At 60.8% G+C, this 43470-nt stretch carries 36 protein-coding genes; 9 read left to right on the forward strand and 27 right to left on the reverse strand.

Annotated elements, in window-relative coordinates:
* Positions 1-231 precede the first annotated feature (231 nt).
* The 3 genes from groL to DW925_RS00845 form a co-directional block, all read right to left on the reverse strand.
* Entirely contained in the window at positions 232-1869 is a 1638-nt protein-coding gene (gene groL / locus DW925_RS00835) for a chaperonin GroEL (protein WP_022094352.1), read from the reverse strand.
* 99 nt (positions 1870-1968) lie between these two features.
* Positions 1969-2262, reverse strand: coding sequence for a co-chaperone GroES (gene groES / locus DW925_RS00840; RefSeq protein WP_022094351.1), 294 nt, complete (start codon positions 2260-2262; stop codon positions 1969-1971).
* A 909-nt stretch (positions 2263-3171) separates the two neighbouring features.
* A complete protein-coding gene (locus DW925_RS00845; protein WP_233540200.1) occupies positions 3172-4809 on the reverse strand; it encodes an amidohydrolase in 1638 nt (545 codons plus the stop codon).
* A 168-nt stretch (positions 4810-4977) separates the two neighbouring features.
* Here DW925_RS00845 and DW925_RS00850 point away from each other — a divergent pair, with 168 nt between their 5' ends.
* Entirely contained in the window at positions 4978-6441 is a 1464-nt protein-coding gene (locus DW925_RS00850) for a M20 family metallopeptidase (protein WP_117790152.1), read from the forward strand.
* A 106-nt stretch (positions 6442-6547) separates the two neighbouring features.
* Here DW925_RS00850 and DW925_RS00855 read toward each other — a convergent pair whose 3' ends face one another.
* The 13 genes from DW925_RS00855 to DW925_RS00915 form a co-directional block, all read right to left on the reverse strand.
* A complete protein-coding gene (locus DW925_RS00855; RefSeq protein WP_199577013.1) occupies positions 6548-7045 on the reverse strand; it encodes a DUF2752 domain-containing protein in 498 nt (165 codons plus the stop codon).
* Positions 7038-7703, reverse strand: coding sequence for a DUF4234 domain-containing protein (locus tag DW925_RS00860; protein WP_117778594.1), 666 nt, complete (start codon positions 7701-7703; stop codon positions 7038-7040). The genes DW925_RS00855 and DW925_RS00860 overlap by 8 nt, the downstream gene beginning before the upstream one ends.
* 195 nt (positions 7704-7898) lie before the next feature.
* Positions 7899-9239 (reverse strand): zinc-ribbon domain-containing protein, encoded by a 1341-nt coding sequence (locus DW925_RS00865; protein WP_158565716.1) that lies wholly within the window; start codon positions 9237-9239, stop codon positions 7899-7901.
* Positions 9240-9389: 150 nt separating this feature from the next.
* Positions 9390-10412 carry a YitT family protein gene (locus tag DW925_RS00870; RefSeq protein ID WP_117584120.1) on the reverse strand — a complete coding sequence of 341 codons (1023 nt, stop codon included), beginning with the start codon at positions 10410-10412 and terminating at the stop codon, positions 9390-9392.
* A gap of 206 nt (positions 10413-10618) precedes the next feature.
* Positions 10619-11140 carry an Asp23/Gls24 family envelope stress response protein gene (locus tag DW925_RS00875; protein ID WP_117790155.1) on the reverse strand — a complete coding sequence of 174 codons (522 nt, stop codon included), beginning with the start codon at positions 11138-11140 and terminating at the stop codon, positions 10619-10621.
* Between the two features lie 44 nt (positions 11141-11184).
* Complete coding sequence (locus DW925_RS00880; protein WP_233502694.1) at positions 11185-11562, reverse strand: DUF2273 domain-containing protein; 378 nt, start codon at positions 11560-11562, stop codon at positions 11185-11187.
* A complete protein-coding gene (locus DW925_RS00885) occupies positions 11555-12100 on the reverse strand; it encodes a hypothetical protein (protein WP_147347856.1) in 546 nt (181 codons plus the stop codon). The genes DW925_RS00880 and DW925_RS00885 overlap by 8 nt, the downstream gene beginning before the upstream one ends.
* 165 nt (positions 12101-12265) lie before the next feature.
* Positions 12266-13072: a YebC/PmpR family DNA-binding transcriptional regulator gene (locus tag DW925_RS00890; protein ID WP_055251993.1), complete on the reverse strand. Its 807-nt coding sequence runs from the start codon at positions 13070-13072 to the stop codon at positions 12266-12268.
* Between the two features lie 165 nt (positions 13073-13237).
* The gene (locus tag DW925_RS00895; RefSeq protein WP_233540201.1) at positions 13238-15421 is read right to left on the reverse strand and encodes a DUF6020 family protein; all 2184 of its coding nucleotides are present in this window, start codon (positions 15419-15421) and stop codon (positions 13238-13240) included.
* A 75-nt stretch (positions 15422-15496) separates the two neighbouring features.
* Positions 15497-16318: a prolipoprotein diacylglyceryl transferase gene (gene lgt, locus DW925_RS00900; protein WP_117790157.1), complete on the reverse strand. Its 822-nt coding sequence runs from the start codon at positions 16316-16318 to the stop codon at positions 15497-15499.
* 108 nt (positions 16319-16426) lie between these two features.
* Entirely contained in the window at positions 16427-16705 is a 279-nt protein-coding gene (locus DW925_RS00905; protein WP_035137589.1) for a NifU family protein, read from the reverse strand.
* Positions 16706-16875: 170 nt separating this feature from the next.
* Positions 16876-17400, reverse strand: a complete 525-nt coding sequence (locus DW925_RS00910) for a dCMP deaminase family protein (protein ID WP_117790158.1) — start codon at positions 17398-17400, stop codon at positions 16876-16878.
* Positions 17401-17482: 82 nt separating this feature from the next.
* On the reverse strand, positions 17483-18334 hold the full coding sequence (locus DW925_RS00915; protein ID WP_117790159.1) for a type III pantothenate kinase: 852 nt from the start codon (positions 18332-18334) through the stop codon (positions 17483-17485).
* A 192-nt stretch (positions 18335-18526) separates the two neighbouring features.
* Between DW925_RS00915 and DW925_RS00920 the strand changes: the two genes are divergently transcribed.
* Both DW925_RS00920 and DW925_RS00925 read left to right on the forward strand, forming a co-directional pair.
* On the forward strand, positions 18527-20230 hold the full coding sequence (locus DW925_RS00920; protein ID WP_117790160.1) for an OPT/YSL family transporter: 1704 nt from the start codon (positions 18527-18529) through the stop codon (positions 20228-20230).
* Positions 20231-20445: 215 nt separating this feature from the next.
* A complete protein-coding gene (locus DW925_RS00925; protein ID WP_117790161.1) occupies positions 20446-21585 on the forward strand; it encodes a DUF389 domain-containing protein in 1140 nt (379 codons plus the stop codon).
* Positions 21586-21710: 125 nt separating this feature from the next.
* Here DW925_RS00925 and DW925_RS00930 read toward each other — a convergent pair whose 3' ends face one another.
* The 11 genes from DW925_RS00930 to DW925_RS00980 all read right to left on the reverse strand — a co-directional run bounded on the left by DW925_RS00930 (position 21711) and on the right by DW925_RS00980 (position 36643).
* A complete protein-coding gene (locus DW925_RS00930) occupies positions 21711-22160 on the reverse strand; it encodes a hypothetical protein (protein WP_117790162.1) in 450 nt (149 codons plus the stop codon).
* Positions 22161-22430: 270 nt separating this feature from the next.
* Positions 22431-23390, reverse strand: coding sequence for a 3-hydroxyacyl-CoA dehydrogenase (locus tag DW925_RS00935; protein WP_117790163.1), 960 nt, complete (start codon positions 23388-23390; stop codon positions 22431-22433).
* Positions 23391-23806: 416 nt separating this feature from the next.
* On the reverse strand, positions 23807-28570 hold the full coding sequence (locus DW925_RS00940) for a 2-hydroxyacyl-CoA dehydratase (RefSeq protein ID WP_117790164.1): 4764 nt from the start codon (positions 28568-28570) through the stop codon (positions 23807-23809).
* Positions 28571-28581: 11 nt separating this feature from the next.
* Positions 28582-29292: a TetR/AcrR family transcriptional regulator gene (locus DW925_RS00945; protein WP_117790165.1), complete on the reverse strand. Its 711-nt coding sequence runs from the start codon at positions 29290-29292 to the stop codon at positions 28582-28584.
* An 835-nt stretch (positions 29293-30127) separates the two neighbouring features.
* Positions 30128-30991, reverse strand: coding sequence for an HAD-IIB family hydrolase (locus tag DW925_RS00950; RefSeq protein WP_369831891.1), 864 nt, complete (start codon positions 30989-30991; stop codon positions 30128-30130).
* A gap of 109 nt (positions 30992-31100) precedes the next feature.
* Positions 31101-32363, reverse strand: a complete 1263-nt coding sequence (locus DW925_RS00955; RefSeq protein WP_158565717.1) for an MFS transporter — start codon at positions 32361-32363, stop codon at positions 31101-31103.
* Positions 32364-32462: 99 nt separating this feature from the next.
* Positions 32463-33125 (reverse strand): TetR/AcrR family transcriptional regulator, encoded by a 663-nt coding sequence (locus DW925_RS00960; RefSeq protein WP_158565718.1) that lies wholly within the window; start codon positions 33123-33125, stop codon positions 32463-32465.
* A gap of 74 nt (positions 33126-33199) precedes the next feature.
* On the reverse strand, positions 33200-33538 hold the full coding sequence (locus DW925_RS00965; RefSeq protein ID WP_117775909.1) for a P-II family nitrogen regulator: 339 nt from the start codon (positions 33536-33538) through the stop codon (positions 33200-33202).
* A 48-nt stretch (positions 33539-33586) separates the two neighbouring features.
* Entirely contained in the window at positions 33587-34864 is a 1278-nt protein-coding gene (locus tag DW925_RS00970) for an ammonium transporter (RefSeq protein WP_117640242.1), read from the reverse strand.
* 198 nt (positions 34865-35062) lie between these two features.
* Positions 35063-36082, reverse strand: coding sequence for a putative ABC transporter permease (locus DW925_RS00975; RefSeq protein ID WP_233540202.1), 1020 nt, complete (start codon positions 36080-36082; stop codon positions 35063-35065).
* Positions 36083-36085: 3 nt separating this feature from the next.
* A complete protein-coding gene (locus tag DW925_RS00980; RefSeq protein WP_117790168.1) occupies positions 36086-36643 on the reverse strand; it encodes an HD domain-containing protein in 558 nt (185 codons plus the stop codon).
* A gap of 228 nt (positions 36644-36871) precedes the next feature.
* Between DW925_RS00980 and DW925_RS00985 the strand changes: the two genes are divergently transcribed.
* From DW925_RS00985 to DW925_RS01010, 6 genes are all read left to right on the forward strand, one after another.
* Positions 36872-38653, forward strand: a complete 1782-nt coding sequence (locus DW925_RS00985) for a 1-deoxy-D-xylulose-5-phosphate synthase (RefSeq protein ID WP_117790169.1) — start codon at positions 36872-36874, stop codon at positions 38651-38653.
* Positions 38654-39110: 457 nt separating this feature from the next.
* A complete protein-coding gene (locus DW925_RS00990) occupies positions 39111-40103 on the forward strand; it encodes a glutamate ABC transporter substrate-binding protein (RefSeq protein ID WP_117790170.1) in 993 nt (330 codons plus the stop codon).
* A gap of 138 nt (positions 40104-40241) precedes the next feature.
* Positions 40242-40901: an amino acid ABC transporter permease gene (locus DW925_RS00995; RefSeq protein WP_022094657.1), complete on the forward strand. Its 660-nt coding sequence runs from the start codon at positions 40242-40244 to the stop codon at positions 40899-40901.
* Positions 40898-41731, forward strand: a complete 834-nt coding sequence (locus tag DW925_RS01000; protein WP_117640234.1) for an amino acid ABC transporter permease — start codon at positions 40898-40900, stop codon at positions 41729-41731. Before DW925_RS00995 ends, DW925_RS01000 begins: the two co-directional genes overlap by 4 nt.
* Before the next feature lie 36 nt (positions 41732-41767).
* Entirely contained in the window at positions 41768-42532 is a 765-nt protein-coding gene (locus tag DW925_RS01005; RefSeq protein WP_117736130.1) for an amino acid ABC transporter ATP-binding protein, read from the forward strand.
* A gap of 52 nt (positions 42533-42584) precedes the next feature.
* A complete protein-coding gene (locus tag DW925_RS01010; RefSeq protein ID WP_117637640.1) occupies positions 42585-43394 on the forward strand; it encodes a gamma-glutamyl-gamma-aminobutyrate hydrolase family protein in 810 nt (269 codons plus the stop codon).
* The last annotated feature ends 76 nt before the right edge of the window (positions 43395-43470 follow it).

Here is a 43470-nt window from a genome sequence, read left to right on the forward strand (position 1 = left end):
TACCGCTGGTCAGCAGGGCGGCGGTATGTACTAAGGCCGACAAGGTCTAGAACTCCCACCGGGAATCCGGGGGCGTGACGGGGGCTTCTCTCCGGAACATTCCGCAGGACGCAAAGAGGCTCCGCAGCGCGAAGCGCGATGCGGAGCCTCTTTGCATGTCCGAGGACGTTCCGGAGAGAAGCCCCCGTCACGCCCCCGGATTCCCGGTGGGAGTTCTAGACCTTGTCGGCCTTAGTACATACCGCCGCCCTGCTGACCAGCGGTAGCAGCAGCGATAGCGTCCTCAAGCTGAGTGTTCTTGGGCACATCGGAGACGGTAGCCTCGGTGATAAGAATCAGGCTGGCGACAGAAGCAGCGTTCTGCAGGGTGACGCGGCTGACCTTGACGGGGTCGAGGACGCCCATCTCGATCATGTCGCCCCACTCGCCGTTGGCAGAGTTGAGACCCTGGCCGGCGGGCAGCTCGGCAACCTTGTCGACCACGACGGCGCCCTCAAAGCCAGCGTTCTTGGCGATGGTGGCGACCGGAGCAGTCAGAGCCTTCTTGACGATGTCGACGCCGATCTTCTCCTCGGGGTCGTCAAGCTCAACGGCGTCGAGCGCAGGAGCAGCGTCCATGAAGGCGACGCCGCCGCCGGCGACAATGCCCTCCTCGACAGCAGCACGGGTAGCCTGCAGGGCGTCCTCGACGCGGTGCTTGATCTCCTTGAGCTCGGACTCGGTAGCAGCGCCGACCTTGATGACGGCAACGCCACCGGAGAGCTTGGCCAGGCGCTCCTGGAGCTTCTCGCGGTCGAAGTCAGAGGTGGTGTTCTCCATCTCGCCCTTGATCTGAGCGATGCGGGCGTCGATGGCCTCCTTGGAGCCAGCGCCGCCGACGACGACGGTGTTGTCCTTGGAGATAGTGACGGACTTAGCGGTACCGAGCATATCGGCGGTGATGTCAGCGACCTTCACGCCCAGCTCGTCCAGAGCAGCCTGGCCACCGGTGAGGACGGCGATGTCCTCCAGGATGCGCTTGCGGCGATCGCCGTAGCCCGGGGCCTTGACGGCGCAGACGTTGAGGGCGCCACGGATCTTGTTGAGGACGAGGGTCGGCAGAGCCTCGCCATCGATGTCCTCAGCGATGATGAGCAGGCCACGGCCAGCGCGCTGGACAGCCTCGAGAACAGGCATGATGTCCTGGACGCTGGAGATCTTCTGGTCGGTGATGAGGATGTACGGATCCTTCATCACGGCCTCCATGCGGTCGTTATCCGTGACGAAGTAAGCGGAGACGTAGCCCTTGTCGAACTGCATGCCCTCGACGGTGTCGATGGTGATGTCGAACGTCTGGGAATCCTCGACGGTGATGACGCCGTCCTTGCCCACGACCTCCATGGCCTCGGCGATCTTCTCGCCGACCTCGGGGTCACCGGCGGAGATGGTACCGACGGAAGCAATCTGCTCCTTGGTCTCGACCGGCTTGGCCTGCTTCTTCATCTCGGCGACGGCGGCGTTGACGGCCTTGTCGATGCCGCGACGGATGGCCAGCGGGTTGGCGCCAGCGGCGACGTTGCGCAGACCGTCGTTGACGATGGCTTGAGCGAGCAGGGTTGCGGTGGTGGTGCCGTCACCCACGGTGTCGTTGGTCTTGGTGGCGACCTCCTTCACCAGCTGGGCACCCATGTTCTCGATGTTGTCCTCGAGCTCAATCTCCTTGGCAACGGAAACGCCGTCGTTGGTGATGGTCGGGGCACCGAACGTGCGCTGCAGGGCGACGTAGCGGCCCTTGGGGCCCATGGTGACGGTAACGGCGTCGGCCAGGGTGTTGACGCCCTTGGCGAGCTTAGCGCGGGCATCGGTGTTGAACGTAATGTTCTTTGCCATGGTAGGTAATCCTCCAAAAGAAATAAGACTCGCGCCGCCGCACCGAGTCATTTGCGGCGGGCGCGTTCAAAAGACGAATCGGGTGATTCCGGCCGAGGCTTAGGCCTCGACAACAGCGTAGATGTCGTCGGCGCGCATCAGCAGATACTTCTCGCCGTCGACCTTGACCTCGTTGCCACCGAACTTACCGTAGATGACAACGTCACCGACCTTGACGTCCATGGGGATGCGCTCACCCTTGTCGTTGACCTTGCCGGCGCCAACGGCAACGATGGTGCCACGCTGCGGCTTCTCCTGAGCGTTGCTGGCGATATACAGACCAGAAGCGGTCTTCTGCTCGGCCTCGTCGGGCTTGACCAGAACACGATCTGCAAGCGGCTTCAAAGACGACATGCTTGTTTCCTCCTTTGTGGGCCGCGCGGTCATGCCGCGCGGGTTAACCCATTTTGTTTGCGTACGCGTTGAATGGTACCCACGAATGGCGGGTTATACAACACAGAGTCAAAAAATCTTATTTTTTGGCACTTAGATTTTCTGAATGCCGGGGGATAACTTAGCGGTGGCTCCCGGGGCGGACCGGAGGGCATGAAGTTTGCTGCTCTACAGTCCTGCGCAAGACGGAAAGCACATTAAGTGCTTTCCTTTGCGTGCGGAACTCGCGACAAACTTCATGCCCTCCGGTCCGCCCCGGGAGGCAGGTTAACTAATTCGGGCCCGGTATTCAGAAAAGTCAGTGCAGCAAAATGGCGATGCGGATAGCGACATGTGCATGGTTTTCGCTGCGCGCACGGGTCCCCTGGGGAGCACCGTGCATTTTTGGGAGTATTCAGCAGACCAGGACGGCTGCATACGTGCCGGACACACCATATTGATCCCAAGGACGCCTTCGGCCAGCGATTTTGGTCGGCAGGCAAACCCCGTCAAGACAGAAAGGCATGCCTCGCGCCGCACCGGAGCCCAAAATGACGTCAATCTCTGCAACGTTACTCAGCCGCAGCGGCACAGGCAGAGCTCGCGGTGCTGAATACTCCGTTTTTGCACGGCGCGGGCGGGGGTACATCAGGATCCGGAAGAACATCCCAGCCTTTTTATGCAATTCGTAATGGAAAGCATGCAAAACACCTAGAGATAGCATTGCTGCTGTCCAAATTGGGCGCGCGGGGCAGCGGCGCCTCCGCCCCGCGCGCCCAAATCAAGCAGGGTGGGGACGCTCCTAACGAACCCCCATTGGCAAACAAACGCGGCTCGAGCGCCATCCCAAAATAGGCTGCACGAGCCGCGTTTAACGGTACGACATGAATATTAGCGCTCGTAAATCAAGTTGCCTGCCAAGTGGGTAGCCTGGACTTTGGTGGCTTGGAGCTCTTGGGGGTCGATGGTGAGTGGGTTTTGGTCCAGGACTACCAGGTCGGCGTATTTGCCGGGTTCCAGGCTGCCGAGGTTTTGCTCGTCGCCTGCCGCGTAGGCGCTGCCAAGCGTGTAGTTGCGCAGGGCCGTTGCCGCGTCGATACGCTCGCTCGGCAGCCAGCCGCCCTCGGGCCAGTGGCTGCGGGGATCTTGGCGCGTGATAGCCGTGTAGAGCACGTTCATGCTGGTAACGGCCGTGATAGGGCTGTCGGTACCGAAAGCTTGACGGATACCGCGCTGCTGATAAGTTGCGAACGGCCACATGATGCGGCTGCGTTCCAGGCCCAGGTCGCGCTCCGGGCCACCCGGGTCGAGCGTGATGTGGCAAGGCTGGCTCGAGGCAATGACGTTGAGCTTGCGCAGACGATCGATGTCCTCGGGCAGCAGATTCTCCAAATGCTCAAGCGTATTATGGCCGTGCGGGGGCAAACCGTAGAGCACTGCCGCCTCCTCAAAGATATCGAGTGCGGCATGGATGGCGCCGTCGCCGATAACGTGGATGCGCACGGTGTGGCCGCGCTCGGCTGCCGCCAGGACCAGCTTGCGCATGCGCTCGACGGGAACCGTCAGACGGCCCTGGTCGCCCGGGAAGCGCGGGTTGGTATAGGGATCGGTGAGGTATGCGGTGTGCTCGCTCGACACGCCATCGAAGAACTGCTTAAAGCCCGGCGCCGAGAGCAACGCATTGTTTGCGTAGCGGGTCTGAAGTTCTTCCAAGCGCGATTGGTCATCCAACAGCGTGGGGAACAGGTGGGCGCGAATGCCCAGCTTGCCAATCGCCTGAAGCTTGTCGTAGACGTCGTCGCGGATAAAGTCACAGCCCGGCATGGGCATGAGCGACATGTCGCAAATCGAGGTAATGCCCTGCTCGGCCATGCGTTTCATTTGGTCGGCATACGCGCTCGCGATGCGATCCTCGCCCAGCCACTCAAGACAGCGCGGCAGCAGCTGCATGGCCGCAGCCTCGTGAGCGATACCCGTGAGCTCGCCATTTGCATCCTTGTCGTAGCTGCCACCCGCCGGCGGCTCGCTGTCGCGCGTCACGCCGAGTGCCTCGAGCGCGCGGCTGTTGAGCCACAGCGTGTGCCCGTCGCCCGAGTACATAACGCAGGGACGATCGGGAAATGCCGCATCGAGGGAGGCCTTGGTAGGGTGCTCGGGCGGATCCCAGCGGTAATCGCGCCAGCCCTGCGTCACGACCCAGGCGTCGTCGGGCAGGTCCTGGGAAAACTTGAGCGCGTCCTGCACCAGCGCCGCCTCGGACGTGCCCATATCCATGAGCATATACGGTGAGGAGCCAACCGAGGTATGGAAGAAATGCAGGTGCGCATCGTGGAAACCGGGGCAGACAAACTGCTCGCCGTAATCGACCACCGGCGTGGCGGCAGGTGCGGCGTCAATCACGTCATCGGGCGCACCGACTGCGACGATGCGATCGCCCGCGATGGCGATCGCCAGCTCGCGGGCGGTATCGATACCGTCTTGCGCGGTAAAAACGTTCTTGGAGCGGATAATCCGATCGATATGTTGCATGGGCATCCCCATCTCTGGCAGGAAATTCAACACCCCCGAGTGTACTCCCCCGCCCTTGCAACAAAACTCCAAGCGGCAAACGGCAACTTTACCAGCCCTAGCGGCAGGTGGCATACTGGAGAGAGCCTGTACGATTTTGCGATCAACCCAGCAAGGAGCAAATCGACCATGACGAAAACCAAGGCACAGCAGATTATGGCAGCAACCGAGGTTCGCGCGGCAAACGACGTCACCGCGGCCATCCAAGATATCGCCGCCGAGTTTGAGCCCTATATCATCAAGCAGCGCCGGCACTTCCATAAGCACCCGGAGCTGAGCCTTGCCGAGGAGCGCACGACCTCCGACATCGCCAACCAGCTCGACGCCATGAATATCCCCTACGAGCGTCCACTCAAGACGGGCCTGGTGGCGACGCTTCGCGGTACCGCGCCGGACGCCTACCGCGAGGACGGCACGCCGCGCCGCCGCATCCTGCTGCGCGCCGACATCGACGCCCTGCCCGTCACCGAGCAGACCGGCGAGGAGTTCGCCAGCGTCAACGAGGGCTGCATGCATGCCTGCGGCCACGACTGCCATATCGCCATGATGCTCGGCACGTTGCAGATTCTGCGCCACATGACCGATGACATCCACGGCGAGATTCGTATCGTATTCCAGCCCAGCGAGGAAAACGGCCAGGGCGCCAAGCTCATGATCGGCACGGGCGTACTCGATGGCGTCGACGGTGCCTATGCCGCGCACATCTGGAGCGAGGTCGATGCCGGCACCGTGAGCTGCGAACCCGGCCCGCGCATGGCCAATACCGACTGGTTCCGCATCGACGTTCGCGGCACCTCGTGCCATGGCGCCATGCCCCAGCGCGGCCACGACGCCGTTATGGTGGCGGCAGAGATTGTCAACGCCCTGCAGACCATCGTCTCGCGCGAGATTAGCCCCTACGAACCCGCCGTCATCACCGTCGGCGAACTGCACGGCGGCACCGCGCGCAACGTTATCGCCGGCACGGCGTACCTCGCCGGCACGGTGCGCACCTATGGCGACAAGACGCATGAGGAGATGCCCGAGCTTATGCGCCGCATCGTGGAGCACACCGCAGCAGCACTAGGTGCCGAGGCCGAACTCACCGACTACACCATCGCCAACTACAAGGTCGAAAACGATGCCGCCTCGAGCGAGCGCTGCCGCCAAGCTGTGCTCAAGTGCCTGGGCCCCGCAGGCGAGGGCCATTACCGCGGCACGCTTTCGGGCGAGGACTTCTCGGAGTACCTGCGCCGTGTGCCGGGCGTGCTCGCCTTTGTTGGCACGCGCAACCCCCAGATCGGCGCCACCTATGCCCAGCACTCCTGCTTCTACAAGATCGACGAGAGCGTGCTCGCCAAGGGATCCATGGTAGCCGCCCAGTATGCCATCGACTTTTTGGCCGAGCCCACACAAGAAGAGCTCGACGGCCCCACGATCGCCGCGGTTGCCGAGACCAATCCCGACCTGGCCGCCAAGCTGCGCTCTGCCAAGGCAACGGCCGCCGAGGCCCGCGACGCCATGCACGACGCCCGCACCGCCCGCCATGCTGCCATCAAGGGCATCCACGATGCGCGGGCTGCCGCTCGCCACGAGGAGAAGCGCGACGAGTAGCCGTCACGCCCACCCATAACAACCTGGCTAGAGCAAAGCGGGGGCGAACGTTATCTCAACGTTCGCCCCCGCTTATGTGTCGACCGCTTTTCTAGCGCGTCCTCCGTCACGACAGGTAAGAGCGAAGGATGGTGAGCCAGCGTGGGGTTTCGAGGTGGATGATATCGGTGGGAACTCCGGCGGGAGCGTGCCCACCAAAGAGCAGGCCCGCGTCTGCCGGGTTGATAAGACGCACGATCCATACGGCAACGACCAGCACACACAGAACAATAACCGCAATGTCGATGCCACGCTTTAGCTTGCTCGATGCCACCTCCTCGCGCACGAACGCGAGCGCAAACGCAATCGGCACCACCCAAAACAGCGGATGGTAGGCAAAGGCCGCCGAAAAATCGAGGCGCAGCGCCGCCAGCCAGGCCCTCGTCATGCCACATCCCGGACAGGGAATGCCCGTCATCAGGCGAAACACGCAGCCGATATCGAGCAGGTAAAGTGCGAGCCAGGCGACAAAGAGCGCGCCGATGCAAGAAAGGGCGCGGCGAATGAGCTCCGCCGCGCCCTTATGTCCCCGAGAGCTGTTCACGCCGCTCTTGTCGTTAGGCACGAGCGCCAAGACGGGCGTTGTAAGCCGTTGCCATGGCATTGGTGTTCTTGATGATGATGTTCATGGCAAAGATGGGGCCAAGGCCGCACAGCAGCGCGCCGACAATCTGCCACATAAGAACGGTGGTGCCGTTCTCCTGGAACATCAGGCCATAGCGAGGGGCATTAGCCTGCAGGCGGTTACCAATCTTGTAGTACCAGTAGAGTCCGTAGAAGCCGCAGGTCACGAACGACAGCAAGATGAATGCTGCCAGACCCGGCGTGGAATCGCCGTCATCCTGGCACATGACATTGATGTCGCGGGCAAGGCAATAGAGGAAGTAATACGAATAGATGCCGCAGGTCACGATGGAAAGCAGGAGCCAACCGATCACGCCACGGTCGGTCTTAATCGGAGCATAGCCCATCGGGGCAGGCGCAGGCTGCTGAGCATACTGCTGCTGGCCGGCGTACTGCTGCTGCCCGGTGTACTGCTGCTGAGGCTGGGGCTGAACTGCCTGAACCGGAGTGGGCTGAATCTGCGTGGGCTGCGGAGCAGGCTGGGGCTGAGGTGCGGGCTGCGGAGCAGGAGCAGCGGAAGCGGCACCGATGGCAGAACCGCAGACAGGGCAGAATTTGGCATCATCCGAAATGGGAGAACCACAAGTGGGACAGAACATAAGCTTCTCCTTTTCCTAAGGCGTTGCACGCCTTCAAACCTTACACGTCTATGTTCTCAACAATAGCCGCGACGTTGTTGCGCAACATTGACCAATTTCCGAGATTTTTTTCTGCAACCATTTTCCCAGGTATTTTCTTGCTTCCGCGGTAGAAAAAGGCGCCCCGGGCTCAGTTGCCCAGGGCGCCTCGACCGACTATTCGGTTTGATTGTTTTCGGCAGCAGGACTATCGCCCGGCTCATCCGCCGGCGTGGCAACGGCATTCCAATCGGGTTCCGCAGGCGTCGCCTCGGGCGCCGGTGCGGGGGCAGGGACAGGTGCAGGCTCGGGTGCCGGGGCAGGCTCGGGTGCCGGGGCAGGCTCGGGTGCAGGTGCGGGTGCCGGGGCAGGTGCAGCTCCAGTGGCGGCCGTGGGATTGAACCCCGCAGGAGCAGGCTTCTTCTCACCCGGGAGCACAAACGTCAGGACATCGTCAGTATCCTCATCGACCCACTCGCTGGCATGGCGCGCTGCCCAGTAACCAATGGCGCGATACTTGAGCATCGTGCCAAACACATTCAGGAACACGGTAACAAAGGCGACGATCATCAAGAACAGGATGAGCGTAATGCCGCCACCCTCAATGATTGCCTCAAGACCCGTGGGGCGATAGTAATAGCTATACATACCAAACGTAGCAATGGCGCCAAAGATGGCGGTGAAAATCCAGGTGATGATATTGGAAACAATGCCCGTCAAAAACTCGGGGAGAATCGATGCGCAGAACAACTTGCCCAGGTTGGCCTTATAGGACTTCCAAACCTTCTCGAGCGAAAATGCGCTTTCCACGCGGCCGGCGACTGCAAAGTGCATCACAGCGGCATCGCCAAACATCTTAAAGAAGATGCCCAGCACAAACGAGACGAACAGGGCAAAGACAAGCAGTCCCATCGAACCGATGAGGGCACCCTCAAGACCGCTCGAACCATAGAAATAATATGAACCGACAGCACCGATTACGGCGCTCTCAAGCACCGAGAACACCACACCAATCACGGGAATAATGGCCACGAACTCGAGCACGCCTGTAATGACAGACGAGAAAATGCCCAGGCCAAACGAGGTCGAGCGCAGCAGCGGGCGCTCCATACCGTTATCGTCCTTGAGCGACAGGTCGCGGCCCCACTCGATAGCAAAGCCCGCGCCGCACACGCTTGCCACGTAAGCGAGCAAAAAGCCAATGGCCGCCGCGATGCCACCGATAACGGGGATAAACAGCACCAGCACCGACACGACGCAGATCAGCGCCGGCAAAAAGGCAATCTGACATACGCGAACCAGGGCACCGGGAACCTTAATCATGTCGTTGAAGGCCTGCGCCATGCAGCCCTTGGGCACGTTCATAGCCGGCTGGGGCGCAACGAACGGCTGCGGCTGGGGCTGGCCCTGCGGGACAGAACCGGCAGCGACATGGGGGGCCTCGGTATTAGGAGCACCGCACACGCCGCAGAACTTGTCGTTATCGCCCATGGGGGCGCCACACTGCGAACAGAACATCGAGATCATCCCTTCGTATCTTGAGCGAATCATCTGGATCGCAAACGATGTCTTTGGCATCATTATCACCCAATGTGGGGACAAATACTCCAACATGACGCATTTGCAATGCGCAGGGCGCTATTCGATTGTTTGATGAGCTCGACCGCGTTAGTTCGTTCCGCGGAAACCCTTGCCGACGATCTCGGAGCTGTCGACAATCGTGATAAAGGCACCCGGATCGACTTCGCGCGCATAGCGGCGCAGTTGCACGGCCTCGCGACGGCTTAGCACGCTCATGATCACCGTCACGCACTTGCCCGAGAAAGCACCGTAGCCGCGGCTGATAGTCGCCGTACGGTTGAGATGCTTGACGATAAACTCCTCGACCTTAAGGGGCTCGGAGCAAATGACCGTGCAGACTTTACGCAGGTGGATGCTCTCGATGGCTTTGTCGACCACAAGCGTCTTGGCAAACAGGCCGAGCACGCAATACAGACCGACGCGCGGGCCGTACAAGAAGGCCGCGATGGTCACGATGCCGATATCGACCAGCAGCAGCGCACGGCCGATCTCAAGCGTCGTGCGGCGTTTGAGAATCATGGCGAGGATGTCCGTGCCGCCCGTCGAGGCGCCAATATCAAAGACGATGGCGCTGCCGAGCGCCGGCAGAATCACGGCAAAGCACAGGTCGAGCCACATATCGCCCGTCATCGAGACATCGGTCGGAATAAAGAGCTCAAACAGCGAAACATAGGCGGACAGCGCAAACGAGGCGAAGACGCTCCACAGGATTGCCTTGCGCTCCAAAAAGATAAAGCCCAGAACGACCAGGACCGCATTGATAATCCACATAAAAACGCCGACGGGCAGGGTCGGGAACAGCGTGGACAGAATGACCGACACGCCCGAGGTGCCGCCAAAAGCAAAGTGATTAGGGGTTTTAAACGCAACGATGGCAAAGGCCGTGAGGATCAGACCCAAATTGAGCTCGGCAAAAAAGCGCGGAAAGCCCGGCTCCTGACTGCGCTTGCGACCAGCGCGCTCGCCCCGCTCGATAACATCGCGATCGACCACGCGCTCCATCGGCACTACGGGAGGACGATGCACCTCCTCGGCAGCACGCGACGCCGCCTCTGCCGCAGCGGCCTCAATCGCCCATGCCTTGCTTTCTGTTTCGTGCTCGTCGGCCATTACGGCAACCCCTCGTTAACAATTTGGAAACAATGCGCCCATTAGAGTAACGCGGAACGTGGGGATTGCAACCCTTAGTTAGACGAGCGGTATGACTATATCGGGAGCGTACAAAAACGGCCGGCCACGCTTTTGCTTGCGCGGTCGGCCGTTTAATGTTTTCGCAGATAAAACCTGCCAAAACAAACCTGTCCCTTTTTGGAAGGTTATTCGTGCTGGCTGGTGCGGTGCTCGTACTCCTCGGGGGTGATGACATCCTCGATGCGCAGGTTGACGCCCGCCACCTCAAGGCCAGTCATCGCGGCAAGGCGCTCGGTGACACGTGCCTTAACATCGTCGAAGATCGCGGGCGCATAGGCGCCGTACTCGATGATGACGGAGATGTTGACGACCACGCGATTATCGTCGGTGACCTCGACCGTCACGCCCTTGGTCAGATTCTCGGCACCAAACTGCTCCTGCACAAAGTGCATGAGGTTACCCTTCATGCCCAGAACGTGCGGAACCTCGCGGGTGGCCATGGCAACGATCTTCTCGATCACGCCGTTGGAATAGGTCAGCGAGTCCTCGGACTCGTCCGCCTCCTCGTCGTCCTCGTCCGCCTCGTCTTTGGACTCGGCCTCGACGAGCGTCTCGTCCTCGAGCGTTACGTCCTCCGCCTCGGCGGCGACGGCCTCGTTCGTCTCGAGCTCGGTATCGGCCACATCGACCTTCGTGTTAAAAGCCATGGTTCCTCCTTATGCCTGCCACGGATGCGACAGTCGAATACATATTAGCGGCCGCTAAACAGACGGCCGAAGAAGTTAACGATACCGTTCTCGCCGTCGCGAATCTGGCCGATCACGGCGCCGATCAGCACAAAGAATGCGATGACAAGCGTGTCCCACAGGCCCAACGTAAGTACCAGCACGGCGAGGATAAAGCCTGCCACGGCGCCGAGCGTAGTGTTGGGGTGGCGCACGGCGTAGCTCCAGATAGCGGCGCCCGTACCTTTGATGAGACCCATGGCCTCGTCAAAGTCGTTGGCGGCGCTGTCGTGCTGCTCGCCGGCCTCGGGCTTGGTGTCGGCGGACTCGCCTGCCGGCATAGCGTTCTGATCGATCGTCAGGCGCGGCGTGCGGGCGGTCTTGTCTTGGTTGGTATCACTCACCGGAAACCTCCACGGTCTGGACGGTAGTCTTGGACGGCAAAAAGCGAACGCGCGCAGTCGTGCCCGGCGTACCGAGCATGGTGTCGCAGGCCCGCTCGATACGCTGCTGCATCGCAGTGGCAAGGGAAGCAACGTCTTTATCATCGAGCGCGATGGCTTCGACCTTAAAACGAACGTGCGATTCGTCGGAACCCTGAACACGCGCCTCGATATGCTCGACCATCACGCGGTCATCGCGTTCGGCAGCAGCGCGGGCACACGAGGAGAGAGCCGCGAGCGTGACCTCGATATTGCGCTCCCCTGCCGGATGCACGCAGGACGGCTCGCGACGCGCGAACATCAAGCGGAAAAAACCGATGAGCACGCCAAGCGCCACGATGGCGGCGCACACCGTAACGACGACGCGAGGCATGGTGTCACGCAATAGCAGCATAAAGCGATACGTATACGGTCCCCAGAACTGGCAGACAAGCGTACCCAGCGCCACGATGGCGGCGGCAAGATACACGATCGCTAGGGCTCGTTTGAGTACGCGCACGCGCGCTCCCTTCAGGTTTCGGTCCACAGAATGCAAAACGATTCGCATCATTATAAAAGAGCCGGGTCCGGTGCCATACGCACGCGGATCCGGCTCATCTATTCCACGAGGCTTGCATGCTCGCTTCATTATGCCCAGATATGCACGGCTTAACCCGTGCAGGCGCTACTCCTCCTCGAGGGCAGCGATGACCTCGTCGGTCATGTCCATGGTGCTGTAGACGTCCTGGACGTCGTCGAGCTCCTCGAGACGGTCGATGAGGCGCTGAACCTTCTTGGCGTCGGTACCGGAGACCTCGGTCGGGGTGGTCGGAACCATGGTGGTCTCGGAACCCTTGACCTGGACGCCCTGCTCCTCGAGTGCCTTGGAGACAGCCATGACGTCGTTAGCAGCGGTCCAGACGATCCACTCCTCGCCGGCGTCCTCGTAGTCCTCGCCACCGGCCTCGGCGATGGCCATCATGAACTCATCCTCGTCACCGGCAGCACCGTTGGCGATCATGGTCTCCTTCTTGGCGTTCTCGTCCAGGATCTCCTTGGCGACGACGATCTGGCCCTTGCGCTCAAACTGGAAGGCGACGGAGCCGGAGGTGCCCAGGTTGCCACCAGCGTGGGAGAAGGCGGAACGGACATCGGCGGCAGTACGGTTGCGGTTGTCGGTCAGGCAGTCAACATAGACGGCAACACCGGCGGGACCATAGCCCTCGTACACGATGTTCTCGTAGACGGCGGCATCGGCACCCGAACCAAAGGCCTTGTCGATAGCGGACTTGATCTTGTCCTTGGGCATGGACTGAGCCTTGGCCTTAGCAACGGCAGCGGCGAGGCTGGCGTTGTTCTCGGGCAGCGGGTCACCGCCGAGACGGGCAGCAACGGTGATGTTGCGGCTCAGCTTGGAGAAGAGGGCGGAACGCTTGGCGTCCTGCGCGCCCTTACGATGCTTGGTTGTGGCCCACTTAGAGTGTCCGGACATACGTGTCTCCTATCGGTTTTGACCTAAAGCCCAGCGCAGATGCTCGGGCAATATAAACAAACGTCGTTATGATATACCTACTGGCCTGCGAGATAAACCCCAAAATGAAGGCGTCGTGATGATGCCATCCTTTGGTGCAAAGCAACCTGTCCCCTTTGCACCAAATTAGGACCAGAGAAGGTCGCTGCGAGTGATGGTGGCACCGATGGCAAAGGGCATGCAGGCGATAACCGGATACAGGTAGCGCATATAGGTCGAACCGTTGCAGGGACCGATCAGACACACGGCGAGCACGCCCAGCAGCGGCACCCAGATCGCCAGCGCACGCCATGAATGACGTCGCAGCAGGTAGACCACCACGGCGATCATAATCCACACATAGGTGGCCGAGCTCATGGTGAGCGAGATAAACGGAATGCGCTGCACCGCCACGCGATACAGGTTGATCAGGTGGTCGCACCAGCGCACAACCTTGCTATCGACCGGATGGAAGTCAAAGTACTTGAGGTTATCGGGCTTCGCCATAATCTCGGCACTGCGCGCCGTGCTGTAGACCCACGCATCGCGGGCACTCGGATAAAAGTAGCCGTAGTAGTTATTGATGAGCGCCGAGATGTAGCACTCGGGATCCTTTTTGAACATCTGCGCCCAGACCTCAAAATAGGCCTTGATGTCCTCCTGCGAAGCGTACTCGTTAAAGCAGTTCTTGACGGCGTCGGACTTGTCGGGGTTGTAACGGCGGCCCAGATTGTCGTACTTGAGCACACGGTCGATCACGGCACGCTCATCGTCGGTCACCAAGCCGTCGCAAGGAGCCTCCACGATAGTGCCGTCCTCCTTAACCGTAGGGTTGACACCCGAGTTGAGGCCGTCGTGCTTTTGGACGAAACGAGCCGTCTGCTGGAACGGAATCGAGAGGATTTCGCGCTTGGAACCAGGCGTAATGTCGTGCGCCGGCATAAAGACCTTGGTGAAGTACATATTAGAGGCAAGGCAGAGTGCAAGCACCGCAAGAACTCCCATCCAGCGGAAACGCGGGATGGAGCCCGAAGGCGCAGCACCAGCCTGCTTGGCTGCGCGACGAGCCACATGCGCGTCCCATGCGCAAAACGCCGCCGCGATTACGCATGCCGCCAGGGGAAACACCAGGCCGCCGTTGCGCAGAAACGTGGAACCCATGGCAACCAGAGCGAGCAGCAGCCAGTCATGGCGCGCAAAGAGCACGGGCCTCTGTTCGCCCGCACGCTCGGCATTGGCATCGCGACGGGGCAGGCCGCATGCCACGAGCTTCACGGCCTGCACCAACAGCACCAAAAACGCGTCGGCAAACAGCACATCTTTGGTAAGCAGGGCCGCGTAGTTGGAGAACATGGGCATAAACACAAAGAACAGCAAGATCACGCCGCGGACCGGCAGACTCACGCCCAGCTTGCGCAGCGACGAGATGGAATAGGCCATGCAGGCGGCCGTAATGACGAACTGAGCGCAGGTGTAGATGGCAAGACCTGCGTTGGCACTGTTGAACAGTGAAAGCCCCAGCTGGACGCACGAACCGATGATAGCCGTGTGCACCACGGGGTGATGTCCGTTGAGCAACACATTGGGATTGAGCAGACGCAGGTAGTCACTCGTGCCGTTGGGGTAGTTGAACCACTGGCGAATCTGCGCACCGGTGTCCCCCATAAAAAGGCCGGGCAGCGAAGCGATGAGCGTGGGCGCCCAGGCGACCATAAGCACCAGGAAGGGCCCGACAAAGGGATGGACCGAAAGCACGGCGTGAGCCACACGCCATACGCGGCCAAAGTGCGCTTCGGAAAACGGAATGCGCCGAGAGCTCAGCCAATCTAGACACTCAAAAGCCAGGTAGAAGGCAACGACCGCCAAGAGCATCCAGCCCGCACCGCCTATCCAGGCGCAGATGATCCGAGCCTTGTCGCCGAGTACGATCTCGGCAGAATCGGTGAGGTCGTAGCTGCGGCCAAACACCATGCAGACGGCAAAGAACAGCGACGGAAGGATCACCGAAGGACGCCAAGCATCGCCGCGGCCAAAGAATACGTAGCGAAACGGCAGAGTGAGCAGGCAGGCAAGCGCAAGCAGCATGACCGCGTCGGTATGGCCGGCAAACGAGAGGAGCACCTCGTAGCACACGTACAGCATGCCCGAGGCTTTGGGGTCAATCGCCAAGACTGCGTTGCTCGAGACCGGCGCGGGATCGATGGAAAACGCCGTGGTCGCCAACAGCGCGAGCAGAAATGCGATGAGCGTCTGCTTGGCGGGGTAGCGCTTAAACCAGACGATGCGGGCAGCGTCGCGCGCAGCCGTTGTGGAGAGGTCGGAATCCTTCACAGTCCAAAGAGCCTTTCTAGAAACCTATCAAACTCGGCAAAACCACCACAAAGGTGCCTGCCCCCTTTGTGGTGGTTAGGCGTCGAGGTAGATGCGCTGGGGGCGATTGCGGTGTCGGGCGAAGATGATGAGCACCAGGCCGGCAATCACGAGCGGCAAACTCAGCAGCTGACCCATGGTGATGACGCCGCCCAGCAGATAGCCCAGCTGCGCATCGGGCACGCGCACGAACTCAACGAGAAAGCGGACGATGCCGTACCCCATCACGAACACGCCCATAAACGTACCCTGGGGCAGCAGTGGCTTTTTGCGGCTGAGCACCTGCAGGATGCAAAAGAGCACAATGCCCTCTAGAAACGCCTCGTAGAGCTGGGAGGGATGGCGCGGCATATCGCCCGCGGTGCCGCCAAAGACCACACCCCAGGGCAGATCGGTCGGCTTACCCCACAGCTCGCCGTTGACGAAATTGGCGCAACGTCCCAGGCACAGCGCCAGCGGGGCGCCGATCACGGCAAGGTCGGCGACGGTCCAGGCGTCGAGCTTATACATGCGGCACACGATGATGCCGCCCAAGATGCCGCCCACCAGGCCACCGTGGAAGCTCATGCCGCCCTCGTTGGTGGCAAAGATCTCGAGCGGGTGGGTCCAATAGTAGCCATCGCCGTAAAAGACGACGTAAAACAGGCGCGCGCCGATGATGAGGCCAAAGACCGCGCCGACCACGACGCTCGTCAGGTCATCAATCGTAATGTCGAAGCCCCAACGACGCTGCGTGCGGTACATAACGACCGCCGTGAGCAGAGCGCCGACCACGTAGGCCAGGCCGTACCAGTAGATGGTGATGGGGCCCGCCGAGATCGCGACGGGATCAAGCATATGGTAGAGGTCGTTGAGCATATCGATCCCCTGCTCCCTACATACAAATGCGGCCGCGGGCCTTACGCTCGCAGCCGCATATTTGGACGTAACGTCTATGCGGAGCGTACCGTCCGCAGCTTTCGCATCTTAGAACGGCGCGTACTCGTCGTACAGGTCCTCGGCCTCGCCGGAAGCATTGACCTGCTCAACGCGGGTAACGCCGGGCACATGCTCCTTCAGGATGCGCTCGATACCCATGGAAAGGGTTAGCGAGCTCATGGGGCAGCCGGCGCAGGCGCCCTGCAGCTCCAGCTTGACAACGCCCTCGTCGTCGACGCCCACGTACTCCATATCGCCGCCATCGGCCTGCAGGTTGGGGCGAATCTCTTCAAGAACCTTCTTAAGCAGCTCTTCGTTAACAGCCACAGGGGCTCCTTTCTCACAATAACGCGGGCACGCCCGCGGACAGGGGCTATGTTACTACAGCCATGTACCCGCTTAGGCGCCAGCCATGCGTGCGGACACGACTTTCACGAGCAGTCAATTTGGGACGGGTCTCTTTTGGCTGTTTTGCCGCCAGCTGGCGTTGGCACGCGCTACTGCTGAGTCTGCTCCCCGGTACCAATCTGGACATCGACGATGACCTGGCGGTAGCTGATGCCGCAGGAGTCGAGAATGCGGCGGCTGATACGGCCGTCATCGGTGTCGGCATACTTATTGTCCAGGTAGACGACCTCGCCCACGCCCACCTGCGCCAGGATCTTGGCGCAGTCGTGGCACGGGAACAGCGTGACGTAGACCGTGGAACCCTCGAGGTCCTTGAGCGAGCCACGGTAGTTGAGCACGGCGTTGGCCTCGGCATGGACCACGTAGTTGTGCTTGTCCTGCAGCGGGTCATCGCTCGTACCCCACGGGAAAAAGTCGTCGTTGAGCGCCGAGGGCGTGCCGTTGTAACCCACCGAAAGGATGCGGTGGTTGGTGCTGGCGATGCATGCTCCCACCTGCGTGTTGGGGTCCTTGCTACGGCGCTGCGCGGCGATGGCCACGCTCATAAAGAACTCGTCCCAGCTAATAACGTCGCGGCGCTTGCCCGACGCGGTTTGATGAAGATCGTCCGACATGGCAGACACCTCCGAAATCGCAATAGTTTGGCCCATTGTAGCAGGTGAAAGGTAGGGGCGCTTATCCCACCAGCCCCTCGCCCTACGCGCGGCGGGGCTTTTGGTTGATGCGGTAGAGCTCGGCGAGACCCCGCAACGTCAGCGCGTCGTCTACCGTCAGGCTATGGCCGACCAGCGCCGCAAGTGCCTCGGCATCGTCGCCGGTAATGACGATGGGCACATCGCCCTCCCCCGCGGCCTTGGTCGCGCGCATCTCGGCAAGCACCATGTCGAGCATGCCGTCGATGCGGGCTACCTCGCCCAAAACCACACCCGAGCGCATGGCCTCACGCGTGTTGTGGCCGATTACATGTGTGGGCGCCGAGGGCTCAACCTGGGGTAGGCGCGCTGCTGCCGCCGAGAGCGAACGGGCGCCGAGTGCCAGCCCCGGCGCGATAACGCCGCCCACAAAGGTACCGTGCGCGTCGATGACCTCGATATTGGTCGTCGTGCCCAGGTCAATCACGATGCACGGCGACCCGTAGACGGCGCGGGCCGCCACGGCATCGGCGATGCGGTCGGGGCCGATCTCGGCCGGATCGTCGTAGTGCACGGGCATGCCGGTCTTAAGTCCCGGCCCCACGGTGAGCACGCGCCCCGTGCAGGTGCGGGAAAGTGCCGCCTTCCACGGGCGCTCGAGCGCCGGGACCACGCAGCTCAGCACAGCAGCCGCGGGCACAAGCGCACCCGGCATGCCCGCATCGGCCGCCAGTGCGGCCATGACCTGCACGAGACGCATGCGCGCCTCGTCTGCTGTGATGCTCGACGGCGTGGTGATCTCGCACGTCGCAAGCGGACATTCCTGCGCCGCGGCCGAATCCTCTGCAAACAGGCCAAAGCGAATGAACGTGTTGCCCACGTCGACCGTCAATATATATGCGTACCCATTAAGCATCGTCGGCGCTCCTTTCGTCTGTCCAGCAGTATATCGCCTACCTAAACCAGTCATCCCAAAATGACTAGCTTGCGGCTATACTGGTGCGCGGTCGTTTGCGAGCTCACGCGGCGGCCCTTGGTAACCCGACTTCCCGCGCCGTATCCGTAACGGCGCTCCCGGGGGAAGCGGATATACGCAAAGGAGTTTTATATGAGCAATCCCTCGAACCGCACCTCGATGCGCGGTCAACTTACGCTGCGCGGCGTCGTCATCGGCGTCCTTGGCTGCGTGATCATCACGGCAAGCTCGGCCTACACCGCCCTCAAGATGGGCGCACTCCCCTGGCCGATCGTCTTCGCTGCCGTCATCTCGCTGTTCTTCCTTAAGCTCATGGGCAACGCCAGCCTCAACGAGGCAAACGTCACCCACACCATCATGTCAGCAGGCGCCATGGTCGCCGGCGGTCTGGCGTTTACCATCCCGGGCGCCTGGATGCTGGGCTATGCCGACCAGATCAGCTGGCTCGACATGTTCATCGTGGCACTCGCCGGCACCATCCTGGGTCTGCTGGCCACGGCACTCATCCACCGTCACTTTATCGTGGACGCCGCGCTGGAGTTCCCCACCGGCAACGCCGCAGCTCAGACCCTGCGCGCCACCGAGGCCGGCGGCAAGACCGGCAAGCAGCTCTTTGGCTCCATGGCCATCGCCGGCATCTACAGCGTGCTTCGAGACGCCCTGGGCGTGGTGCCCAGCATGCTGTGCACGCTCAATATCCCCGGCGTTACCTTTGCCATCTACAACTCGCCCATGTTGCTCTCCGTCGGCTTCCTCGTGGGCTTCGCCCCGGTCGCATTCTGGTTTGCCGGCGCGCTACTGGGCAATTTTGGCATCATTGTCGGCGGCACCGCTACCGGTCTGTTTGACGTTATGACCGCACAAGGCATTGTTAAGTCCCTGGGTATGGGCCTTATGATGGGCTTTGGCGTCGCCGTCGTCCTCAAGGACATCCTGCCGCAGGTCGCCGGTATCGTCCGCGGCCTTGCCGCCGACAGCTCCACCGACACCGACGAGCAGTCGCTCATCTCGGGCTCCCTTAAGCTCGACGCCGGTATCATCGGCCTGGGCGCTGCCGCCATCGCCGTGATCATCGCCATTGTGCTCGACCTTGGCCCCGTTCCTGCCGTCATCGTCACGCTGTTCACCTTTGTCACCACCATCATGAGCGCGCAGAGCTGCGGTCAGACGGGCATCGACCCCATGGAGATCTTTGGCCTCATCGTCATGCTCATCGTTGCCGCCTTCGCGCAGCTCGCTCAGGTCAAGCTGTTCTTTATCGCCGGCATCGTGGCCGTAGCGTGCGGCCTTGCGGGCGACGTCATGAACGACTTTAAGGCCGGCGCCGTGCTGGGCACCAACCCGCGCGCACAGTGGATCGGCCAGGCCATCGGCGGCATCGTGGGCGCCCTGGTCGCTGCCGCCGTCATGGTCGCGCTCGTCACCGCCTATGGTCCGGACGCCTTTGGTCCCGACAAGAGTTTCGTTGCCGCACAGGCAAGCGTCGTCGCCACCATGGTCTCGGGCATCCCGAGTGTGCCGTGGTTCGCAGGCGGCTTTATCGCCGGTATCGTCATGTACTGGCTCGGCATTCCAGCCATGATGATCGGCCTGGGCGTGTACCTGCCGTTCTATATGTCGCTCACGGCCTTCTTGGGCTCCTGTGTCAAGCTCGCTTACGACAAGTGGTCCGCCCACCGCGACGCCACCGCTGGTCTTTCGGACGAGGAGAAGGCTGCCAAGGACGCCGCCTTCCAGGAACAGGGCCTGGTCGTCGCCAGCGGCCTGCTCGGCGGCGAGTCCATCGTCGGCGTTATTCTGGCGTTTGTCTCTGTTGGTCTGAGCCTGCTGGGGTAGGCCGAACAACAACGCACCAGCGCAGAGCGCGGAGTCGGAATCAAACCGGCCCCGCGCTTTTTTGTCTATTTGACTCTTATGATCCTCACGGCGTTTTAGCCATGTCGATTGGCCTGACTTCCAGGTCAACAAACCTTGTCTGACACCTCGCCTAACGCGGTGTAGAGTAAAGACGACAGACGCAAGAAGCGGCTCAGAAGCTAAACGAGGTAAGCATGGAACTCGACAAACAACAGATCAAGCGGCTGCGCGAGCGTCATCATCGTCGTCACGGTATACGCCCTGCACACAGCGAGGCCATGGAGAATGCCACCCGTTTCCTTAAGCAGGCGTTCAACATTCGCGAGGGACGCGCGCCCTATCACGTGATTCGCAAGCGCTTTGTAAACGGGGCGCGCCTGACTGGCTCGCACTTATGCATCCTGATCATTGCCATGTTGATCGCGAGCATCGGCCTCGATATCGACTCGGATATCGCCATTGTAGGTGCCATGCTCATCTGCCCGCTCATGGGCTCGGTCCTTGCCATGGCATACGGCATTGCCACGCTCGACCGCGAGATTGCCGTCGAGGCAATTGCCGGCCTCGCGCTGCAGATGGTCTTTTGTCTAATCACGTCCACGCTGTACTTTAAGCTCTCGCCCCTTGGCACCACCACGGCCGCCATCATCGACAACTCGACACCGACTGTGTGGGACCTTGCCGTCGCGCTCGCGGGCGGCTTTGCGGGCGGACTGGGCAACTCGCGCGACCAGGAACCCGCCACGCTCATCGCCGGCGTGGCCGTGGCGACCGCGCTCATGCCGCCCCTGTGCGCGGCGGGCTATGGCATCGCCATCGCGAGCGGGTCGCTGTTTCTCTCGGCCCTCTACGAGTTTGGCATCAACGTGGTCTTTATCGCACTGGCTGCCGAAGCCGTGCTGCTTCTTTTGCGCGTGCCGCTCAAGCGCGACCTCAACGGCGACGGCATTGTGACCGCCGAGGAAAACGCCGAGGTCGATGAGCTGTCACACAAGGTGCGCCGCCGCATCATCGTGGGCACGGTGATCTTTGCCATCCCCTGCATCGTTATGGCCGCGGGATCCATTGGCTCGGCGCAGGCCGGCGTGCAGGACGGCTATGGCGTCACCGAAACCACGCGCGAGCTTGCCGCGGTGCTGCCGGGCTTTAAGGATTACACCGTTGCCGTCGAGACCTCGGCCACCGAAGACGAGGAGGAGGGCCTTGTCGAGCGCGAGGTTGTCGCCCATGTGACGACAAGCGAGGCGCTTGGGGCACACGACCGCCGTGTAGCCCGCAAGCTCATCGACCTCAATGTGCCCGAGCTCGATCGCGTGGAGTTTGATGTGCAGTAATACGCGACGTGGGATGGATGCGCGCAGCCGCGAGTCACGACTTGGCGCAGACGTGACGCGGGCCACGAGCAAAGAGCGGGGCGCGGTCCATGGCCGCGCCCCGCTCGCTGATTTATTGCCGTGAATCAGCTGTCCGTATCGACATCGCCAGACTCCACTGTAAACGCCGGACCGGTACTCACCAGATAAAAACGGGTCACCCTGGTATCTCTAAATAGGTAGAGCAAGCCCTGATCGCGTCGGCGCGAAATATACGCCACGTGGACCGTACCGAATTCTTCGCCGTTTTCCTTCTTTAATATCAGGATGTTGGGGTCATCCGTACGCTTAAACTGCCCGTCTGTGCAGATTCCGTCTTGGTCGACCAGCTGCCATCGACAGTTGTCCTCCTCAAGAAAAGCCAGGGTTTCCCGACTTGTTTCGTCATCCCGATAGTAACCGTCAATGGCAAAGCCTTCGGAAACGCATTCCTGCATATAGGCTGTTTCTCGACTTATAGCGAACTGCCCTATAGCGCCCAGAAGCACTGCCAGGCAAACCACTGCAACGGTTATCGAGACAAAACGGCGGCTCATGTCAGCCAGCCCGATACTTGTTTAACGGAGCACGAAACATACTTGGTACCTCCGATATCATGGCGAATGTCACCTACGGCCTGTCGGCAATCATATGTTTCCAACATCAAACCATATGGCAACCACTCGCGAGAGGAGTATCGGCGAACGGTGCATTTTTGCGTTCTATTGGGCAAACGTCAACGCGCGCTACAGCTCTTGCTCGACCTATTCAGATCTTGTCGCATACTACCGTAGATCCTCAACGCTTCCGCCCCCAAGAGATCATTTTTAGTACTTGAAGAAGCCCTCGCCCGAGCTTTCGCCCAGCTTACCTTCGTCGAGCATTTTCTTGAGGACGGATGCCATAGCCTTAAAGTTGTAGGGCATCATCATCTTCTTGAGCAGCGGGCTCACCAGGCCCGGGACCTTCTGATACTGCATGACGATGTTGTAGGCCGTCTGGATACCCACCGTGTCGAATACGCGGAACGGGCCCTTGGGGGCGCCGGTGCCCCGCGTCCATGCAAGGTCGATGCTCTTGGGGTCACTCACACCCGAAACATACAGGTCAAGGCCCGAAAGCAGCCACGGCACCAACATGGAATTGAGCAGGTAGCCGTTCTTTTCCTTGTTGACGGGCAGGGCAAGCATACGGATATCGTTGGCAAAGTCGACGAGCTCGTCGAAGTAGCGCTTGTCGGTTTGGTCCTGTGCCATGACCTCGGTCATGTTGTTCTTCCAGATGGAGTTGGCAAAGTGCAGCGACAGGTACTTCTCGGGACGGCCGGTGTACTTGGCAAAGGTGCTCGGCAGCAGCGTGGATGAGTTGGTCACGATGACGGTCTTTTGCGGCAGAACCGGGGCGAGCTTCTTGTAGAAGTCGATTTTTGCCTGAGTGTCCTCGGCCATAGACTCGATGACCAGGTCGGCGTCGGCCACGGCCTTGGCAAGATCGAGCTCCAGCTTGAGTGTGGAGTAGGCACGCTCGACGGCGGCGAGCGCCGCTTCCTTGTCGAAGGGCTGGGTGCCATCGGCGATACCGGCGCACCACTCGCCCGTGCCGTCCGCCATGCCCTCGATTGCCGCGATGTACTCCTTGCGCACGTGATCGATCTTGGGCTGGGTGCGGCCGATGCTGCCCTCGCTGCGCAGCCAAATCGTTACATCAAAGCCGCAGTAGGCAGCCTGAAAGGCAATCTGGCTTCCCAACACGCCGCCGCCGGCAACACAAACGGTCTTGTAGCTCATGGAACGGCCCTCTCTTACGTAATTCCATAGATGTGTATTTATTCAACCGTAAGGATGACGCGCGCTGGGGGTGGGTTCTATAAACGGGCGGTATTTCGCGGCAAACGGCTACATATGTTCATTATCTCAGGGGTTCCGAGGGCAGTTTTTGGTGCCACCGAGACGTCGTTTTCGGAAGTATGCGGCAAATTCCGAAACTCTTGAGCACGTCCTGATTTTCGCCAATAAAACCGCAGGTACAGAGCTTTGTCATATCCGGTGTGCTCGGCCTATTCAGATTTTGCCGCATACTTCCGAAATCTAAGTTCGCAAAGGGTGATAGTTGGGGCGTTTACGCAACATATGTCCAGCAAAAACGGGTGGTAGCCGGCACGGCTGCCACCCGTTTGTCTCATATCTAGCCCATAGCGGGCAAGCTACTTCTTAATGCCGCGTCCCAGACGCTCGGCGACCGACGCAACGGCTTCCTCGCTGGCCGACTCGCAGCTCACGCAGCCGTCGTGGGCGCGCATCTGGCCGGTGACCTCGTCCATCGCGAGCGGCGCCACCTTCTCGAGCTTAAAGCCCTTGCCGGCGCGCATGTTCTCCTTGGCCACACTGATCATGAGCTTAATACGGTTGAGCTGGTTGACCTCGGACGCACCGGGGTCGTAGTCCACCGCGACAATGTTGCTCTCGGGATGCTGGCGGCGCAGCTCCTTGATCACGGCCTTGCCAACCACGTGGTTGGGCAGGCACGCGAAGGGCTGCGTGCAGATGATGTTGGGCGCGCCGTGGTCGATGAGGTCGAGCATCTCGGCCGTGAGCAGCCAGCCCTCGCCCATGTTGTTGCACACCGAAAGCACCGTACGGGCCTTGTCGGCCATGGTACCGATGCGCTCGGGCGCCTCAAAGCGTCGGGACTTTTCGAGCATCTCCTCCACCGGCGTACGCATCCAGTCCACGAGCTTGATGAGCGCCTGCATACCAGCGCGCGTGGTAGCAGAGCTTCCCAGCTCGTCCTTCTGCAGCTCGGCATTACTCATGGAGTACAGGAAGAAGTCGAGCAGGCCCGGCACCACGGCCTCGCAGCCCTCGCGCTCAATGACATCGACCACGTGGTTGTTAGCCGTGGGATGGAACTTGACCAAGATCTCACCGACCACGCCCACGCGCGGCTTGGTGCCCTCGCCCACAAGCGGCATGGTGTCGAACGTGCGGATGGCCTCGCGGCACAGCTTGGTGTAGTTATGCCTGTTGAACTTGGGTGCCAGCTTGCGAGCGCGCGCCATGTACTCCTCGTAGAGCGCGTTGGCGGCACCAGGCGTGGCCTCGTACGGGCGGCAGCGGTAGAGCATCTGCATCATCACGTCGCCAAAGAGCACCGCGTAGACTGCCTGCTTAAGCAGCGCCGGCGTCAGCTTAAAGCCGGGGTTGTCCTCGCCCAGCGCCACGGCCGAAAGCGAGATCACGGGGATCTCGGGGTGGCCGCTCTCGCGCAGGGCCTTGCGGATGAGCGCGATGTAGTTGGTGGCACGGCAGCCGCCGCCGGTCTGGCTGATGACCACGGCGGTCTTGGACAGGTCGTACCGACCGCTCTCGATGGCCTCCATAATCTGGCCCGTCACCAAAATCGACGGGTAGCAAATGTCATTGTTCACATAGCGCAGGCCAGCCTCGACGGCATCGTGGTCGGTCGAGGGCAGCAGCTCAAGGTTGTAGCCGGCACCGCGGAACACCTCTTTGACCAGGTCAAAGTGGATCGGCGCCATCTGCGGGCACAGGATGGTATAGCCCTCGTCGCGCATCTGCTCGGTAAAGGGCACCTTGGGCCACGCGGTCGAAGCACTCTCGCGCTGAGCCTCGAACGTGTACTTGCGGCTCGCAAACGCGGGGGCATCCGTGGAGGGCGCCACCGGCGCGGCGTCGCCCTGCTCGTAGGCCTCGCCCGCGGCCGTGGCCTCGGCCAAGCGCTCGGCCTCCTGGTCCTTGAGCGCCGCCATGAGCGAGCGGATGCGGATGCGCGCAGCGCCCAGGTTGGACACCTCGTCGATCTTGAGCACGGTGTAGATCTTGCCGCTGGCCTCAAGGATTTCCTGCACCTGGTCGGTGGTCAGAGCGTCCAGGCCACAGCCGAAGGAATTGAGCTGGATCAGATCCAGGTCGTTGCGCATCGTCACAAAACGGGCGACGGCATACAGGCGGCTGTGGTACATCCACTGGTCGACGACGCGAATCGGACGCTCAGGCTTTACCAGGTGCGCGAGCGAATCCTCGGTAAAGACCGCAAAGCCAAAGCTCGAGATAAGCTCGGGCAGGGCATGGTTGATCTCGGGGTCGTTATGGTAGGGGCGGCCGGCGAGCACAATGCCGTGGCCACCGTGGTCCTCGACCCACTTAAGAGCCTCCTCGCCCATGGTCTGGATGTCCTCATGGAAACGCGCATCGGCCTCAAAGGCAGCGTTGACAGCGGCATCGACCTCGGAGCGCGTGATCTTGGGCCCACGCACGCGACCGCGACCGGCTTGCGCATCGGCCACACGGTCGACGGCGAGCACCTGATACAGACGGCGCTTGAGCTCGGTCTTGTCATGATAGGGCACAAACGGGTACAGGAACTCGATGTTCTGCTCGCGGATCTCGTCGATGTTGAGTGCCAACGCCGTGGGGTAGCTCATGACGATGGGGCAGTTGTAACAGTTGCCGGCGGTCGGATCCTCCTTGCGCTCCCAGCGCACGCACGGCATCCAGATAAAGTCGACATCGCGGTCGATAAGGTTCATCACATGGCCGTGGCTCATCTTGGCCGGATAGCACACGCTCTCGGACGGCATGGACTCGATACCCGCCTGGTAGGTCTTCTTGCTCGACTGGTCGGACAGCTGCACGCTAAAGCCCAGGCGCGTAAAGAACGCATGCCAGAAGGGGTAGTTCTCGTACATGTTGAGCGCGCGCGGAATGCCGACGGTGCCGCGCGGGGCCTCGTCGGGGCTCAGCACCTCGCGGTTAAAGAGCAGCTCGTTTTTCTTTTTGAAGAGGTTGGGGGCCTCGGTCTTCTGCTTTTTGTGGCCGGCACCCTTCTCGCAGCGGTTGCCGGTAATGAAGCGCCTACCGCCGCCAAAATCGTTGACGGTGAGCTGGCAGTTGTTGGAGCAACGTCCGCAGCGGACGTGTTTTTGCGTCACGGTGAGGTGCGCGATATCCTCGGCAGAAAGAATGGTCGAGGTGCCGTCGGCGCCGGCGCGATCGCGGGCGAGCAGGGCCGCACCGTAGGCGCCCATGCAGCCGGCGATGTCGGGGCGCACGGCATGCACGCCGGTGAGCTGCTCAAACGCACGCAGCGTGGCATCGGACATAAAGGTGCCGCCCTGGACGATCACCTGACTGCCGATCTCCTTGGGGTCGCGCAGCTTAATGACCTTGAACAGGGCATTCTTGATGACGGAATAGGACAGGCCGGCCGCGATGTCACCCACCGTGGCGCCTTCCTTTTGCGCCTGCTTGACGCGCGAGTTCATAAAGACCGTGCAGCGGCTGCCCAGGTCGACGGGGGCCTTGGCATGGATGGCGGCGTCGGCGAACGCGCGCACGTCCATGTTCATGGAGACAGCGAAACTCTCGATAAAGCTGCCGCAGCCCGACGAGCAGGCCTCGTTGAGCATGATGTGCTCGATGACACCGTCCTTGACGCGCAGGCACTTCATGTCCTGGCCGCCGATGTCCAGGATAAACTCGACGCCGGGCAGGAACGCCTTGGCGCCGCGCAGGTGCGCGACGGTCTCGATCTCGCCGGAATCGGCCTTGAGAGCCTCGATGAGCAGCGCCTCGCCGTAGCCCGTGGTGGTCACGTGGCCGATGGTGCAGCCCGCGGGGATGTGGTTGTAGAAATCGGCCATGATGACCTTGGCCGTGCCCAGGATGTCACCGTTGTTGTTGCCGTACCAGGTATGCAACAGCTGGCCGTCCTCGCCCACGAGCGCGGCCTTCATGGTGGTGGAACCGGCGTCGATGCCGATGAACACGCGGCCGGTGTAGCCGTCGAGCTTGCCCTTGGGGACGACCTCGGTGTCGTGGCGACCCTTGAACTCGGCAAAGTCCTCGTCGGTGGCAAAGAGCGGATCCAGGCGCTCGACCTCAGCACCCTGCGTGTCGCCCAAGCTGTCGATGGCCTCGATAAGCTGTGGGAACGTGCTGAGCTTGTTGGACTCGTGCGCCATGGCGGCGCCGCTCGCTACAAACAGGTGGGCGTTTTGGGGCACGATACGGTGCTCCTCGTCCAGGTTGAGCGTGAGGTAGAAGCGGTGGCGCAGCTCGGAGAGATACTGCAGCGGGCCGCCCAGGAAGGCGACGTTGCCGCGGATGGGACGGCCGCACGCCAGGCCCGAGATGGTCTGGGTCACGACGGCCTGGAAGATGGAGGCGGCCACGTCCTCGGGACGGGCGCCCTCGTTGAGCAGCGGCTGCACGTCGGTCTTGGCAAAGACGCCGCAGCGGCTGGCGATGGGATAGATGGTGGTGGCGTTGGCCGCGAGCTCGTTGAGGCCGCTCGCGTCGGTGTGCAGCAGGGTTGCCATCTGGTCGATGAAGGCGCCCGTACCGCCGGCGCAGGTGCCGTTCATGCGCTGCTCGATGCCGTTGTCGAAGTAGATGATCTTGGCGTCCTCGCCGCCCAACTCGATGGCGACGTCGGTGGCCGGGATGAGGGTCTCGACGGCACGCTTGCTGGCGATGACTTCCTGGACAAACTCCAGGTCGAGCCACTGGGACAGCAGCAGGCCGCCCGAGCCGGTAATGGCGCAGGTCATCTGGGCCGTCGGCAGCACGGTCGCAGCGCCCGCGAACAGGTCGCGGGCGCAAGCGCGGACATCGGTGTGATGACGCTGGTACTTGGCGTAGACGATCTGGTTGTCGTCGTTGAGCACGGCGAGCTTAACGGTGGTGGAGCCCACGTCGATGCCCAGGTGCAGGTTGCCGCGGGCGGCCTCGGGGTTGAAGATCGCGCCTTCGGGGGCGTGGGCGGCGGCTACGGGCTCGCTAGCGACGGACGTCTCCCCTGCCGCGTTCTTGGCCTCGGCAACAGCCTCGACAACTTTCTCGGCAGCAGCGGTCGCGGCCTTCTGCGCGGCGTCCGCCACGGCGGGCGCGGCCTCGCGCGCGGCAGCAACTATACGGTCCTTAATGCCTTCGGCGAGTTTGCTCATTGTCTCTCCTCTTAGTTGTTGGACTCGACGGTTGCGGCGGTGTCGGCCGCGTCCTCGAGCTGCAAGTTCAATAGCTTCATGCCGTATTCCGGCACGTTGATATCGATGGGTTGGCCATACAGGTCACCGGGGCGCACAAAGGCGATAACCGTCATGATGCGCGCCATGGCCTCGGGCGATTCGGAAAGGTCACGCTCAAACCAGCGCTGAATCATGCCGACCTCGGCACTCACGACGTAGGTGACGTAGTAGTCAAAGAATGTGCCCAGCGCCAGGCCCAAAATGCCCGTCTGCGCACGCGGCACCACAGCCTCACGCGCAGTGTCGATAATCCTTTTAATGAAGGCCTGGTCGCCGCCCGGCCCCAGCAGCGCACCGATTAAGTCGCGGTTGGCCGCAAGATAACGCAGCAGCTCAACCGAACCGGGCGCCGGCTCGAGCTCATCGATATTGTGATAGAGATCAGGCAGCTGAGCTGCGGTAATGAACTCAATGCGCTCACGGATCTCGGCCAGCAAGCCGTCCTCGATTTGATTGATAAAGTCGGGGATATCGCGGTAGTGCGAATAGAACGTGCGACGCGTAAGGCCAGCGCGCTCGGTGAGCGACGCGACATTAATGCGCGAAAGATCGCCGCTTTCGGCAAGCTCGCTGGCAAGTGCCTGGCGAAGGGCACGCTGCGAGCGAAGGGACCTGCGATCGCATTTCTCGAGCTGGGACAAGCGTCCTCCTTGTTACTCAGCCTGTGCGCTATTGCACAGTGCGAGTATTATTGCACACCGTGTGTATCAACACGTAAAGGCAATATTTAGAATGTGACGAGGGGGCAGTCCCTTTGTCACATCCCACGGCGGCATTACCGATTGTCCAAAATGTCATTCATGGGTAGAATAGTGTTGACGGCAGCCCAAGTTGTAGCTGGCTGGGCAGCGCCGTTGCTTGTTTTAGGGGGTCAACGCCTTAGCGGCGGCGACCCCTTCTGTTACGCTTCGAGCGTTGCTTGAGTACCTCGGAAAGTCCGATAAGCGTCGTAAGAAGCGAGACCAATGCGGTCAGGAGCCTCACGAAATCAATCAAATCGGTCATGGGCATCACCTCCCATCAGATGGAGGGCGCTGCCCGGCACATGGAACTGCCGTCAACGATACCGATTCTATCAAAGCGCAGTTAGATATGCGAATGTTTGTTCGCATTTCAGAAGATCGGAGCTCGGGTATGGCGAAGGAGCAGTTCCTTTGCCATACCCGAGCTTGTCGCCGAACTGCCAACTACATTTTTCGATTTATTCGGCCACGCTACTGGTTTTGTATAAATGCACCGCCGGGATTATCTGAGGGTTTTTGTCCTTATTTGAGCGTATACATGCCCATTTGCGCACTTACGTCACCGAATCAAACACCATTAGAGGCATGAATGTTCCCGAGAGGGCATCTTTAGCCATTTAACGACCTCCGACAGGCCGAATAACTCGAAATTTGTTGGTGGCGAAAGCGTGACAGTCCTATACGCCAAAAGCCGGTATCTCCCATGTGACAAAGGGACAGTCCCTTTGTCACATTATTCAATGATGGTGCGGGAGCTCTGCTTATGCATGGTGGCGAGCATGTGTTTGGGGACGGCGTGGACCATGCAGCTGCCGATAGTTGCGCTCGCAGCAGCCTTAGCTGCATCGCTAGCGTTTTTGGTCGCATAGCTGTGGCGGAAACGCTTGAGCATGGCGATGTCGTTGCCGCCGTCGCCGTAGACCGCGACCTCGTCCTCGGCAATACCGTAGTAGCCCGCCAGCCAGGCCACACTCTCGCCCTTGTTGCACGCCACGTCCGTGATCTCGAACATCACCGGATCGAACGGCGCGTTGACCACATGGTCCGAGCGTTCGGCAAGATAGGCCTTAAGGTCACGCTCCAGCTCGGGCGAGGTCACGCGACAATTGATCTTGCATACATCGTGGCGCAGGATGTCACCGATCGACTGGTCGAAATACTGCTCCTCGTGATACCCACCGCGCGCACGCATGCCGCGCATCACAATACGCTTGATGGGGCTGTCCTTTTTAAAGCCCGCCTGATGCATCTCGAACGAACCGCTCGAGTACATGCCATCGGGCGTGGAACAATCAAAGCAAATGTCCGGGAACGCCTTGAGCAGTTCCTCAGTGACCTGCGGATCGATGGTCCAAGTCTTGAGCACCTCGCCATGGTTGTCGCGCACGATGGATCCATTGGAGCAGCAGGCGTCAAGCGCCAGGCCCGTAAAGCCATGCTCGCCGATCGGCAACGTCGATCGTCCAGTCGCGGGAACCACGTGCAGGCCAGCCTCAGTCAGCTCGCGAATGGCGCGGCGGATGGTCCCATCCGCCTCGTGCAGGGCGTTCAGCAGCGTTCCGTCTAAGTCACTCGCGAACATCTTGATCATGGACATGCCTCTCCTTCGTCTGCCCGATATTGTAGACGAAGGAGAGGCATGTCCAAACAATGCCGTCCCGGCGCGGCGTACCACCGCCTTCACAAATTCACGGTGCCCCAGCGCGTTAAGACAATCGCCGCAATCGATTTTTCAGCCGATAAAACAGAGCCGTCATCAACGTCAGCACCGCCAACATGGCTGCGAATACAATCGCCGGTGTCCATCGACCATATGCAGCCCCGTACGTCAATTGGCCGATAGGCGTTGCGCAGGAAAGGACCATGTAAACGACCGAAAGCACTTTTCCGCAGAGCTCAGTCGGCGCTGCCCGCTGAACAAACGCGATGATTTCAACCGACGCAATGCTTGCCCACACCATGACCCATGCCGAACCAACTGCAAACACGGCGAACGCACATACATCAGTGCCGCACAATAGCGCGACAATGATCGGCGCGACTCCAAAACAGATCATCGCAACATATCGACATATGCCATTGAAAGAAAAGCGATGCGGCCAAATGCCGACCAAGCCACTGCCGGTAAGACCACCCAAGCCCAGAGCAACCTCAACTATCCCAACGCAGGACGATTGCATGCCGAGATGCTTTGTAACAATAATGGGAGCGCCAATCGTTAGCCCAACCAACGCAAGGTTCAAAACGGCCGCAAGCAAAATCACAGCGACCAATGATGCATTTTGCAACAGATACCGAATCGACTCCCGAAAATCGTTTCGGCATGTCGTGCGAGTCGCGCCGTCTCCCATCGTTTCAGATGAGGCATTTTGCTTGAGTGCGACCCCAAACAAGAGAGCTGAAATCGCAAACGCCACCGACGCGGTTGTGCAAAGAGCATCGATGCCAAAGCACCCATAGACTGCCGTCCCGACCACAGGACCCAAGATATTGCTCACCATGGTCACCTGCGAAACCAATGCAGTGGCCCGCTCAACCTTCTTTTCACCCGCCATGCGCACCGTCTCAATTTGGAGCATTGGCTTTAGCAGCGATTGAACACCATATTGAACACAAAGTATCGCTACTACGACGACCGCAAGAGGCAACGAGCGCTTCATGGGGATAGACAGCAGCGATGCAGTCATCAGAGCAATGCCGAGGGCCACGAGGACCTCGCGATGTCTTCCCCGATCCGCCAAGATTCCGCCAACCGGAGCTGCGAGTACGCCGGGTATGAACGCTATCGCCACGACGACGCCATATAACGTTGACGATCCACTGCAATCGAACAAGTAAAGTGGATACGCAAAGCACAGCGCCGACAGCATCGAATACGTGCACAGCTGCGCAACCAGAAGTTCCGCGAGCCTGATTGACCGCACTGTTTTTGATTTCAACGAGACGCTGACGTCTCTCAGCCCAGCCATAAGTCCGCCCCCATACATACCGTTAGTATGTATTTATCGACTTGAAAAGGGCAGCCTGAGCTGCCCTCACAAATCAATTACATACCGTTGGTATCTATATTACCACCCGGCACGGTCCCATACGTCCCAAATCCGTGCCGTTGTCTGGAGCACTTCCTCACCCAAATCGAGTCCCACCGCGGCGGCCATCTGCGCCAAACATTGAGCGCGAGCGAGCATTCGATCCTTGGGCTCAAGCGGACGAAACAGTGGCAGCAACCAGAGATTCGCCAGCAACGATACGGCCTCCGCCGCTTCGCGCGGGCATTCGCACGCAATGGATCCGTCGGCGATGCCCTCCTCGATCACTGGCAAGAGACAGCCATCGGCTGACTCGTCAAACGAGCCCTGGTACTGCATCGCCAGTAGACGCGAGCTTTTTACCGGATCTGCTGCAGGACGCATACGTGCCCATAGCTCAATTTGCGGAACAACGGACTCGGAAGCGTAAAGCCTTTTTAGCTTTTGGGCGCCGGTCATATTACCGACGCCAAGCATCGAGCGACGGTGCTCAACAATCGGAGCCATTGCCCGATCAAATGCGGCGTTGAAAATCTCCTCTTTGCTCTTGAAGTGATGATAGACAGCGCCCTTGGTCATGCCATCGAGACGGTCAACGATATCTTGAATGCTCGTCCCCTCATAACCCTGTGCGCAGAATAGCTCCAGTGCCGCGTCGAGAATCTTCGCGACCGTCTCCTCGGGATATTTATTGCGACCCATAATCCGCCCATCCGCAACGCAAGCCTTGTGCCTCATTGCAGCATTTTAACGTTGCGGATGGCAGACGGTCGATTCTACACCGCGGCGGGGCCGTGTTCGCCGGTACGGATGCGGATAACATCCTCGACCGGCTCGACCCAAATCTTGCCGTCTCCAACGGCACCGGTGCGGGCGGCGTTGCAGATGATGTCGACAATGCCATCGACATGTTCATCAGCGCAGATAAGGGTGAACTGCACCTTAGGGATCGTGTTGACAAGCAACTCGTTGCCGCGCACGTATTCCTTCCAGCCATGCTGTGCGCCGCAGCCCTGCACCTGGTTGATAGTCATGCCGCGAACATCAGCAGCAAACAGCGCGTCTTTAAGAACCTCGAGCTTCTCGGCACGAACGATTGCCGTGATCTTCTTCATAGTGAATTCCTCTCTTTAAGAGTTGGTCTGACAGAACGTTTGAAACTGTTAGTCCAGACCACTAAACGAAGGATACGCGCTCTCGCCGTGCTGACTCGCATCCAGACCCAGGGCCTCGTCGGCCTCGTCCACGCGCAGGCTGCCGCGGAACAGTGCCTTGACCACCGCGACAATCACCAAGTCGAGCACCAGCACGATGGCGACCGTCACCACAATGCCCAGGATCTGCGAGATGAGCAGCGACACGTCGCCCGTGTAGAACAGGCCGCCCTTACCGGTCCACGAGAGCTCCGGCACACAAAACAGACCCGTGAGCACGCCGCCCAAGATGCCGCCGATGCCGTGGCAACCGAACGCGTCGAGCGCATCGTCGTAGCCGAACTTGGTCTTAAGATGGCTGATGGCCAGGTAGCAGACGGGCGATACGATCAGGCCCATGACCAGCGCCGCCCACGGCCCGACAAAGCCCGCGCCCGGCGTGACCACCACGAGGCCCGCGACCAGACCGGTGCTGGCACCCACCAGCGTGGGACGACCAGTGTGCACGCGCTCGACGGCAAGCCACGAGACCATACCTGCCGCGCTGGCCGTCACGGTGTTGAGGATGGCGAGCGCCGCCACGGCGTCGGCCTTAAACTCGCTGCCGCCGTTAAAGCCAAACCAGCCAAACCAAAGTAGGCCGGCGCCCAGCGCCACAAACGGTACGTTATGCGGACGGTAGCTCACCATGCCAAAGCCGCGACGACGGCCGAGCATTAAGCAGAGGACCAGGCCGGTAAGACCGGACGAAATGTGCACCACGTCGCCACCGGCAAAGTCGAGCGCGCCGATGATGTCGCCGATAAAGGAGCCATCGCCGCCCCAAACCATGTGGGCGAGCGGCGCATAGACCACAAGCAGCCAAATGCCTAGGAAGGCCGTCATGGCACCAAACTTAACGCGACCGGCCAGGCTGCCCGTAATGATAGCGGCGGTGATCATGGCAAACGCCATCTGGAAGGCGATGTTGATGATCTGAGGGTAGACGGCACCGTCCGCAGCATTGCCCTCGGCCGCCTGCAGCACCTGGTTGAGCACCGGCAGGCACAGCAGCTGGTCAAGGCCTCCAATAAACGGACTGGAGCCGTCGCCGCCGTAGGCCAGCGACCAGCCGGCAACAATCCACAGCACACCAACTAGGCCAATGGCGCCAAAGCACATAAGCATGGTGTTGATGACATTTTTGCGCCTGGACAGGCCGCCATAGAAAAACGCCAGGCCCGGTGTCATTAAAAACACGAGCATGGTGCAGATGAGCATAAACGTTGTCGACCCCGTATCGTACATTCGCTCCCCCTTGGTCGCATGAACGTTGTCGGCGCCCATAGTGCGGCCGAGGGGCAACTGGTGTAGACCAGATACGGCGTTGTTAAACGCTGCGTTGTCGAATGGAAACGGTGCCGCAATCTTGGAAACGGCGCGGCAACGGGCGCGAAACGAACGGGAAATGCGAGGGCAAGGGAGCCGTGAGCGCGCCCGTCCCGGCTAGCGCCGGAACAGCTCACGGGCTCGGTCGCGGAGGTTGGTGGCTCGGATGACACCCTCGTAGCGGTTGATGCGCAAGCGCGGGAAAGCATTGAAGAAGCGCAGGTCACGACGGCTGAGCGACACGCTCGGCACCGGACGGCTCATGTGCTTGCCGGCAAGGCGACGACTGAGCGACGGACGCGGCATGCTCGGCGCGGCATCGGCAACGCGGCGGGCAGCAAGCGCCAGGCCGCGAGCACCATCCGAGATAAACGTCGGCATCGAAGCCTTCTCACGCAGGGCATCGAGTGCCGCGTCGCCCAGCTCCGCCAGCCACGCGTTAACGGCGCGACCGCGGATATGCGTCTGCGCCACCGAGTCGATCGCCGAATCGGGAATACGTTCGAGCATAGAGTCGGAGGCATCGGCAAGCGACTCATTGATGCGGTCGGCAAGGTCGGCGCGCACACGCTCCAGCTGATCTGACAGACGCCGCCAGCTCGCCAACGAGCACGCCGCGTCGACCATCATCGCGACCGCGACGATAAAGGCGGACAGCCGCACAATCAGCACCGGCAGATGGCCAAGCAGCCCCAGCAATGCCGGCTCCACTAAACGGCAAATACACAACGCACCCAAGCCAAACGCGCAGGCCCAGTACAGGCAGATGCGTCCGTGCAGGTTAAACGGCAGATGCGAGTAATCCCAAAACCGGGCACCCGTCGTTTTTTCCAACAGCACGCCCACGCTGTACTCGATTACGCTGCATACGAGCGCGGCAGCGACAAACTGGCTCGAGGCGTCTGGGATTCCACGCAGCAGCAACCAGCACGCGATGCCGCCCGCACCGTAGATGGGACAACACGGCCCTAGCAAAAAGCCGCTGTTGGCAAAGCGTCCGTGGTTGAGCATGGCGCAGACTGTCGACTCCCATACCCAGCCGCAAAAACCGTAGAAGGCAAACGAGAGTACCAGCGCCGAGAGCGGACAAGCGGCAAGCGTCGCGCCGTCAAATGCCATGCCGATCGCGGTTCCCACCGTCTACCCACTCCTCTTTTCGTTCGATTCTTTGCTCGAGCCGTCGCTCGAACCCTCGTTCAAATCGTTCGCGCCGCCTTTGCGCGGCAGACGGCCGGCAATCGTCTCGCGCAGCGCGCACCATTTATCCGCCAGGCACACAATCCATGCCTCACGACACGTCGGCGGCACCGGCACCAGCGGAAACATATGGCGCGCGATGATATTCCGCTCGCGCGACGTCAGCTCAAAATCTTCCTCCGCACGCGCCAGGGCAAAAAACGGGTGACGAAAGCCATGCAGTCGATGGCTTGGGTCGGGGTCGTGCCAGTCATAGAGAAAGTAATCGTGCAGCAGGGCCCCGCGCAGCAGCGATAAGCGGTCGACGGAGATACCGACGCGGCCCAGGCGCTCGGCAAAGGACAGACTTGCCCGCGCTACCGAGGTCACATGTGTATAGACCGTCACATCGCCATGTTGGATAAACTCATGCATCAGGTCCAAGCGGCCCGCCTGGGCAAGCTGACGGGCGGCATCGTCGACCTCGCGCGCGATTTTCTCGGCACGAACGGTATCGGACATGCGGCCTCCTTCCGGCGGCGCTCGGCGGCAAGCCGCAGCCTGCACGCAATGAATAAAATCATCATCGAATTTACCAGTATGGCATCGGACAAAACGTTTTGCCCCACCAGTTGGCGAATTACCGCGCCGCCGTCACATATCAAACGCCAAAATGTGCGAGACTGTCTTGTGCAATTGTGCCGGCCGAGGGAGTGCCGGCGCACGATTCGCATGGAGTAACCCACAACGATGCTGCTTACGCAAACGACAACGCCCGAGGACGTCAAGGCTCTCGATCGCGCCGAGCTTCCGCTGCTCTGCGGCGAGATCCGCCACGCCATCCTCGAAAGCTCCGCCGCCGTCGGCGGGCACGTTGCCCCCAACCTGGGCGTCGTTGAGCTTACGGTTGCGCTCCATCGCGTGTTTAACTCCCCCACCGACAAAATTGTCTTTGACGTGTCGCACCAGACCTATGCCCACAAGGCGCTGACTGGGCGCGCGTACACTTATATCGACCCGGCACGCTACGGCGAGGCCTCTGGCTTTGCCAATCCCGACGAGTCCGAACACGACCTGTTCGCCATGGGCCACACCTCCACATCGGTGAGCCTGGGCTGCGGCTTGGCACACGCCCGCGATCTGGCGGGCGACAGCTACAACGTCATTACCATCATTGGCGACGGTTCGCTTTCGGGCGGTCTGGCGTTTGAGGGCTTTAACAATGCCGCCGAGCTCGACAGCAACCTGATCATCATCGTCAATGACAACGACCAGTCCATCGCCGAAAACCACGGTGGCCTGTATCGCAATCTGGCCGAGCTGCGCGCCAGCAACGGCACCTGCGAGCGCAACGTTTTCCGCGCGATGGGGCTCGACTACCGCTATCTGGACGCCGGTAACGATGTGTTGGCCCTGGTCGACGCGTTGCAGGAGCTGCGCGATATCGATCATCCCATCGTGCTGCACGTCTCCACCGCAAAGGGCAAGGGCTTTGAGCCAGCCCAGAGCGACCCCGAGCGCTGGCATCATGTGGGTCCGTTTGACATGGCGACTGGGCGCAAGCTCTGCCCGGGCCATCCGAGCGAGCCTGCGCCGCGCACCTATGCCGACATTACGGGCGAGGCGCTCAGCGCCGCCATCGAGCGCGATCCGCAGGTCGTGGGCATCACGGCCGCCACGCCCTACATCATGGGCTTTACACCCGAGCTTCGCGCCGCGGCAGGCAAGCAGTTTGTCGACGTGGGCATTGCCGAGGAGCACGCCGTGACCTTTGTCACCGCACTCGCCCGCTCGGGTGCCAAGCCGGTCTTTGGCGTGTACGGTACGTTCTTGCAGCGTGCCTACGACGAACTGTGGCACGACCTGTGCCTCAACGACGCCCCCGCGACCATCCTGGTATTTGGCGCGTCGATCTTTGGCACCACATCCGAGACGCATCTTTCGTTCTTTGATATTTCCATGCTGGGCGCTCTCCCCAATATGCGTTGCCTGGCGCCTTCCTGTATGGAGGAATACCTGTCCATGCTGAGCTGGTCGCTCGATCACCGCGAGCATCCCGTGGCGATTCGCGTGCCGGGCATTGGCCTGGTAAGCCGCCCCGATCTGGCGCCTGCCGAGGGCGACGATTACGGCGTCGCGCGCTACAACGTCGTGCGCCAGGGCCGCGACGTTGCCGTGCTCGCGCTTGGCGATTTCTTTGAGCTGGGCGAGCGCGTGGCAAACCGCTTGGCTGCCGAGTACGGCATCGAGGCCACGCTCGTCAACCCGCGCTTTGCGACCGAGCTCGACCGCGAGTTCCTCGACAGCCTTGCCGCCGAGCATCGCGTTGTCGTCACCCTCGAGGACGGCATCTTGGACGGCGGCTGGGGCGAGCGCGTGGCGTGCTACCTGGCCTGCACGCCGCTGCGCACGCGCACTTTTGGTATCGCCAAGGGATTCCCCGACCGCTACGACCCCAACGAGCTGCTCGCTCAGAACGGCATGACGGTCGAGAACATGGCCGCCGAAGCCGTAAGGCTACTGAACGAGTAAGAAAACCTCCGCAAGGAAAGCACCCCTGCGGAGGTTTATATTTTCGCGACGCGATTATCTCGATCTGTAACATCTAGGACCCGAATTCCCGTCTAACTGTTACAGATCGAGACAAGACGTCTTAGTCCCTGACCTTTGTCTCAATCTGTAACAGATAGGGACCTTTTGTCCGTCCAGATGTTACAGATTGAGACATTCGAATTCCCCTAAAGAGAAAATCTCGATCTGTAACAGGTAGAACCCATTTCCTCGTCTAACTGTTACAGATTGAGACAAAGCAGCGAGACAGGCCACCACATCTGCAAGAACCACCACAAAGGTGCCTGTCTCTTTTTGGTAGGCACAATAACCCATAAGGTAAGTATGTTTCTGAGTTATTTCGTGTTGACCCATCTGAGCGGGATAGGGTATAACTCTACTCAACCGCTAGGGATTTTATTGAGAAAGGTGTTCTACCATGAGCAAGAACCTCTCCCAGCAGGTCGTTCTCGACCGCCGCGGCTTCGTTGCCGCCAGCTTCGCAACCGTCGCCGGCCTTGGTCTTGCCGGCTGCTCTGACACCAGCGCCGAGGCCGACAAGGGCTCCGCCGCCTCCTCCAAGAGCTCCGAGGATACCGAGGCTTCCACCACGCTCGACGCTAAGGCATTCGACAAGCTCGTCGACAACGGCCCCAAGGCCGATGACGACGCCATCGCCGCCAGCGCCTGGGCGACGGCCGTCAAGGACGCCGGCGTCTTTAAGATCGGTGGCGTTCAGACCTCCACGCTCTTCTCCCTCCTCAACGAGAAGGACGGTCAGACCCGCGGTTTCGACGCCGGCATCGCGCAGCTTCTGTCCAACTACATTCTGGGCGAGAACAAGGTCGAGATCACCCAGGTGACCTCGGACACGCGCGAGTCCGTCCTGCAGAACGGCCAGGTCGACGCCGTCTTTGCCACCTACACCATCACTGACGAGCGTAAGAAGCTCGTCTCCTTTGCCGGTCCCTACTACTACACCCAGCAGGCTATCCTGGTGCTCGCCGATAACGACGACATCAAGAGCGTCGACGACCTGGCCGACAAGAACGTCGCCGTCCAGTCCGGCTCCAACGGCCCCGCCATTCTGGAGGAGTTCGCCCCCAAGGCCAGCCAGCAAGAGTTCAAGACCGACGAGGAGGCACGCCAGGCACTCCAACAGGGCCGCGTTGACGCCTACGTCATCGATAACAACATGCAGCAGAGCGCCCTGGTCCGCGAGCCCGGTAAGTACAAGATTGCCGGCAAGCCCTTCGGCAGCAAGGAGCCCTATGGCATCGGTCTGCCGCTCGATTCCGACGGCGTCGCCTTTGTCAACGACTTCCTTAAGAAGATCGAGGACGACGGCACCTGGACCGAGCTGTGGCAGATCTGCATCGGCGACCGTACGGGCGACACCAATGTTCCCGAGCTGCCCGAGATCGGCGCCTAAGCAGCGAGCCTGGTAACGGCCGCAACGAAACCATACGGAAACGCATGATTCGCTTTATTGCGCTAAACTGTTTCATCACTGAGTTGTCGGGGCTTCCGTACACACGGGAGCCCCTTTCCTTATCGGCGGGAGGTCCGCATGAGTCTCTCCGAGCTCTGGTCGCTCTATGGCCAGAACTATATCGACGCGCTGCTAGCAACCTGGGGCATGACGCTTGAGTCGTTTGCCATCGCCATGGTGCTGGCCGTCGCCGTCACCGTGATGCGCGTGTCGCCGCTCAAGCCGCTGCGCGTCTTTGGCGACCTGTATGTCCAGGTCTTCCGTAACATCCCCGGCATCGCGCTGCTCATTATCGTCGTCTACGCGCTGCCGCCGCTCAAGGTCGTCCTGCCCTACCGCACCTGCGTCATCGTCGCCACAGTGCTCTTGGGTTCTGCCTTTGGCTCCGAGAACTTTATGAGCGGCATCAACACCGTCGGTGTCGGCCAGGTGGAAGCCGCCCGCTCGCTGGGCATGAGCTTCAGCCGTATCCTCGCCAAGATCGTGATTCCGCAGGCGCTGCGCTCGAGCGTGCTGCCCATGACCAACCTCTTTATCGCCGTCATGCTCACCACCGCGCTCGGCAGTCAGGTGCCGCTGAAACCGCAGGAGCTCACCGGCGTGGTGAGCTACATCAACACGCGCTCGCTCGGCGGCGTCGCCGCGTTCTTTATCTCGGCGCTCGGCTACCTGGGCACGGCCTTTGTGGTGAGCCACATTGGCAACTATATCGATAAGAAGGTGAGGATCCTCCGATGAGCAAGCACTCCACCTCCGCGCTCACCATGCGCGATGCGCTCTACGAGGCTCCCGGCCCCAAGATGCGCGCCAAGATTCGCGTCGGCACCGCCATCTCACTTGTTGCCGTGGCCGCGCTCATCGCTCTGGTACTGCAGCGCTTTTATGTGACCGGTCAGCTTTCAGTCCACTATTGGTATTTCTTTACGCACCTCACTACCTGGAAGTTCTTACTTGCCGGTTTTGAGGGCACGGTAAAGGTCGCGCTCACCGCTGGCGCCATCGCGCTGGTACTGGGTCTGGCCCTCATGCTCGGCCGCACCAGCGACATCAAGCCGCTGCAGCTGGTCTGCCGCGTGCTCACCGATTTCTTCCGTGGCGTGCCGAGCCTACTGTTCATCTACTTCTTCTTTTTGGTGCTGCCCCAGTACAAGATCGCGCTGCCGTCGTTTTGGATGCTCACGCTTCCCGTCGCGCTCGCTGCAGCCGGTGTGCTTGCCGAGATCTTCCGCGCCGGCGTCAATGCCGTGCCGCGCGGCCAGGTCGAGGCCGCCCAGGCGCTCGGTCTCGCCAAAGCTAAAATCACCTTTAAAATCGTGCTGCCGCAGGCGATTCGCTTTATCATTCCGTCGTTGATTTCGCAGCTTGTAGTCGTCGTCAAAGACACCACCGTCGCCTATGTGGTGAGCTACCCCGACCTCATGCAAAATGCCCGCGTGCTCATCACCAACTACGACGCGCTCGTATCGGTCTATCTGGTGATCGCGGTCATCTACATCCTCATCAACGTCGCGATCAACAAGGCCGCTGTCTACGTTTCGCACAAGACCGGCGCGACCATCATCCGCTAACGCTTTACCATTTCCAGTCATAAGGAGCCGAGCACCATGGCACAGAGCACTTCTACTTCTGGCAACCAGCCGCTTATCGAGCTCAAGCACGTCGATAAGCACTATGGCGATCTGCACGTCCTCAACGACATCAATCTCTCGGTCGACCGCGGCGAAGTCGTCGTCGTGATCGGCCCCTCGGGCTCGGGCAAGTCGACCATGTGCCGAACCATCAACCGCCTGGAAACCATCGACTCGGGCGAGATCCTCATCGAGGGCGAGCCTCTGCCGCAGGAAGGCAAGGATCTTGCCCGCATGCGCGCCGAGCTGGGCATGGTGTTTCAGCAGTTCAACCTGTTCGCGCATATGACGGTGCTGCAGAACGTCATGCTGGGGCCGGTCGACGTGCTGGGCGTGTCCAAGGAGGAAGCTCGTGAGCGCGCCATGGACCTGCTGAGCCGCGTGGGCGTTGCCGAACAGGCCGACAAGGTGCCCGCTCAGCTCTCGGGCGGCCAGCAGCAGCGCGTGGCCATTGCCCGCTCGCTCGCCATGCAGCCCAAGGCCATGCTCTTCGACGAGCCCACGAGTGCCCTTGACCCCGAGATGATCAACGAGGTGCTCGAGGTCATGGTCCGCCTGGCCCAGCAGGGCATGACGATGATCGTGATTACGCACGAGATGAACTTCGCCCGCCGCGTTGCCGACCGCGTCGTGTTCATGGCCGACGGCCAGATCGTGGAAACCGGCGCGCCCGACGAGTTCTTCGACCATCCCCAGACCAAGCGCGCCCAAGACTTCCTCAACTCCATCAAGGGCCACTAGCCCAATTGCCATATCCGCTCGCCATGACCATCCAAACTCGAAAGCAACACCTATGATCGGAACTCGCACTTCATCGTCATACACCCCGCACGTCAACGTCGACCCCGCCGACCGTCCGCTCATCCTGGTGGCGCCGCGCTGGGAAGAGGCAAAGCCGTTTTTAAGCGAGACACTCTCCCCCAACGAGGAAATCGCAAGTGTCTTTGTCGATGCCATTCTTGCTGCCGGCGGCCTGCCGCTGCAGATGTCCATCACCGAGGACATTGAGGTCATCCGTCATTACGTCGACATCGCCGACGGCATCGCCATCCCCGGCGGCCCCGATGTCAATCCCAAACGTTGGGGCGATGATCGACCCTACGACCCCACCCTCTGCTGCGAAATCCGCGATAGTTTTGAGTTTAAGCTGGTCGACGAGGTACTCCGCGCCAAAAAGCCGCTCTTTACCACCTGCCGCGGCACGCAGCTGCTCAACGTCGCCACCGGCGGCACCCTGTGCATGGACGTGCCGAGCCTGGGCGCGCGCGAGGGCCGCACGCAGTGGCGCCATACCCACGTGCTCAACGACCCTGTGCATCCTGTCGAGGTCGTGCCGGGCTCGCTGCTGGAGCGCGCGGTTGGCGGGCACAGGCTGATCCAGACCAACTCCGCACACCACTGCTGCGTCGATCGTCTGGGTAAAAGCACGCGCTTGGTCGCCAAGGCAACCGACGGCGTGCCCGAGTGCATCGAAGTCGAAGGCCAGCCGTTCTGCCTGGGCGTGCAATGGCACCCTGAGTACACGTGGAAGACGCTCGAGACCGACTTTGACCTGTGGAAGTCGTTTGTCGAGGCAGCGGCCAAGGTTAAGCGGGCTCGCTAGCTCGCGAATCACACAGGCTTAAACCTTCCATGCCAGGGGGGTGTTCCTATAGTTTTGTCAACTGGGAAATGCTCTC

This window comes from Collinsella sp. AM43-1 (assembly GCF_003467925.1).
Taxonomy (GTDB): Bacteria; Actinomycetota; Coriobacteriia; order Coriobacteriales; family Coriobacteriaceae; genus Collinsella.

Bases quoted from the DNA above. Each gene is read 5' to 3' on its own strand.
- DW925_RS00995 (WP_022094657.1), top strand. From the start codon at position 40,242: ATGAGTCTCTCCGAGCTCTGGTCGCTCTATGGCCAGAACTATATCGAC.
- DW925_RS00860 (WP_117778594.1), bottom strand. From the start codon at position 7,703: ATGTTCTGTCCCACTTGTGGTTCTCCCATTTCGGATGATGCCAAATTC.
- DW925_RS00890 (WP_055251993.1), bottom strand. From the start codon at position 13,072: ATGTCCGGACACTCTAAGTGGGCCACAACCAAGCATCGTAAGGGCGCG.
- DW925_RS00950 (WP_369831891.1), bottom strand. From the start codon at position 30,991: ATGTCCATGATCAAGATGTTCGCGAGTGACTTAGACGGAACGCTGCTG.
- DW925_RS00985 (WP_117790169.1), top strand. From the start codon at position 36,872: ATGCTGCTTACGCAAACGACAACGCCCGAGGACGTCAAGGCTCTCGAT.
- DW925_RS00970 (WP_117640242.1), bottom strand. From the start codon at position 34,864: ATGTACGATACGGGGTCGACAACGTTTATGCTCATCTGCACCATGCTC.
- groES (WP_022094351.1), bottom strand. From the start codon at position 2,262: ATGTCGTCTTTGAAGCCGCTTGCAGATCGTGTTCTGGTCAAGCCCGAC.
- DW925_RS01005 (WP_117736130.1), top strand. From the start codon at position 41,768: ATGGCACAGAGCACTTCTACTTCTGGCAACCAGCCGCTTATCGAGCTC.
- DW925_RS00965 (WP_117775909.1), bottom strand. From the start codon at position 33,538: ATGAAGAAGATCACGGCAATCGTTCGTGCCGAGAAGCTCGAGGTTCTT.
- DW925_RS00925 (WP_117790161.1), top strand. From the start codon at position 20,446: ATGGAACTCGACAAACAACAGATCAAGCGGCTGCGCGAGCGTCATCAT.
- DW925_RS00910 (WP_117790158.1), bottom strand. From the start codon at position 17,400: ATGTCGGACGATCTTCATCAAACCGCGTCGGGCAAGCGCCGCGACGTT.
- DW925_RS00935 (WP_117790163.1), bottom strand. From the start codon at position 23,390: ATGAGCTACAAGACCGTTTGTGTTGCCGGCGGCGGCGTGTTGGGAAGC.
- DW925_RS00915 (WP_117790159.1), bottom strand. From the start codon at position 18,334: ATGCTTAATGGGTACGCATATATATTGACGGTCGACGTGGGCAACACG.
- DW925_RS00955 (WP_158565717.1), bottom strand. From the start codon at position 32,363: ATGGCTGGGCTGAGAGACGTCAGCGTCTCGTTGAAATCAAAAACAGTG.
- DW925_RS00920 (WP_117790160.1), top strand. From the start codon at position 18,527: ATGAGCAATCCCTCGAACCGCACCTCGATGCGCGGTCAACTTACGCTG.
- DW925_RS01010 (WP_117637640.1), top strand. From the start codon at position 42,585: ATGATCGGAACTCGCACTTCATCGTCATACACCCCGCACGTCAACGTC.
- lgt (WP_117790157.1), bottom strand. From the start codon at position 16,318: ATGCTCAACGACCTCTACCATATGCTTGATCCCGTCGCGATCTCGGCG.
- DW925_RS00980 (WP_117790168.1), bottom strand. From the start codon at position 36,643: ATGTCCGATACCGTTCGTGCCGAGAAAATCGCGCGCGAGGTCGACGAT.
- DW925_RS00960 (WP_158565718.1), bottom strand. From the start codon at position 33,125: ATGGGTCGCAATAAATATCCCGAGGAGACGGTCGCGAAGATTCTCGAC.
- groL (WP_022094352.1), bottom strand. From the start codon at position 1,869: ATGGCAAAGAACATTACGTTCAACACCGATGCCCGCGCTAAGCTCGCC.
- DW925_RS00875 (WP_117790155.1), bottom strand. From the start codon at position 11,140: ATGGCTTTTAACACGAAGGTCGATGTGGCCGATACCGAGCTCGAGACG.
- DW925_RS00870 (WP_117584120.1), bottom strand. From the start codon at position 10,412: ATGGCCGACGAGCACGAAACAGAAAGCAAGGCATGGGCGATTGAGGCC.
- DW925_RS00990 (WP_117790170.1), top strand. From the start codon at position 39,111: ATGAGCAAGAACCTCTCCCAGCAGGTCGTTCTCGACCGCCGCGGCTTC.
- DW925_RS00845 (WP_233540200.1), bottom strand. From the start codon at position 4,809: ATGCAACATATCGATCGGATTATCCGCTCCAAGAACGTTTTTACCGCG.
- DW925_RS00865 (WP_158565716.1), bottom strand. From the start codon at position 9,239: ATGTTCTGTTCGCAGTGTGGCGCCCCCATGGGCGATAACGACAAGTTC.
- DW925_RS00940 (WP_117790164.1), bottom strand. From the start codon at position 28,570: ATGAGCAAACTCGCCGAAGGCATTAAGGACCGTATAGTTGCTGCCGCG.
- DW925_RS01000 (WP_117640234.1), top strand. From the start codon at position 40,898: ATGAGCAAGCACTCCACCTCCGCGCTCACCATGCGCGATGCGCTCTAC.
- DW925_RS00930 (WP_117790162.1), bottom strand. From the start codon at position 22,160: ATGAGCCGCCGTTTTGTCTCGATAACCGTTGCAGTGGTTTGCCTGGCA.
- DW925_RS00850 (WP_117790152.1), top strand. From the start codon at position 4,978: ATGACGAAAACCAAGGCACAGCAGATTATGGCAGCAACCGAGGTTCGC.